Below are 55,857 nucleotides of genomic sequence, written 5' to 3' on the forward strand. Positions count from 1 at the left end.
TGCTGCAAGGCCGACCCCGCCTACGGCGCCGGCGTGGCCGTCGCGCTGGGCCTGATCTGACTTCCCCGCTTCCCCCCAACCCCCACGAGGAATCCACCATGAGCATCCCCACCGCCAAGGCCACGCCGGGCACCAAGCTGCTGAACCCCACCGACCACCTGCTGGTCATGATCGACTTCCAGTCGCAGATGGCCTTCGCCACGCATTCCATTCCCGCCATCGAGCTGCGCAACAACGCCTCGCTCGTCGCCCAGGCCGCCGCCGGCTTCAAGGTGCCGACCATCCTGACGACCGTGGCCGAGAAGAGCTTCTCCGGCCCGATGTTCGACGAGGTCACGGCCCCCTTCGGCGGCCAGAAGATGCTGGACCGCACGTCGATGAACACCTGGGAAGACACGGCCGTCATCCAGGAGGTCAACCGCATCGCCAAGAAGCGCCTCGTGCTGGCCGGCCTGTGGACCAGCGTCTGCATCGTCGGCCCGGCGCTGTCGGCGCTGGACCAGGGCTTCGAGGTCTACGTCATCACCGACGCCTGCGGCGATGTCTCCACCGAGGCGCACGAGCGCGCCGTTGCGCGCATGGTGCAAGCCGGCGCCCAGCCCATCACGTCGCTGCAATACCTGCTGGAGCTGCAGCGCGACTGGGCCCGTGGCGAAACCTACGAGCTGACCACCGGCATCGCCAAGAAGGTCGGCGGCGCCTACGGCATCGGCGTCACTTACGCCAAGACGATGTTCGGCGCCCACGAGGGCTGAACTGTTTGCCCCTCGCCCGGTCTTGCGCCGGCTGAACGCCGGCAAGCCCAGTCGGTCGTGCCGACCGCGCTGCGGCAGTGCCGCAGCTCTTCGGCAGGCACATGTCGCCCACCGGGCGACATGTGTCCGGCCTCAGCCCCCGAGGGGACGGGCCGGCTTGTGGCGGCCCGGCGCTTGGCCCGAACGCGGGCACGCACCACTTCAGTTGTCAGTAAAGCAAGGACCTCGCCGATGAAGCCATACCTCCTCTCCGCCGCAGTCGGCCTGCTCGTCGGCGTCATCTATGCACTGTTCAGCGTGCGCTCGCCGGCCCCACCGGTGATCGCACTCGTCGGGCTGCTGGGCATCCTGGCGGGCGAGCAGATTCCGCCGCTCGTGAAGCGCTGGCTGGCGCCGCCGGCCACGAGCACGTCCTGGCTGCACCATCAGGTCAAGCCGCACATGTTCGGTGAGCTGCCACGCTGCGCCGACGCGATGGCCCACCCCCACGACGCATCGGAGCGCCACCATGGCTGAGCCTGCAACCCACCCCGACCTGATCCTGTTCAATGGCCGCCTCACGACGCTGGACCGCAGCCGCCCCGCGGCGACGGCGGTTGCCATCCGTGAAGGCCTTTTCACGCGCGTCGGCGACGATGCCGAGGTGCTGGCCCTGGCCGGCCCGCTGACGCGCCGCATCGACCTGCACGGCCGGCGCGTGCTGCCGGGCCTGATCGACAACCACCTGCACATCATCCGTGGCGGCCTGAACTTCAACCTCGAGTTGCGCTGGGACGGCGTGAAGAGCCTGGCCGACGCGATGGCGATGCTCAAGGCCCAGGTTGCCATCACCCCCGCACCGCAGTGGGTGCGCGTGGTGGGCGGCTTCACCGAGCACCAGTTCGCCGAGAAACGGCTGCCCACCATCGACGAGCTGAACGCCGTGGCGCCCGACACGCCGGTGTTCCTGCTGCACCTGTACGACCGCGCGCTGCTCAACGGCGCCGCGCTGCGCGCCGTGGGCTACACCCGCGACACCCCCGCGCCACCCGGCGGCGAGATCGTGCGCGACACGGCCGGCAACCCGACCGGGCTGCTGCTGGCCAAGCCCAATGCGTCCATCCTCTACGCGACGCTGGCCAAAGGCCCGAAGCTGCCGCACGACTACCAGGTCAACTCCACGCGCCACTTCATGCGCGAGCTGAACCGCCTGGGCGTCACCGGTGCCATCGACGCCGGCGGCGGCTTCCAGAACTACCCCGACGACTACGCGGTCATCCAGGAGCTGGCTGACGCCGGCCAGCTGACGATCCGCCTGGCCTACAACCTGTTCACGCAGAAGCCCAGGCAGGAGAAGCAGGACTTCCTGAACTGGACCGCCACGTCCACCTACAAGCAGGGCAGCGACTACTTCCGCCACAACGGCGCCGGCGAGATGCTGGTGTTCTCGGCGGCCGATTTCGAGGACTTCCGCCAGCCTCGCCCCGACATGGCCCCCGAGATGGAAGGCGACCTCGACGAGGTGGTGCGCGTGCTGGCGCAGAACCGCTGGCCGTGGCGCATGCATGCCACCTACGACGAGACCATCAGCCGTGCGCTGGACGTGTTCGAGCGCGTCAACGAGGAGGTGCCGCTGCAGGGCCTGAACTGGTTCTTCGACCACTGCGAGACCATCTCCGAGCGCTCCATCGAGCGCATCGCCGCGCTGGGTGGCGGCATCGCGGTGCAGCACCGCATGGCCTACCAAGGTGAGTACTTCGTCGAGCGCTACGGCGCCGGCGCCGCCGAGGCCACGCCACCGGTGAAGAAGATGCTGGAGATGGGTGCCAAGGTGTCGGCCGGCACAGACGCGACGCGCGTCGCGTCGTACAACCCATGGGTGTCCCTGTCATGGCTGGTCACCGGCAAGACCGTGGGCGGCCTGCAGCTCTACCCGCAGCGCAACTGCGTGGACCGCGAGACCGCGCTGCGCATGTGGACCGAGCATGTGACCTGGTTCAGCAACGAGGTCGGCAAGAAGGGGCGCATCGAGGCCGGCCAGTTCGCCGACCTGGTCGTGCCCGACCGCGACTTCTTCGCCTGCCCCGAGTCCGACATCGCCGACACCACCTCGCTGCTGACCGTGGTCGGCGGCAAGGTGGTGTGGGGCGCCGGCGAGTTCGCTGCGCACGACGACGCCGCGCCGCCGCCGGCAATGCCGGACTGGTCGCCGGTGCGACGCTTCGGCGGGTATGGCGGCTGGGGCGAGCAGGGCGCGCCGCTGCAGGCCGTCATGCGCAATGCAGCCGCGGCCTGCGCCTGCGCGAACGACTGCCATGTGCACGGCCACCAGCACGCGACGGCCTGGAGCAGCAAGCTGCCCATCGCCGACCTGAAGGGCTTCTGGGGCGCGCTCGGCTGCGCTTGCTGGGCGGTCTGATGGCCGACGCGATGGAGGCCGCGCGCCACGTCTTCGCCGCAGCCTGGGTGCAGGGCCTGGCGCTGCTGCTGCTGTGCGCCGCCTATCTGCAGGGCGCGTTCGACAAGCTGCGCGATTTCCCCGCCGCCATGGCGGAGATGCGGCATTTCGGCCTGGCGCCGGCTGCGCCGTGGGCGGTGGCCGTCATCGTGCTGGAGGTGGGGGCGTCCGCGCTCATCCTGACGGGCTGGTACCGCTGGCTGGGTGCGCTGGCGCTGGCGGCGTTCACGGTGCTGGCCGACTTCCTGGCCGACCGGTTCTGGACCCTCAGGTCCCCCGAGCGCCGCGCAGTGGCCAACGCCTTCTTCGAACACTGGGGCCTGGCCGGCGGATTCCTGCTGGTGGCCTGGCATGACCTGAGCCGCTGATGTCCTCCGCGCCCCCCGCCTCCTCCGGCAGCTTCGCACCGCTGCGCCAGCCCATCTTCGCCGTGCTGTGGACAGCCACGGTGCTCGGCAACATCGGCAGCTTCATGCGCGACGTCGCCAGCGCGTGGATGGTCACCGAGCTGTCGGCGAGCCCGGCCGCCGTCGCCCTCATCCAGACCGCCGCGACGCTGCCCATCTTCCTGCTCGCCATTCCGGCGGGCGTGCTGTCGGACATCCTCGACCGCCGCCGGTTTCTCATGGCGATCCAGATCCTGCTGGCCTGCGTCAGCGGTGGCCTGCTGCTGCTGGCCAGGACGAACACGCTGACCGTCGAGTCGCTCGTGGCGCTGACCTTCGTCGGCGGCATCGGCGCGGCGTTGATGGGGCCGACCTGGCAGTCCATCGTGCCCGAGCTGGTGCCCAAGCACGACCTCAAGAACGCGGTCGCGCTGAACTCGCTGGGCATCAACGTGGCCCGTGCGCTCGGCCCGGCCGCCGGCGGCCTGCTGCTTGCCAGCTTCGGCGCCGCCGCGGCCTACGGGGCCGACGTGTTGAGCTATGTGTTCGTCATCGCCGCGCTGCTGTGGTGGAAGCGCCCACCTGCGGTGGACGCCGCCTTGTCGGAGCAGTTCTTCGGCGCTTTCCGCGCCGGTGTTCGCTATGCGCGGTCCAGCGGCGAACTGCACGTCGTGCTGCTGCGTGCGGCGGTGTTCTTCCTGTTCGCCAGTTCGGTGTGGGCATTGCTGCCGCTGGTGTCGCGCCGCATGTTGGGCGGCACGGCCGGCTTCTATGGCGTGATGCTCGGCGCCGTGGGCGCGGGCGCCATCCTGGGGGCGTTGCTGCTGCCCCGGCTGCGCAGCAGGCTGGGCGCCGACGGGCTGGTGCTGCTGTCCTCGGTGCTGGGGGCGGCGGTGATGGCGGCGCTGTCGGTCGCGCCACCGCAGCCAGTGGCCGTGGCACTGATGCTGCTGCTGGGGACGGGCTGGATCATTGCGCTGACGACCCTGAACGGCGTGGCGCAGGCGGTGCTGCCGAACTGGGTGCGCGGGCGCGGCCTGGCCATCTACCTGATGGTGTTCAACGGCGCGATGGCCTGCGGCAGCCTGGCCTGGGGCCTGGTGGCGCAGGCCATCGGCATCCCGTTCACGCTGCTGGCCGGTGCGGGCGGCTGGGTCGCCGTCTCGCTGCTGTTCCACCGCGTCAAGCTGCCCACGGGCGAGGCGGACCTGCAAGCCGCCAACCACTGGCCCGAGCCGCTGCTCACCGCGCCGGTGGCTCATGACCGCGGCCCCGTGGTCATCCAGGTCGAGTACCGCATCCGCAGGCATGACCTGCCGGCCTTCCTGCAGGCGATGCGCCACGTGGAGCGGGAGCGCCGCCGCGACGGCGCCTACGCCTGGGGCGTGGCCGAGCACACCGGCGAGCCGGAGCGCGTCATCGAGTGGTTCCTCGTCGAGTCCTGGGCCGAGCACCTGCGCCAGCACCGGCGCGTCTCCAAGGCCGATGCCGACCTGCAGGCCGAGGCGCTGAAGTTCCACATCGGGCCCGACCGGCCCGCGGTGCATCACTTCCTGGCGCTCGACCTGAAGCCGGGCCGCCCGGCGGCGCCGCCGACCCCGCATGCGCATCACGCCCATGGCTGAGGCGATCACCTCCTCCGTGCTGCGTGCCGACAAGCCGCTGCTGGCCCGGCTGTCGGTGGCGATGTTCGCGATGGTGATGGGCGTCGGCGGCCTGGCCAACGCCTGGGCCGCGGCGCACCGCGCGTTCGGCGTGCCGCTGCTCGTCAGCCAGGGGCTGCTGGCTGCCGCAGTCGTCGGCTTCGCCGTGCTGGCGGCCGCCCACCTGGCCAAGCTCGGCTTCTGCTTTGCCGAGGTGGTGGCGGAGTTCCAGCACCCCGTGCGGTCCAACTTCTTCCCCGCGGTGTCGGTGGCCATGGTCGTGCTGTCCGTTGGCTTGCGCGCCTACGCGCCGCAGGCCGCGCAGCTGCTGTGGGGCGCGGGCGCGGCCCTGCACCTGGTGTTCGCGCTGGCGCTGATCCGGCGCTGGATCCTGCATGCACAGGACGAGAGCGTGTTGACGCCGGCCTGGTTCATTCCCATCGTCGGCAACATCCTGGTGCCGGTCGGCGGCGTACCGCTCGGTCATGTGGAGATCAGCTGGTTCTTCTTCTCCATCGGGCTGATGCTGTGGCTGCCGTTCTTCACCATCGTGCTGCACCGCGTGCTGTTCGTGCCGGCGATGAGCCAGCGCAGCATGCCGACGCTGTTCATCCTGTTGGCGCCGCCGTCCATCGGGCTGTCGGCCTACCTTGCCTTCACCGGCGGCCAGGCCGGCGCGCTGGGTGACCTGCTGTATTGCCTGGCGCTGTTCATCGCCATGCTGCTGGCCAGCCTGGGGCGGCACGTCGCCCATGGCCCGTTCTTCATGAGCTGGTGGGCGATGACCTTCCCCGCTTGTGGGTGGGCGGGCGCAGCCATCGGCTATCACCTGGCACGGCCCTCCACGGCCACCGCGCTGGTGGCCGTCGGCGCGCTTGCGGCGGCCAGCCTCATCGTCACGTGGATCGTCGTGCACACGGTGCGGCACATGGCCAGCGGCGCGGCGTTCCGGGAAGACTGAAGCCATGCATCACCACCGCTCACGCCCACCGGCACGGGCCGCGGCGACCTCCCGATTCACCCTAGCGAGAACGACGATGAAAGACCTTGCCACCACCCATCTCCACCGCACCGCGCCGCTGGCGACGCCAGGCAGCCTCAGCAGCGAGGCGCGCCGTGACCTGAGTGCTGCGCTGAACCAGCTGCTGGCCGACGTCTGGGCGCTGTACCTGAAGACGAAGAATTTCCACTGGCACATGTGGGGCCCGGCCTTCCCGAGCTACCACCAGCTGCTGGATGACCAGTCCGTGCAACTCTTCGCGATGACCGACGTGATCGCCGAACGCGTGCGCAAGCTGGGCGGCAGCACGCTGCGTTCCATCGGCCATGTCGCGCGACTGCAGCGGCTGGCCGACAACGATGCGGAACTCGTGCAGCCCGAAAGCATGCTGGCCGAACTGTGCGAGGACAACGGCCGCCTGGCCGACTGGCTGCGCGCCGTGCACGGCTTGTGCGACGAGCATGGCGACGTCGCCACCGCCAGCCTCATCGAGAACTGGCTGGAGGAAGCCGAGCAGCGCGTGTGGTTCCTGTTCGAGTCGGGCCGGCGCTGAAGGGAGCCCGCATGCAGACACCCCACCACCCGCTGCGGGAGCTGTTCCAGCAGCTCGGTCTACCGGCCGAGCCGCTGGCCATCGACGACTTCATCCGGCAACACCGCGCCGGGTCGGCGGGCTGCCGGCTGCCCGACGCGCCCGTCTGGACGCCGGCCCAGGCGGCGTTCCTGCGCGAGTCCATCGCCGCCGATGCCGACTGGGCCCTGCCCGCCGAATGGCTGCAGCAGGCCCTGTGCGGGCCGGCTCAGGAGCGGATCTTGTAGCCGCGCTGCAGCAGTGCCAGCGCGACGCCCCCGGTCACGACGAACGCCGCCGCGACGATGCTCAGGCTCAGCCACGGCGACACGTCGCTGACGCCGAAGAAGCCGCGGCGGAAGCCGTCGATCATGTAGAAGAACGGGTTCATGTGGCTCACGCCCTGCCAGAAGGCCGGCAGCGAATGCACCGAATAGAACACGCCTGACAGGAAGGTCATCGGCATGATGATGAAGTTCTGGAAGGCGGCCATCTGGTCGAACTTCTCGGCCCAGAGCCCGGCGATCAGGCCCAGCGAGCCCATCAGGCCCGCGCCCAGCACCGTGAAGGCCAGCACCCACAACAGGTTGTCCAGCCCCGGCGGCGCGAACCACACCGTCACCAGCAGCACGCCCGCCCCCACCGCCAGCCCGCGCACGACGGCCGCGCCAACGTAGGCGACGAACCAGGCCAAGGGCGACAGCGGCGTCAGCAGCAGGAACACCAGGTTGCCGGTGATCTTGCTCTGGATGAGGCTGGACGAGCTGTTGGCGAACGCGTTCTGCAGCACGCTCATCATCACGAGGCCGGGGATCAGGAACTGCGTGTAGCCCACGGTGTCGTAGACCTTCACGTGGTCTTCCAGCGTGTGGCCGAACACCAGCAGGTACATCACCGCCGTCAGCACCGGCGCCGCAACCGTCTGGAAGGCGACCTTCCAGAAGCGCAGCACTTCCTTCTTGAACAGCGTGCTGGCGCCGCTCAATGTGTGCCCCGTTCGCGTTTCGCGCTGCCCCGCCACGCGGGAATGAGCCCCTTCGGGCGGCCGTGCGAGGCTCATGCCGCAGCTCCATTCATGATTTCGAGGAACACGTCTTCCAGGTCGGCGCGGCCGATCTCCAGGTCTTCGATGGGCACGCCGGCAGCGCGCAGCGTGCCCAGCGTGGTCTCGACTTCGGCGGCGTCATGCGCCGTCACCTGCACGATGCGCCCGGTGACGCGGGCGCGCGCGGCGATGTCCGGCGGCAGCGCCGCATCCGTCTTGAACCGCAGCATGGTGGAGGCCGTGCCCGCCAGCAGCTGCGAGGTGCGGTCCAGCGCGACGATGCGCCCGGCCTTCAGCATGCCGATGCGCTGGCACAGCGCCTCGGCTTCTTCGAGGTAGTGCGTGGTCAGCAGCACCGCGTGGCCTTCCTTGTTCAGCCGCGCGATGAACTGCCACAGCGTCTGGCGCAGCTCCACGTCCACGCCGGCCGTGGGCTCGTCCAGCACGATGACCGGCGGCCGGTGCACCAGCGCCTGCGCGACGAGCACGCGGCGCTTCATGCCGCCCGACAGCTGGCGCATGTTGGCGTGCGCCTTGTCGGCCAGGCCCAGGTTCTCCAGCAGCTCGTCGATCCAGGCGTCGTTGTTCTTCACGCCGAAGTAGCCGCTCTGGATGCGCAGCGTCTCGCGCACGCTGAAGAAGGGGTCGAACACCAGCTCCTGCGGCACCACGCCCAGCGCCTTGCGCGCGGCGGCGTAGTCGTCCACCACGTCGTGGCCCATGACGCGCACCCGGCCTTCGGTGGCCCGCGTCAGGCCGGCCAACACACTGATCAGCGTCGTCTTGCCTGCGCCGTTGGGGCCCAGCAGGCCGAAGAATTCGCCGGGCTGGATGTCGAAGCTCACGCCATCCAGCGCCTTCAGCTGCCCTCCCCGGTAGGTTTTCTTGACGTTCTCGAAAGCGATGGCGGGAGGCGATGAAGACGGGCTCGGCATAGGCGGCGGATTCTAGAAGTCGCCCCGTTCAGGCCGTCTTTCGCTGCCAGAATGACCTGATGACCCGTGTGCCCCCATGCCCGCTGCCCTTGCGGCCCCGCGCCCGCGCATGCCAGCCGCTCCGCACGGTCGCGCGCTGCTGACATGCCCACGCCCAAACGCCCCCGCCGCACCGCCGAACGCATCCTCGAGGTCACGCTGGACCTGTTCAACGCGTTCGGCGAGCCCAATGTGTCGACGACGCTGATCTCGGCCGAGCTGAAGATCAGCCCCGGCAACCTCTACTACCACTACCCGGCCAAGGACGAGCTGGTCAACGTGCTCTTCGGCCGCTACGAGGCCGAGCTTGGCGAGCTGCTGGCCGCCGCCGACAACGTGCGCCACGTGGAGGACGCCTGGCTGTTCTTCCACATGCTGTTCGAGCTGATCTGGAAGTACCGCTTCCTCTACCGCGACCTGAACGACCTACTGTTCAAGAACCGCAAGCTGGAAACCCATTTCCAGGCCCTGCTCGCCGCCAAGGAGCAGGCCATGCGCCAGCTGTTGTCGGGCCTGCACCTGGGCGGCGCGCTGAAGATGGAGCTGCGCGACGCCACGCCCACCGCCAGCGCGATGGTCGTCGTCGTCAGCTACTGGCTGAGCTACGAATACGTGCGCGACCCGCGCCATGCGCTGGAGCCCGACCGCGCCGGCAGCGCGCTGCTGCGCGGCGCCTTCCACGCTTTGAGCCTGCTGCTGCCCTATCTGGAGCCGGCGTCGCGCGACCACCTCTTCGAGCTCGCCGGCCACTACCAGTCTCATCCCGCACCACCCTGAAGGAGACAAGCGATGGCCAAGTGGACCACCTTCCCGCATGACAACAGCGCCTTCGTCTACACCCCCACCACGCTGAAGAAGCACTGGGCCCGCCTGCACGCCGGTGACGCCGAACCCTTCCCGAAGGACGCCGCCGTCGTGCAGGCCTGGATCGACTTCCACGCCGGCGACTTCCGCGCCGCCTACGACGCCGGCCTGGCCGCGGGCGGGGCCGGCATCACGGTGGCCAACAAGGCCCAGGGCATCTACGCCAACTACCTCGAGAAGAAGGAGAAGGTGAAGCAGGAGATGCTGCTGGAGATTGCCGAGCGCGCCGAAGCCCAGCAGGCCGACGACCCCAAGAACGCCAACGCCTACTACTGGCAGGCCTTCGCGCTGGGCCGCTACGGCCAGAGCATCAGCGTCGCCAAGGCCCTGGCGCAAGGCCTGGGCACCAAGATCAAGACGGCGCTGGAAACCACGCTCCAGTTGGCCCCCAAGCATGCCGACGCCCACATCGCGCTGGGTGCCTTCCATGCGGAGGTCATCGACAAGGTCGGCAAGCTGCTCGGCAAGACGCAAGGCGCCGACACCGCGACGGGGCTGAAGATGTTCGAGCAGGCGCTCAAGCTCAACCCGACCAGCGCCATCGCCATGATCGAGCGCGCCAACGGCCTGGTCATGCTGGAGGGCGACAAGCGCATGGCCGAGGCCGAGTCGCTCTACGCCGCCGCCGCGGCCTGCGAGCCCATGGATGCGATGGAGTTGCTGGACATCGAATCGGCCCGGGCCGAACTCGAGGACTGAGCAACGCCTCGAATCCGCACCCGCCGGGAGGTGCCGGAGGTCACGCGCCGCGCACCCGTGGTTCCGGGGATGCGGGTCCAGGCGTGGCGTCGTAAGCTCCGGCCCACACCTACCCCTGCTGCGAGACAAGCGCCATGAAGTTCCTGATCCCCACCGTCGCCGCCCTGACCGTGTTCGCCGCCCAGGCCGCCAACAACGCCACGCCCGAACAGGCCGAACTGCGCGCCGAATGTGCCAAGAGCTACAGCGACACCAGCAGCGTCGCCATGCCGGTGGCGGCCAACGAATACCAGTTCGTCTATGCCGCCGGCAAGTACAAGGGCGAGGCCCGCCCCGGCAAGCTGCTGCCCTGCACCTCGCAGCAATACGCGGCCTACCTGGACAACAAGGCCGACCCGGCCAAGGTGATGGCGGCCTACCCCACCGCCGCCGGCCGCCCGACGGCCAAGAAGGCCGCCGAAGCCGCGCGCCCCTGAGCCGGCCCGGCCCTCCCGCCAAGGCGCTCCTCGGAGCGCCTTTGTTTTTGCCGCCGCCACGGCCTACTCTTAAAGAGCCATTGGCTTTCAGGAGGTATGCCATGAGAACGCTTGTCGTCGCGGTTGCCACGCTGGTGACCGCCCTTCCCGCCTCGGCCGCGACCACCCCCGCCGACTTCGCCCTGGCTTCGCTGCGCGAGGGCTGCTCGCAAAGCTACGCCAGCTACATCGCCAAATACCCCGCGGGCACCGAAGCACCGGCCTTTGCCGGCGAGCGCATCAAGGGCGACATGCGCTACTACAACGACGCCAAGGCCTGCACCGAAGAGCAGTACGCGGCCTACCTTGAAAAGGCCGACCCCGCCACGGTCGCGCTGGCCCACCCCAGCGCCGCCGGCAAGAAGGCCCCGGCCAAGAAGCCCGCTACGGCCGCACCGGCCAAGCCCAACTAGCCGCGCCGCGCCTCAGCCGGCCTCCTGCCCCCAGGGCATCATCAGCGACAGCAGCAGCAGCTTCTCGAACTCGGGCGCGAAGTTGGCGACGATGGCCTCGGGGTCGGGGCACAGCCCGGCATCGGTGATGAGCCCGAACTGCACGCGGCCGGCGTAGGTCAGGATGCTGACGCCCATGCCGATGTCGCCCGACTGCGGCACCCAGAACATCACCTTCTCCACCGTCGAGCCGCAGAACTTGAGCGCCTCGGCGGGCCCGGGCACATTGGTCATGACGGCCGTTGCCTTCTTGGCGAACAGATTCAGCATCGCGTGCTGCACAGGCTTGATGAGCAAGCCCGCCACCGACAGCAGCCCGAACGCCATCACCGGCTGGAAGCTGCCCTTGAGTTCGTTCATGCGGGCACGCACCGAGAACAGCCGCTCCACCGGGTTGGCAATGCCGATGGGCAGCACCAGCGGCACCAGGCCGAAGCGGTTGCCCAGCTGCCAGGCCTGTTCCAGCGGCCGCAGGTTCACCGGCACCATCGCGCGGATCTCCTTGCCCGCCGGGTCTTCGCCGCGCTCGGCCAGGTAGCGCCCGATCGCGCCCGCGGCGCAGGCCAGCAGCACGTCGTTGATGGACGCGCCCAGCGCCTGGCCGACGACCTTGACCTCGTCCAGCGACAGGCTGTCGTCCCAGGCCACCGCCTTCTTCGCGCCGGGCTTGCCCTTGAGCCGGGTGTGCGAGTCGTCCGCCATCAGCGCGAAGGCCGCCACGTCGGACACCGCCTGGTACCCCATGCGCGCCATTTCCAGCGACGAGTCCACCGGCGTGTGCTCGCCCATCGCCAGGTCCACGCCCTTGGCGGCCCCCTTGCCGGTCAGGCCGATGGCCTTCACGGCCATGTTCGTCATGGGCCGCAGGAAGGCGTCCAGCAACCACCCGGCTTCGTCGGGCTCTTCCTTGGGCGCGCGCCGTGGCGGTGCCTTGCCGCCATCGGTGATGGACAGCATCACCGCGATCAACGCGATGCCGTCGGCAATGCAATGGTGAACGCGCGCGATCAGGGCGCTGCTGCCGTCGCCCATGTCCTCGATGAGCTGGAACTGCCACAGCGGGTGATCGGGGTGCAACGGCTGCGTGCACAGCTCGGCGACACGCTCGCGCAGCACATCGTCGCGGCTCTGGCCGCGCAGCGGCAGCGGTACCTCGGCGACGACGTGGCGGGCGATGTCGAAATCCTTGTCGACCACCCACTGCGCGCCCAGCAGCGAGTCCTCCACCACCCGCTGGCGAAAGCGCGGGTACTGCAGCAGCCGCTCGGCCACGCGCTCGCGCAAGGCCGCCAGCGTGATGCCGGGGCGGATAGACCAGACCCCGACGATCATCATCAGGTTGGCCTCGGTGTCCATGCGCAGCCAGGCCGTATCCACCCTGGACATTCGTTCGCTGCTGGCAGCCATGTGTCTCCTCGGAATCGCTTTTTGCCGGGCCTAAACTCGTCGGCTCGTCATTCGATTGTGACCACATCGAACCCGCCGGGCCTGTTCGCGCAACGGCACCGGGCGCCAGCCGCCCGGCTACCGTCGCGTTAACAAGCCCCCTCAGCCTGGAGACTCTCGTGAGCCTGAAAGACCAATTCGAAGCCGCCGTCGCCGACTCTAAAACCCTGCCCGAACGGCCCGACAACATGACCTTGCTGAAGATCTACGCGCTCTACAAGCAAGGCAGCGCGGGGGACGTCGACGGCAGCCGCCCCGGCTTCACCGACCTGGTGGGCCGCGCCAAGTGGGACGCCTGGAACGAGCTGAAAGGCACGTCGAGCGACGACGCGCAGCAGCAGTACATCGATCTGATCGAGTCGCTGAAGTAGGCGCTCCGGCGTTCCGCCACCGCCGGCCCGGCGCGACGTCAGGCCGGCTTTTTCTTGCCCGGCGCCGGCTGCTCGGCCGCCAACAATGTGTCCAATTCTTTCTGGATCTCGGCCTCGATCGTCGCCTTGAAGGCCCCCAGCAGAAAGCCCAGCTGCGCCACCACCTCGAAATGGCGGGCCGACACGGTGAGCGCCCCCTTCACGCCGGAGCGGGTGAATTCCACGGTGTCCTCGTCCCCGCCCTCATGGACGGTGCAGGCCATGTCGAACTTCTGCTCGAGCCGCTCGGCCCATTGGCTGGCGATTTCGCGGGCGCGCGGCAGGCCCAGCGCGTGGTCTCGGTGGATGCGGATATCGGCCACGGCGGCCCTCCTGGTGATGAGCGCCGCACTCTAAGCCAGAAGCCTTGCGTAACACCCGGCACGCCAAATTGACCGCATACTCTGCCGCTCAAAAAGTCTGGCAAAAGCCAGCCTCAGCCCTGGGAGGAACCATGCGCTCCGCCGACCTCATCCCCACACTCACCAGCCCGGATCCGCTCAGCAACGGGATGGCGCAGATGCGTGCCGCTCGGCCCGACCACCAGCAGGCCGTGTACTGGTTCGGCATCGCGGCGGACGCAGGCAACGCCGAGGGCCTGGCCATGCTCGCCTACTGCCAGCTCGAAGGGCTGGGCCTGCCGCGCGATGCCACCCAGGCGCGCCAACGGCTGGAGCGGGCCGTGGCGCAGGGAAGCTTGACGGCGAAGTTCCACCTCGCTCGCTCGCTGGTGGCCGGCTGGGGTGGCCCCATCGAGCCGGCGCGCGGGCTGGCGCTCTACACCGACGCCGCCGCCCAAGGCCATGCCGATGCCACCTTCAACCTCGCCTGCTGCCTGGAATCCGGTTGGGGTTGCCAGGTCGACACACTGGCCGCCAAGGCGCTCTTCATGCGCGCCCGGGCGCTGGGCAGCCCCCTGAGGTCGCCCGGCCTGCTCATCCACCAACGCGAGGTGGATGCCGTGCGCGACCTGGCGCGGCGGTTCGAGCGGGGTGGCCGCCTGGCCGAGCGCCTGCGGGAGCGGCAGATCGAGATCGAGCTTGTCAACAACCTCATGCAACAGCCCCGCCGCAAGAGCCACAGAAGCCGGCTCATGCAGCGGCTGGCCAAGGCCGGCGCCTTCATATCGGCGGTCGCCTCCGCGGCCGTGGGCACGCTGACCGACATGGTGGGCCGGCGTGGGCGGCGGGAGCTGGCGCATGATGCCGGTCCCACGACCATCCACTGACCATGCCCTTTCGCGCGCCCCTGACCGCCCACTTCCACGACATCGGCCCCATCGTCTACGGCTGCATGGCCCTGGGCGGCGACTGGGGCGGCAGCCCCATCACCGAGGCCGACATCGCCCAGGCGCACGCGGCTGTCGAGGCCGCGCTGTCCATCGGCATCCAACTGTTCGACCATGCCGACATCTACCGCCGCGGCAAGGCGGAGACGGTCTTCGGCGAACTGCTCAAGCGCGACGCCGGCCTGCGCGCCCGGGTGCGGCTGCAGAGCAAATGCGGCATCCGCTTCGCCGACGACGCCAACGTCGGCCGCTATGACCTCAGCGCCGACTACATCGAGCACAGCGTCGACGGCATCCTGCGGCGCCTGGGCGTGGAGCACATCGACATCCTGCTGCTGCACCGCCCCGACCCGCTGATGCAGCCCGCCGAGGTCGCGCGCGCCTTCGGCCGGCTCAAGGCCGCCGGCAAGGTGGGGCACCTGGGCGTGTCCAACATGCACGCCGGGCAGATGCGCTGGCTGCAGTCGGCGCTCGCCGAGCCGCTGGTCGCCAACCAGCTGGAGATCAGCCTGGCCAAGTTGGATGCCATCGACGCGGGCACCACCTTCAACGACCCGCAGGCCGCCACGCGCCCTGGCGCGATGGCCTGGGCCGGCACGCTGGAGTACGCGCAGCAGCACGGCGTGCAGTTGCAGGCCTGGGGGTCGCTGGCGCAGGGGCGGTTCAACGACCCCGCAGCCTCGGCGGCCGCCAAGGTCGTGCACGAGATTGCCGAGACGCACCGCACGACGGCCAACGCCGTGCTGCTGGCCTGGCTGCTGCGGCACCCGGCCGGCATTCAGCCGGTCATCGGCAGCGGCAATGCGGAGCGCATTCGCGCCTGCGGCGATGCCGTGAAGATCCAGCTGAGCCGGGAGGAGTGGTACCGGCTGTATGTGGCGGCGCGGGGGCAGGCGCTGCCATGAGCGCCGAACTTCCCGTTCAATCGATAGCGGCAATCGCCACTGTCGTTGCGGCGTTAATAGCCGGAGCGATTGCTTTCGTTAACCTCACGTTGACCAAGGAACAGAAGACTTCTGAATTCCGGCAAGCCTGGATCGACGCGCTGAGGGAAGACCTTGCTCAGTTCCTTGCTGCAGCCCGGGCATTCACCCGCGCCATAGAGGCTCTGCACACGCTTGGTCCAGATTACGACACCAAATATCCACTGAATATCAGCGCCTCAAAGATTAGCGAACTCCGATACCAAGCAGCTGAAACATTCAGTCGAATCCAACTCAGATTGAATCCCGATGAACCGGAGCATGTCGAATTGCTGCGCCTTTTGCGTCGGGCAATTGATGAGCAGAATGCGGCGCTTGCTGCCAAAGCGACGGACATTGGCCCAACGATGAGAGCAATAGAGGCTGCAACCTCATACGCTCAGCCGGTGCTGAAACGAGAGTGGACTCGAGTAAAGCGCGGAGAACTGCCGTTCCGAGTCGCGCGGAATTGGGTTGCACCGATCATCGTCATGCTCTCAGTAGCATTCGTTCTGTTTTTGCTGGCCGGCAAGTTCAAGATTTGACGCCAAGCGCCGCTTCTATGAGCTACACACCATCGGCTGCCTCGGATGCAGCCTCGCCATCGTCAGCACGTCTTCAAACACGCCGTTGCGCAGCGCATAAGCCCTGAGCCGGCCTTCCGGCGCGAAGCCGTGGCGCTCGTAGAGCCGGATGGCGCGCTGGTTGTCGTGGAAGACGGTGAGTTCGATGCGCAGCACCTGGGCCCAGTTGTCGGCGTAGTCCAGCAGGGCCGTCATCAGCGCGTTGCCGACGCCCTGCCCCTGCGCCGACGGTGACACGGAGATGCCCAGCATCATCGCGTGGCGCCGCCGCAGTTGCGGGCCGACGGGGTGCAGCCCGGCGCTGCCCACCGCGTGGCCGTCGCGTTCGGCGATGAGCATCAGCTCGGGCGAGCCCGGCACCGGCGGCGCGCTCAGGCGCTGCTGCCACGCCTCCACGTTGGCGTAAGGCAGTTGCAGCAGGCCGGGGTAGACGTCGGGGTCGGCCAGCTGCTCGGCCATGACGGCGGCATCACTGGGGCGGACTCGGCGCAGGGTCAGCGTCATGCGGGTCTCCTTGAACCCGCAAGTTAGCACGCCGGGCCTCGCGCGCCAGCGGCTTCAGCGCCTCAACGGCCGCGTGGAACTTCGCCCAGTCGCGGCCCTCGCGTTCGAACAGGCGCACGAAGGCCGGTACGAGTTCGTCGTACGCGGCCAGGATGGCGAAGTTGGCGTTGTTGGCGCGCTGGAACCAGGCTTCAAAGCCCGGCGCTTCCGTCTTGGCACGCTCGCGCAGTTCGGCCATGACGGCGGCCTTGGCCGCCGCGCGTTGGCCGGCCGGGCCGTCGTACACGGCCTGCAGCTTCAAGCGCCCCTCGCGTGCCAGCTTCAGGAAGGCCGCGCGGCGTGACCGCCCGGCCTCGAAGGCGGCCAAGGCCTCGGGCCTGGCGGCCAGCCACTGGCGCGCGCCGATCAGCTCGACGGCGCTGGCATAGGCCTCGTTGAAGCCGGTGTCGTCGCCGACGTAGACGCGCTGGTGGGCCAGCTCGTGGAAGATCATGGCCGCCAGCTCACCGTCCGGGTAGCGGATGAAGGTGTTCAGCAGCGGGTCGCCGCCCAGCAGCCTGCTCCAACCCAGCGTGGAGTAGGCGGGAATGGCCTGCACCTGCACCTCCCAGCCCTCGGCCTTCAGCGCCTCGGCGCGCTTCTTGGCTTCGTCGAGGTTGAACCAGCCCTGGTAGCCGGCGCAACCCATCAGCGGATAGCACCAGGTCTTCAGCGTGAAGCCGAACTCCGGCGCGGCGATGACGTTCCAGACCGCCGCCGGGCGGTGCAGGTCGGCATAGCGGCGGTAGCTGTTGTTGTCGGGCAGGGCCAGCTGCGCGGTGGCGTAGTCGCGCAGCTGCTGTGACAGCCGCAGGCGCTCGGCGAGGTCGGTGGGCGTCGCCGGGTCGGCCAGCCAGTCCGCCACCGGCCTGGCGGCGCGCGTGATGCCGAGGTGCCCACCCGCCGCCTGGCTCCAGTGGCCGATGGCGCTGCAGCCCCCGAGCAGCAGCAACGACGCCGACAGCAGCAGGCGCTGGATCAAGCCAGTTCCACTTGAACCAGGCAGTCGTAGAAGGCCGGCGCCTCGCCCATGTCGGTCAGGCGCTGGTGCGTGACCTCGTTGACGTTGGTGCCCTGCACGCCCAGCTTGCGCCACCACACGCCCAGACCGTTGACGACGCCGGGCCGCGCGCGCTTGCTGACCTTGAGCGTCGCGACGTAGCGGCCACGGTCGTTGAAGGCCGCCACGCGGGCACCGTCGGCCAGCTGGCGGGCAGCAGCGTCGTCGGCATGCATCTCGATGATGGGCTCGCTCTCGATATCGCGCAGGCTCTTCACGTTGACGAAGCTGCTGTTCAGGAAGTTGCGCGCCGGCGGCGAGATCATGGCCAGCGGGTAGCGCGCGGCCAGCTCGGGTGCGCTGGCGGTGCTCTCGTAGTTGGGCACGTAGTCGGCACCGGCGGCCTGCGCGCGGCCGTTGGGCGTGCGAAAGCCGCCGTTGGCGAACGGCGCGTCGGGAATGGGCAGCGGCTGCCAACCCTGTTCGCGCAGCAAGGCCATGTCGATATCGGCCGTGAAGGCCTGGGCGGCCAGCTGCTCGTCGGTGTCGGCGAAGCACGGGTCGCTCAGGCCCATGGCCGCCGCCAGCTCGCGGAAGATCTGCGTGTTGGTCTTGGCCGCGCCCAGCGGCTCAATAGCGGGCTGGTTCATCAGCACGTCGGTGTGGCCGTAGCTGGTGTGCACGTCCAGGTGTTCCAGCTGCGTGGTGGCGGGCAGCACGTAGTCGGCCAGGTCGGCCGTGTCGGTCATGAAGTGCTCCAGCACGACGGTGAACAGATCCTCGCGCTGGAAGCCCTTCACGACCTTGGGCGACTCGGGTGCCACGGCGACCGGGTTGCTGTTGTAGACGACCAGCGCCTCGATGCGCGGGCCGAACTCGGGCGATGCGGGCGCCAGCAGCGCATCACCGATGGTGCTCATGTTGACCATGCGCGGCGTGCGGCCCTGCAGCAGATCGGGGCGTTCCAGGTTCGGGTTCTTGAACGGCGCGTTCCAGCCCGACGCCGACAGCAGCATGCCGCCGCTCTCGTGCCGCCACGCACCGGTCAGGCAGGGCAGCAGCGCGATGAGGCGCACCGCGTTGCCGCCGCCGCGCACGCGCTGCATGCCGTAGTTCAGGCGGATGGCGGCGGGCTTGAGGGTCGCATAGTCGCGCGCCAGGCCGCGCACCTCGTCGGCACTGATGCCACAGGTCTCGGCGACACGCGCCGGCGGCCAGGCCAGCGCCTTCGCGCGCAGCTCGTCCCAGCCGTCGACGTGATGGGCGATGTAGTCGTGATCCAGCCAGTCGTTCTGGATGAGTTCGTGCATCAGGCCCAGCGCCAGCGCGCCATCGGTGCCCGGCAGCACGGCGATGTGCTGGTGGCATTTGTCGGCGGTCTCGGTCTTGCGCGGGTCGATGCAGATCAGCTTGGCGCCGTCGCGCTTGGCCTGGTTGGCATAGGTCCAGAAATGCAGGTTGGACGTGATGCTGTTGCTGCCCCAGATGACGATGAGCTTGGCGCCCGCGAAATGGCGCGTGTGCATGCCCAGCTTGTGGCCGTAGGTGGCGGCCAGGCCCGCGCCGCCGGCCGAGGCGCAGATGGTGCGGTCCAGCCGCGCGGCGCCCAGCGCGTTCCACAGCCGCCCGGCCATGGCCTCGCCCTGGATCAGGCCCATGGTGCCGGCATAGCTGTAGGGCTGGATGGCCTGTGGATCACGCGCGGCGATGGCTTTGAGCTTGGCCGCGATGTCGGCGATGGCCTCGGCCCAGCTCACCTGCACGAAGGCCGGCGCCTCGGTCTTCTTGCTGACACGCTTGAGCGGATGCAGCAGGCGCTCGGCGTGATAGGTGCGCTCGGGGTAACGCGAAACCTTGGTGCACAGCGCGCCATGCGTGTTGGGGTGCTCGGCGCGGCCCTGGACCTTGATGACGCGTTCGTTCTCGACGGTGACCTGCAGCGCGCAGGTGTCGGGGCAATCGTGGGGGCAGGCGCCGAAGACGGTACGGGTGGTCATGGCAATCGCGGGGCTGGAACAACCCCGCGATTGTCTCAACAGAAGGCGTGAGCGGGCGTGCGCGGCCCGCTCGCCCCTGCTCAGAGCTGGCTCATGCCGCCGTCGGCAATGATCTCCGTGCCGACGATGAAGGCCGACTCCGGCGCGCTGAGGTGCAGCACGGTGGCGGCAATCTCCTCCGGCGTGCCGAAGCGGCCCAGCGGAATCTGGCTCTGGATCTGCGCGGCAACCGTCTTCAGCGTCTCGTCATCGAAGCCCAGCTTGCCGTACAGCGGCGTGGCCACCGGGCCGGGGCTGACGACGTTGACCCGCGCGCCCTGCGGCAGCAGCTCGGCCGACAGCGTCTTGGCCAGCGAGATCAGCGCGGCCTTGCTGGCGGCGTAGATGGCCGAGTTGGGCATGCCGATGCGGGCGTTGATGGAGCCGTTCAGCACGATGGACGCGCCCTTGGCCAGCACCGGGCGCAGCGCCTGGATCAGGAAGAAGGCGCCCTTGGCGTTGGTGTCGAAGGTGCGGTCCCACAGGTCCTCGCTCGCGTCGGCCAGCGATGCGAACTCGGCCATGCCGGCGTTGACGAACACGGCGTCCAGCTGGCGGCCGGCGGCGGCCAGCTGCGCGCCGAGCGCACGGGCGCCGGCCACGTCGGACGCGTCCAGCGCGACGAGCTCGAAGCCTTCGGCCACATGCTGCTTGCCCGGGCGGGCGGTGACGATGACATGGGCGCCTTCGGCCTGGAAGGCGAGCGCGGTGGCGAGGCCGATGCCGGAGGTGCCGCCGGTGACGAGGACGGTCTTGCCAGTGAAACGGGAGGTCATGATGCGGTTCCTTTCGTGTCGAGTTGAGCGGCTTGTTTGCCGTGGACTCGATACTCGGCCGCCTCCCCTCTTTTGACGTCCGGCCGCGCTGGCCGACTCGTGCAAGGCTTTCGAACATGCTCAGTGACGACGAGATCCAGCTGATGGAAGCGATCGGGGCCAGCGGCAGCCTGACGCGCGCGGCGGCCGCGCTGGGCAAGGCGCCGTCCACCGTCTCCTACACGCTGCGCCAGATCGAGGGCCGCTTCGATGCGCTGCTGTTCGACCGCCGCCGCTACCGCCTGCAGCTCACGCCCGCAGGCCAGTTGCTGGTGCGCGAGGCGACGCGCCTGCGCGACGACATGCAGCGCCTCACGCGCCGCGTCACACAGGTGGCCAAGGGCTGGGAGGACCGGCTCTGGCTCGTCACCGACGAGATCATCGAGTTCGGCACGCTGCTGCCGGTGATTCAAGACTTCGACCGGCTCGACTCGGGCGTGAGCCTGCGCGTGACGCACGAAGTGCTGGGCGGCACCTGGGAGGCCCTGGCCGAAGGCCGCGGCGACCTGGTCATCGGCGCCACCAACGAGCCGCCCGCCGGGCTGGGCGTGCAGTGGCGTGAGCTGGGGCAGATGCGCTGGGTGTACGCCGTGTCGCCGCGCCATGCGCTGGCCAAGGTCAAGACGCCGCTGACCGCCGCACAGATGCAGCCGCACCGCGCCGTGGTGGTGGCCGACACCTCACGCCGCAGCGACGGCCGCGCCTACGGCCACGGCGCCGGGCAGGCACGGCTGGCCGTGCCCAGCATGGCCGCCAAGATCGCCGCGCAATGTGCGGGCCTGGGCGTGGGCTGGCTGCCCGAGGCTCGCGTGGCCTCGCTGCTCGCGCGCGGCGAGCTGGTGGAGAAGAAGGTCGCCGTGCCGCGCGAGCCCAACACGCTGTACCTGGGCTGGCGCGCGGGCGACGGCCGGGCGCTGGCCTGGTGGCTGGAACGGCTCAACGAGCCCCGGCTGTGCCAGCGGCTGGTGGACGGCGTGGACGCCTACGCCTGACGCCGCTGCGTGCCGGCCGGCAGGGCTGCGGCGGGTGCCCATGGTGAATACGCTAGGCAGCCGATGAAGCTCCCGCAATGATGATGCGCCTGGCCCACGCGCCGGCCCGGCGGTGGGCCGCCGCGCGCCTCTGGCGACCACAACATCCATAAATCCCCAGGAGACTTTGTTGACCCGCGTTCACATCCAGGATCTCAGCATCCGCTTCGGCCACCATGAGGTCATCCAGCACCTCGACCTCGACGTCCACAGCGGCGAGTTCCTCGTGCTGCTGGGCCCGTCGGGCTGCGGCAAGTCGACGCTGCTGCACACCATCGCCGGCCTGAACCCGGTCAGCGGCGGCAGCATCCACATCGGCGAGCAGGACGCGACGCACGCCGAGCCCAGCCAGCGCGGGGTGGGCATGGTGTTCCAGAGCTATGCGCTCTACCCCAACATGACGGTGCGCGAAAACCTCGCGTTCCCGCTGAAGATGGCCAAGACGCCGCCGGCCGAGCTGGACCGGCGCGTGGCCGCCGCCGCCGACATGCTGCAGCTGGGCCCCTTGCTGCAGCGCCGGCCCGGCCAGCTCTCCGGCGGGCAGCGCCAACGCGTGGCCATCGGCCGCGCCATCGTGCGCGAGGCCAAGGTGCTGCTGCTCGACGAGCCGCTGTCCAACCTCGACGCCAAGCTGCGCACCGACCTGCGCCGCGAGCTCAAGACGCTGCACCAGCGCCTGGGCAACACGATGATCTACGTCACCCACGACCAGGTGGAGGCCATGACGCTGGCCACGCGCATCGTCGTCATGCACCAGGGCGTCATCCAGCAGATCGGCACACCGGCCGAGGTCTACGACAGGCCGAAGAACCTGCGCGTGGCGGGCTTCGTCGGCTCGCCGGCCATCAACCGCATCGACGGCCAGGTGGGCGAAGGCGGCCGCTTCGTGTCGCCCGCGCTCACGCTGCCGCTGCCGGCGGCGCTCGCCGCGCGCCCGCTGGGTGAGGCGCTGACGCTGGCCGTGCGGCCCGAGAACGTCCGGCTGGGCGCCGAGCAGCCCTTCCCCGCCGACATCCAGCTCATCGAGCCGCTGGGCAACCAGCACGTCGTCTGGATGGGCAGCGGCGGCGCTTCCGTCTCGGCGGTGCTGCCGGGCCAGCCGCAAGTGGCCGACGGCACGACGGTGCGCTTCGGCTTCGACGCCGATCGCACGCTGTGGTTCGACGCGACCGGCGACCGCCTGGACGTGTGAAATCCCCCCGGGAGGCGACCAGGGTTGGCAGGCGCCGACAATAACTGATGCGCAGACCTCTGATCGGCATCAAAACTGGAACAGTGCGTTCCATGGTTCAGCTCTTTTGATCTCAGGGGGAACCCTGATGTGCCAGACCGTGCGAGGCCGTCATGGGACGACCGCACACCGGGCCGCCGAACCGGCGACCCAAAAGCAAATCGAAAGACGAGACCATGAAGTACAAGACCCTTGCACTCTCCGCACTGGCCCTGGCCGCCAGCTCCGCCGCGATCGCCCAGTCTTCGGACACGCAGGTATCGCTCTACGGCATCCTCGATGCCAACGTGCAGGTGCTCGATGGCATCTCCAACCAGACCCGCGTGCAGTCGGGTGGCCTGTCGGGCTCGCGCTTCGGTATCCGCGGCACTGAAGACCTCGGCGGCGGCCTGAAGGCGTTCTTCACGCTGGAATCCGGCATCAACGTCGACGACGGCACCAACGGCCAGAACGCCTTCTGGGGCCGTCAGGCCTTCGTCGGCCTGGGCACCGCCTACGGCAAGGTGTCGCTGGGCCGTCAGTACGGCAGCGTCTACACGCTGACCAATGAGTTCAGCCAGTTCTCCAACGTCGGCACCGGCGCCAGCACGGCCGTCATCGGCGGCTTCGGCGGCTACGAGCCCGTGCGCGGCGGCAGCGCGTCGGCCACCGGCAACGGCGGCCCGGCCCGCGTGAACAACTCGATCAAGATCGAATCGCTGAACTACGGCGGCTTCAGCGCCGGCGCACTGTGGGGCATGGGCGAAGTGGCCGGTGACACCAACGGCACCCGCGTCGCCGACGTCTATGGCCGCTACACCGCCGGTGGCCTGGACGTGATGCTGTCCCTGGTCGACGACAAGGCCGACGCCTTCGGCCAGAACGTGCGCACCATCTCGGCAGCAGCCGCCTACGACTGGAACAACTTCCGCTTCAACGGCGGCGTGATGCAGGTCAACGACCGCAACGCAACCGACCTGGACGGCAAGGGCTACTGGGTGGGCGCCAGCTACCGCACCGGCCAGCACGTGTTCAAGGGCCAGTACGTCGAGAGCAAGAACGACGGCGCCCTGGCGGACGGCAAGACCCAGGCCTTCGGCGTGGGCTACCAGTACGACCTGTCCAAGCGCACCGCGCTGTACAGCTCGCTCACCCGCTTCAAGAACGACGGCGTGGGCTATGTCAGCCGCGCGGCCGGCACCATCCCCGTGGGCCTGACCGATGCCAACAACCGCAACCTGACCGAGCTGGTGGCCGGCATCCGCCACAGCTTCTGATCGACGTCTGAAGTCCCTGGGCGCGATCCCTCCCTCCGCGCCCACTTGGCCCACCCTGTGAAGGGTGGGCCTTTTTGTTGGCGCCGCCCGGGCACCGCTTGCCACGGCAGCCGGCAGTCAGGTGTGTTCCGGCAACCACAAATGACGTTAGGCGTTGTCATGCAAACCTGCTGGAATCGGGGCATCGCACGACGCGCATCCCCCGGCCCACACCGCCACCGTCAATGCCCGCTCCAGCCCAACCCTTGCGCCTGCTTGCCGCGCTGAGCCTGCTGATCCCGCTGCTGGCCCCCGCCCAGACGCCGGCTCCACCGCTGAACGACGCCGAGCGCGCGCGGCGCGACGCAGAGAAGGTGCTGAGCTTCATCAAGTTCCAGCCCGTCAAAACCAAGCCCGCCAACGAAGCGGCCGACAAGCCGCGCCGGCCGACGCCGCCCACACCGCTCGCGCCGGGCCAGGCAGCGACCACCCCGCCCGTCCACGCGAAAGCTGCGGCGCAGCAGGCCGAGGCCGGCGCCGCGATGACACCCAGCGCGCTGCCCACCGCATCCGCCCCCTCGTCGCTGCCACCGCAGGCCCAGACGGCCTCGGGCTACACCGCCCCGGCCGCGGCCGTCAGCGAGCCCGAGCCGGACGCCGACGACGGTGAAGCCGAGCTGCAGATCCAGCATTTCGTCAGCCCGGTATTGCCGCCCTCGGTGCAGAAGACCCTCGGCAGCGGCACACGCAAGGTGGTCATGCGCTTCACCGTGCAGCCGAGTGGCGCCGTGAGCCAGGCCGCCCCGGCCGAAGACGACGTGCCGGCGCGGCTGGTCCGCCCCGCCACCGAGGCGATCATGCAATGGCGCTTCGCGCCACTGCCGCACGCGCGCACGGTGGACGTCGAGATCGCCTTCAAGCGCGACTAGGACCACTCGCGCCGTCGCACCGTCGCGCCGCTGCACTTGACACGCGGGCGTCACCGACGCTCGGAAGAATCGCGGGCTTTTTGCACTCCCCGGATTCCTCTGCCATGCATCGCCCGACGCCCGCCCTTCCCCGCCTCCGTGCCCTCACCATGGCCGTCTCGGCCGCACTGGCTCTCGCAGGCTGCGGCGGCGGCGGTAGCGATGAGGCCGACCCGACCGTCGCGCCGGCCGCCGAGCCCGCCGGGCTGGGCAGCGCCGACAGCGCGCCACTGCCGCCGACGACCGCCTATGTGGACAGCGGCGCCACCAACAGCCGCAGCAACCCCTGCAACGTGACGCTCGACACCAACGCCGGCGTGCGCGTGCTGCAGGGCTTCCTGGACGTGTGGACGCCCAGTTCGCTGGTCGTGGACGCGGGCGTCACGCTGGCCGCCGCCAACGGCTGCAACGCCGTCACCGCCTCGACGTGGACCGGCATCCCGGGCGACACGACGGACGGCGCGGTCAAGAACGCCACCGTGCATGCCGCCAACATCGACTACGTCAAGACCGTGACGAAGGCGCGCACGGCCGCGCAGGCCCTGGCCGCCTACCTGGACGACCGCCGCGGCAAGGGCTTCAGCGTCAGCGACGGCATGGGGCCGCTGACCAGCCTGTGGCGCACCGGCGCGCAACAGACCAGCACGATCGCCAGCGTCGACGCCACGCAACCGCTGGCCACGGCGGTCAGCGACGGCGGCAACAACACCGGCGTGGGCTCGGCCACCAACACCGACCTGGGCCTGGCGGTGGACTTCATCAACAACATCGCCGACGGCTCCACCGAACCGCCCAAGCGCTTCTACAAGTACGCACGGCCCTGGCGCTGGAGCAGCGACGTGAAGGTCGTGCCGGCGCTGGAGTCGGCCAAGAGCACGACGCCGGCCACCGACGGCGGCTTCCCCAGCGGCCACACGGCCGAGGCCTGGCGCGACACGCTGGCCATGGCCTACCTGGTGCCGCAGCGCTTTCAGGAGCTGGTGGCGCGCGCGATGGAGATGGGCGAGAACCGCATCCTCGCCGGCATGCATTCGCCGCTGGACGTCATGGGCGGCCGCGTGCATGCCACCGCCGTCGTCGCCTACAGCCTGAGCAACGCCGCCTACTACACCACCACCGTCAAGGCCGCGGCCTACCGGCAGGCCCAGAACTACCTGATGGGCAAGGCCGGCGCTGCCGACTTCAACGCGCTCAACACCTACGCGCACACGGCCAAGACCAGCGACACCGCACAGGCCGACTACGACCGTTTCGCCGACCGCGCCGCCAACAAGGCCGCCTACCAGCAGCGCCTGACCTACGGCCTGGCGCGCATCAACACCGCCGGCGTGGCGGCCACCGTGCCCAAGGGCGCGGAAGTGCTGCTGGAAACGCGCCTGCCCTACCTCAGCGCCGAGCAGCGCCGCGTCGTGCTGAAGACCACCGCGCTGGACTCCGGCTACCCGCTGGGCAACGACAGCGAGGGCTGGGGCCGCCTGAATCTGTTCGCCGCCGCCGACGGCTACGGCGCCTTCAACGGCGACGTGACGGTGACGATGGATGCGGCACTGGGCGGCTTCTCGGCCACCGACAGCTGGCGCAACGACATCGCCGGCAAGGGCCGCCTCAGCAAGGCCGGCACCGGCACGCTGCGCCTGGCCGGCGCCAACACCTTCAGCGGTGGCGCCCTCGTCACGGCGGGCACGCTGGCGGCCGACTCGACGGGCGCGCTGGGCGCGGGTGATGTCTACGTGAAGGGCGGCACGCTGGAAGCCGCGGCGGCCGGCACCGTCAACATCGGCGGCGCCTACACCCAGGCCAGCGGCACGCTGAAGCTCGTGATGAGCAGCGCCACCAACGGCAGCCTGAAGGTCGGCGGCAACGCCGTCATCGTCGATGGCGGCCTGAGCATCGCCTTCGCCAATGGCTACAAGCCTGCCGTCGGCGACACCCTGACCGTGCTGGCCACCACCGGCCAGCGCGGTGGCCGCTTCGCGCAGGTCAGCGTGGCCGGCTTCAGCAAGGTCACGACCAACTACACGGCCAATGGCGTGACGGTGCGTCTGGACGGCGTCTGACGCCGCGCGGCTGAAGCAGCGGCGGCGCCACCGCCGCCGCCGCTCAGCCTTCTTTGTAGATCCGCACCCAGTCGACCAGCATCCGTGCCGGCAGCGGCGTCGTCGCGTCGGGCGCGCCGGGCCAGTCGCCGCCGATGGCCAGGTTGAGGATGACGAAGAACGGTTTCTCGAACGCCCAGGTGCCGGCAGCGGGGATGTCGGCGGGCGTCAGGCGGTGGTACTGCACACCGTCGACGTACCAGACGATCTCGTTGGGCCGCTTGACGATGGCGTAGGTGTGGAAGTCGCCCTCCACCGGCTTGCCGAAGTCGTAGGGCTTGCCGATGCCCTGTGCGCCGGAATAACCCGGGCCATGAGCGGTGCCGTAGGTGCTGTTGGGCGTCTGGCCAACGAACTCCATGATGTCGATCTCGCCCGAGGCCGGCCATTGCCCGGTCTGGCCCAGGCTCCAGAACGCCGGCCAGATGCCCTTGCCGGCCGGCAGCTTCATGCGGGCCTCGACCTTGCCGTAGGTGAAGTTGACTTTGCCGCTGGTGTGGATGCGGGCCGAGGTGTAGTCGCAGGGCTTGCCGTTCCAGCAGGGGCCGGCAGCCGCGGCCTTCTCGGCCGTGATGACGAGCATGCCGTTGCCGTCCAGCTGCGCGTTGCGCGGGCTGGCCGTGTAGTACTGGAACTCGTGGTTGCCCCAGCCGCTGTTCTCGGCGTTGCCGAGGTCGTAGTTCCAGGCCTTGCTGTCGGGCACGGTGCCGGCGGCGCCGTTGAACTCATCGCTCCAGACCAGCGTCCAGCCGCTGGCGGGCGCGGCGGGTGTCGCCGCCGTGGCCGAGCCGCCACCGCCGCCACAGGCGGTCAGCGCGAAGGCCAGGGCGGGCAGGGCGTAGCGCCAGCGGCGCGGCGGGGTCATCGGTGTCATCGCTGTTGTCTGCGGTGTTCTCGTTGTCTGTTCAGCCGCGCCAGTTGTTCAGGAATTCGCGGTACCAGGCTGCGCTGGCCTTGGGCGTGCGGGCTTGCGTAGCGTAGTCCACGTGCACGATGCCGAAGCGCTTCAGGTAGCCGCTGGCCCACTCGAAGTTGTCCATCAGGCTCCAGACCATGTAGCCCGCCATCGGCACGCCCTGTTGCATCGCGCGGGCGACGGCCGCGATGTGGGTGCGCAGGTAGTCGGTGCGGTCGTCGTCCTGCACGCGGCCGCCCACCCAGCGGTCATCCTTGAAGGCGCCGCCGTTCTCGGTGATGTAGACCGGCGGCAGGTTGGCGTAGTCGTGCTTCAGCAGCACCAGCAGGTCCGTCAGGCCCTGCGGGTAGATCTCCCAGTCCATGTCCGACACGGGCAGGCCGCGGCCCTTGGCGTTCCAGTCCTCGCCGCTGGCCGACACGACGCTGCGGGTGTAGTAGTTGACGCCCAGGTAGTCCATGGGTTGCGCAATGGCGTCCATGTCGCCGGCCTGCACGGCGGGCGCATCGGCGCCCAGCTCGGCCAGCACGTCGTCGGGGTAGGCGCCCTTGAACAGCGGGTCGGCATACCAGCGGCGCCCGCGCGAATCGGCCAGCTGCGCTGCGGCGATGTCGGCCGGCATCGCCGTGGCCGGCACGCAGGACGACAGGTTCAGCACGATGCCCAGCGCGCTCTTCGCGCCATCGGCCCGCAACGCCTGCAGCGCCAGACCGTGGCTCAGCAGCAGGTGGTGCGACACCTGCGCGGCGATCTTCCGGCTCTTGATGCCCGGCGCGAAGATGCCCAGCTCATGCCCCAGCGTCGCGACGACCCAGGGCTCGTTGTGCGTCGTGAGCCCGTCGAGCCGATCGCCCAGCCGCGCCTGCACATGGCGGGCGTAATCGACGAAGCGGTGCACCGTGTCGCGGTCGTTCCAGCCGCCACGGTCTTGCAGGCCCTGCGGCAGGTCCCAGTGGTTGAGCGTCGCCCAGGCCTGGATGCCGCGCGCCTTCAGGCCGTCGACGAGACGCTCGTAGAAGTCCAGGCCCTTGGGGTTGAACTCGCCATGACCCAGAGCCTGCACGCGCGGCCAGGCGATGGAGAAGCGATAGGCGTTGACGCCCAGCGAGGCGATGAGGTCGAGGTCTTCGTCGAGGCGGTGGAAGTGGTCGCAGGCCACGTCGCCGTTGCTCGCATCGGCAATCGCGCCGGGCTGGCGGCAGAAGCGGTCCCAGATGGATTCGCCCTTGCCGTCTTCATGCGCAGCGCCCTCGATCTGGAAGCTGCTGGTGGCCACGCCCCAGACGAAGTTGGCGGGGAACTGGCGGTGCAGGGGATTCATGAGCGGTGTTTATTTGACGGCGCCGGCCGTGAGGCCCGCGATGAGCTGGCGCGACGAGAGGACGAACAGCACGATCAGCGGCAGTGTCGCGATGGCCGAGCCGGCCATCAGCGCGCCCCATTCCGTGCCGGTGGTGCTGAACAGGCTGCGCAGCGCCAGCGGCAGCGTGTAGTGGTCGGCGTTGCGCAGCACGATGAGCGGGTTCATGAAGTTGTTCCATGAACTGATGAAGGTGATGAGGCCCAGCGTGCCGAGCGCGGGCTTCATCAACGGCAGCGCAATGCGCCAGTAGATGCCCAGTTCGCTGCAGCCGTCGATGCGCGCGGCGTTCAGCAACTCCTTGGGCACCGTGCTGGCCGCGAACTGGCGCATCAGGAAGATGCCGAAGGCGCTCGCCGCGCCCGGCAGGTACAGCGCGCGGTGGGTGTCGATCCAGCCCAGCGCGTCCATGACCATGAAGCTGGGAATCATGTTCATGAACGACGGCACCATCAGCGTCGCCATGACGAGGCCGAACAGCGCCTTCTTGAAGCGGAACTCCAGCAGGGCGAACGCGTAGCCGGCCATGGAGCAGAACAGCAGCGTCAGGCCCGTGGACATCAGGCCCACGTAGAGGCTCCAGCCGACGTTCTTCCAGAACGGCAGGCGCGTCGTCAGCACCCGCAGGTTGTTGAGCAACTCGTCGCTGAACCACAGCGGCGGCGGCACGTTGAAGATGTCGGTGCGCGACTGCGTCGCGAACACGAACATGAAATAGAACGGCGCGAGCATGAACAGCGCGCCGATGCCGACGATGGCGTAGGCCAGCAGCTTGGGCGTCTGCTTCATGCGGCCTCCTGCCGATCCGCGAACGCCTTGTTCGTGAGCCAGGTCAGCAGCGCGATGACGCCGAACATGATCCAGGCCAGCGCGCTCGCGCCGCCGAAGTCACTGAAGTCGAAGGCCAGGCGGTAGAGGTACATGGCCACGGTCATGGCGGCCTGGTCGGCGCCGCCCTTGCCGTTGGTGAGGATGAACGGCTCCTCGAACAGCTGCAGACCGCCGATGATGGACAGCGTGACGCCGAACAGGATCATGGGCTTGAGCGCCGGCAGCGTGATGCGCAGGAACTGCTGCCAGGGCCCGGCGCCGTCGAGCTTGGCGGCCTGGTAGAGGTCGTGCGGGATGGTCTGCAGCGCCGCGAGGTACAGCACGAGGTTGAAGCCCAGATAGCGCCAGAACACGATGATGGCCACGGCGGGCTTGATGGCGTCGGGCGAACGCATCCAGTTGATGTTCTCGCTGCCGAACAGCGTGTGCAGCGCCTGGTTGACGAGGCCGTAGTCGGTCGAGAACAGCGAGCCGAACAGCATCGCGATGGCCACGGTGGAGGTGATGTAGGGCAGGAAGTAGGCGCCGGAGAGCACGCCACGCCAGCGCCCGAAGGCCTGGTGCAGGAACACCGCCAGCGGCAGCGCGACGAGGTGTTGCGGCACGCCGGACGCGACGGCCAGCCACAGCGTGTTGCGCAGCGATTTCCAGAACCAGCCGTCGGTCAGCGCGAACGCGAAGTTGTCGAGTCCGACGAACTGCATGGCCTCGATGCCGCTCGTGGGCTCCCACGACTGGAAGGCCAGCCAGGCCGAGAACAGCAACGGGAACAGGCCGAAGACGGCGAAGAGGATCAGGAAGGGGCTGACCAGGAGGTAGGGGGTCCAGGTGGATGGGATGCGGACTCTCATGGTTGGATGCCCCTCGTTGCATCGGGTTGTTGGCGCGTGCGGTGCCGGGAGTTCGCCCCGGCGGGCGACCTACTTTCTTGTCCGCACAAGAAAGTAGGCAAAGAAAGCGCCCCCGATCCGCCCGCCCTACGCTTCGCTTCGGGTTCCCTGCGGTGCTCGGTCCTTGAGGCCCCGCGCAAAACTCGCTCCGCTACGCTGCGCTCAGACAGCTGCGCGGAGTCAGTTCTTGATGCGAGCTGCGCTCGCGGCCTCAAGGCCCTGTGCTCCTCGGCGGGCTCAGAGGGGGGAAGAGCAATACCTCGGTGCGAACGGCTTTGGGGCTTGGCTGTTGGCTGTTCGGCTGTTCCATCACCCCCCTTTGGAGGAGCCGAGAAGCACAGCGGCCCGAGGCGCGCGCGCAGCGCGCTTCGTGGACTGACTTCGCGCAGCTGTCTGAGCGCAGCGTAGCGAAGCGAGTTCTGCGCGAGCCTCGGGTCGCGAGCATCGCAGGGGACCCCGAGCGCAGCGAGGGGCGACGGAACAGGGGCGACTTTTTGCCTTCTTTTTGGTCGCTCAAAAAGAAGGTCGCCCGCCGGGGCGACGTCCCGGCTGGGACTCGGCGCCAAGGCCAATACAGAGACAGCACCGCCCATCACCGATTCGCCCGATGCACCAGCAACGCCTGCGCATCCTCCAGCGCCTTGGCAATCGGCTTGCCGTACTCCAGCACGTTGTCCAGCTCGGCGTTGACCACCTCGTCGGCGAACTTCTGCTGACGGTGCATCCGCACGGCCGGGATGCGCGCCGCCGCCTCGCGCCACAGCCGCCGCGCATGCTGGCCGCCGAGAAAGGGCACGGGCTCGTCGAAGAAGGCATCGTCCTGCGCCGCCAGCAGCGCCGGGAAGGCGTCCTGCGAGCGGAAGGCGTCGAGCTGGCGCTGGCGGTCCAGCGTCAGCTCCTGGATCAGCTGCCAGGCTAGCTGCTTCTTCTCCGGCGCGGAGCGGCGCGGGATGGCGTAGTAAGTGCCGCCATACGAGCAATAGGTGTGCTCGGGCAACTGCGCCACACGCCACTTGCCCGCCGTGCCCGGCGCCACCCAGTTGGCCATCTGGCCGGCCATCCAGCCGCCGGAGATCTCGGTGGCCAGACGGCCCCGCTTGAGCAGCTCGGCCCAGTCGTTGAGCCACACCTCCACGCGCGCATCCAGGCCGCGCTGGCGCACCTGCCTCGCCAGCTCGAACGCGCGTACGAAGCGCGGCGACGTGACCTGCGGGCGGCCCTGGTTGTCGAAGAAATAGCCCTCGCCCGCCGGCGTGCCGGCGCGCACGACAACGTCCTTCAGCAGCCGCACGTCACCGATCAGGTAGGCGCCCGTGCGGGCCTTGAGCTGCAGGCCGGCGTCGACATAGGCCTCCCATGAGGCCGTGAGGTCGGCCTCCTTCAGCCCGGCCTGCCCCAGCAGGTCCACGCGGTAGAAGAGCGAGCCGGGCCCGATGTCGCTGGGCATGGCCACGATGGCCCCTTGCCGGTTGCGCGCCGTGTCGATGGCGAACGGCACGAACCGGTCCTTGAAGCGCTCGGCCCCGAAGCTCGGTGCGGACAAGTCCTCCAGCCCCGCGCCCAGCGAGAACCGACCCAGGTAGGCCGTCTCGAGCGCGATGACATCGGGCAGGTGGCCCGACGTGGAGAGCGCCGTCGTCATGGCCGTGTGATGGTCGTCGTACTGGCGGCTGATGACCTGGGTGCGCACGCCGGGGCGGCTCTGCGCCCAGCCTTTCAGCAAGTCCTTGGCGATGACATCCACCAACGGAAAGGCCGCCACGGTCAGCGGCGGCAGTTCGGCCGCCACGGCGGGGCGGACAGCCATGTCCAGCACGCCACCCGCAGCAGCGGCGAGCACATGGCGGCGACGAAGGTAAGGCGGTGTGAACATGAATTGAAAGCGCTTTCAACATTGTGCTGCGCCCGCTTGTCAGCCCCCAGCGGCACAAACCCTAGCGTGGGCGGGCCGAAAGCGCCGGCGACTGACGACCGCAACGGTCACCCACGGGGAACGTTTTGTCACCCCTACAAGGGTTTCCACCAGTGACGCCCGCCGCGCCGATTAGCAAAGTGGTATTCAAGAGGTGGCAGGCACCACAAACTGGATGCATACCAGTTAAAGCCAGCTCCAGATGCCTGCGGGAAGGAACAGGCAACCTCACCGGGCGATGCCCGCCATCCGCCGGCCCTCACGGGCCGCCAACGCACAGGACGTCTCAGATGAAACCAACCATTCGCCGTATCCCGGTCCAACAGCTGCGCCGCCTGGCCGCCATTTCGGCCGCCGCCTTCGCGCTCAACGCCGCCGCGCAGAGTTACCCGGCCTGGTCGGCCGACGTCTACTACACGGCGGGCACCGTCGTGACCTACCAGGGCCGGCTCTATCGCGCCACCGTCAACCAGACCGACTACGCCGCCACCGGCTGGAACCCCACCAACGCCTCGCTGTGGACCGATATCGGCGCGGCCACCGGCACGCCGCCCGCGCCCTCGCCTGCGCCGACCCCTGCGCCCACGCCCGCTCCAACACCGGCGCCCTCTCCGGCACCCGCCCCCAGCGGTAGCTGCGCGCCGGTCTGGGCCGCCGCCACCGCCTACAACGGCGGCGCCATCGCCAGCAAGGGCACCACCAATTACAAGGCCAACTGGTGGACCCAGGGCAACGACCCCGCCACCAACAACGGCCCCGCCGGCAGCGGCCAGCCCTGGACCTCCCAGGGCGCCTGCACCACCAGCAGCCCCGCCCCCACGCCTGCACCCACCCCCGCCCCGACCCCTGCGCCGACACCCGCCCCCACCCCGGCACCGACGCCTGCGCCGACACCATCGCCCGCCCCTGCCCCGGGCTTGACGGACCCGGCCGCCAAGTCGGCCTCGCAGGCCGGCCGCGCCTACACCGTCTACTACCCGAGCTGGAGCGACAACTGGTTCGACGCCACCGGCAAGGACATGAACGCCGTGTTCCAGGCCAGCAACTTCGCGCGCATCCCGGCCAACTACACCCACGTGGTGGCGGCGTTCGCGCAGCCCAATTTCTCGTGGGGCGGCATGGCGGCGAACAGCTGGTCAGGCACCGGCATCAACTTCAACGGCCGGCCGTCGGACATCAAGGCCGCCATCGACGTGCTGCACGCCCGCAACATGAAGGTCATCCTGGCCGTCGGCGGCGCCACCTACAACAGCTGGGGCACGCTGTCTGCCGAAGGCCACGCCGGCAGCGGCCCGACGATCACCGCGCTGTCCAACCTCATGAAGGACGTCGGCTTCGACGGGCTGGACGTGGACTATGAAGTCGACGGCATCACGACCGACGCCTACGCCGGGGCCGTGAAGGCGATGCGCAAGGCGGTCGACCTCGCCGGCGGCGGCCGCATCCTGACGGTGGCCGCCTGGTCCACCGGCGCCGACTGCACCGGCGCGACGGCCAACGACGCGCAATGCGCCGGCGTGGGCACCAGCTACTGGGGCGGCAAGGCCGGCGGCGAACGCCTGCTCGTGAACGCCTACCCGGCGCTCAAGACCGCGTTCAACCTCGTGAACATCATGAGCTACGACGCGCGCTTCGAGCACTACGACGGCGTGACCGCGTGGAAGCAGTACCGCCAGCTGTTCCCCAGCTCCACCATCGTGTCCATCGGCTTCGAGACGGCACCGGAAGGCTGGTCGGGCGCGCAGCTGGTGGTGAACAACGCCGACGCGCAGTGCACCGGCTCCGTGATCCTGCAGAACAGCTACGGCGCCAACATCAACCAGGCCTATTCGGTGGAGCGTTTCCTGAACGCGGTGACCACCAGCACGCTGGCCAACAAGAACCCGCGTGACGGCGCCATGCTGTGGCAGGCCTTGAAGACCGCGTCCGGCAGCTGCGGCAGCGCGCCGCTGGCCTCGCCGGGCAGCATCGGCAAGAAGGCCGCGAGCAGCCTGGGCCTGGTCGATGACCCCGCGCTGCAGAACGCGCCCTGGAAGTAAACCGGCGCCCCTCGTGAGTTGAATGCCGCCGCGCCGTGCCTCTCGGCCGGCGGCCTTTTTCCATCCCCTCGGAGAACCTCCATGATCTCGCGCCCTCCCCTGCCCCGCGCGGCCCGGTCCCTGCTGCTCGCCAGCGCTGTGGCCCTGAGCACGGCCGCCTTCGCCCAGAGCTACCCCGCCTGGTCGGCCGACGTCTACTACACGGCTGGCACGGTCGTGACCTACCAAGGCCGCCTCTACCGCGCCACCGTCAACCAGACCGATTACGCCGCCACCGGCTGGAACCCCACCAACGCCTCGCTGTGGACCGACATCGGTGCGGCCACCGGCACCACGCCAGCGCCCTCGCCTGCGCCGACCCCGGCGCCCACACCAGCCCCCACGCCCGCACCGACACCGGCTCCCTCGCCGGCACCCGCCCCCAGCGGCAGCTGCGCCCCCGTCTGGGCCGCCGCCACCGCCTACAACGGCGGCGCCATCGCCAGCAAGGGCACCACCAACTACAAGGCCAACTGGTGGACCCAGGGCAACGACCCCGCCACCAACAACGGCCCCGCCGGCAGCGGCCAGCCCTGGACCTCCCAGGGTGCCTGCTCCACCAGCGGCCCCGCCCCCAGCCCGGCGCCCACACCGGCTCCGACGCCCGCCCCCACGCCCGCTCCGACACCTGCGCCGACACCCGCGCCTACGCCAGCGCCCTCACCGGCCCCTAACGGCAAGCACCAGCTGATCGGCTACTGGCACAACTTCACCAACCCGTCGGGCCCGACCTTCCCCATCGCCAACGTGCCGGATGCCTACGACGTCATCGTCGTCGCGTTCGCCGACGACGGCGGCAACGGGAACATCACGTTCAACCTCGACGCAGGCGCCGGTGGCGAAGCCAAGTTCATCGCCGACATCGCCGCCGCGCGTGCCAAGGGCAAGAAGGTCGTGCTGTCGTTCGGCGGCCAGAACGGCACCGTGACGCTGAACAACGCGACGAACGTGACCAACTTCGTCAACAGCGTCGAAGCCATCCTGCGCAAGTACGGCTTCGACGGCATCGACATCGACCTCGAAAGCGGCGCAGGCGTCACGGCCGGCGCGCCGGTCATCGCCAACCTCGTCACCGCCGTCAAGCAACTCAAGGCCCGCATGGGCAGCGGCTTTTACCTGTCGATGGCACCGGAGCATCCGTATGTGCAGGGCGGCTACACCGCCTACGGCAACATCTGGGGCGCCTACCTGCCCATCATCGACGGCCTGCGCAACGAGCTGACCGTGCTGCACGTGCAGTACTACAACAACGGTGCGCTCTACACGCCGTACGCCACACAGGGCCTGGCCGAGGGCAGCGCCGACATGCTGGTGGCCGCCAGCCGCATGCTGATCGAGGGCTTCACCACCAACAACGGCACCGGCAGCTACCGCTTCCAGGGCCTGCGCCCCGACCAGGTCGCGTTCGGCGTGCCTTCAGGTCCGTCGTCGGCCAATTCGGGCCAGGCCAGCGTCGCCACGCTGACCGCCGCACTGAACTGCCTGACGCGGCTCACGCAATGCGGCGCCATCAAGCCCCCGGTCGCCTACCCGACGCTCAACGGCGTCATGACCTGGTCCATCAACTGGGACAAGAAGGACGGCCAGTCCTTCTCGAGCGGCGTTCGCAATGCGCTGAACGCGCTGCCCTGACGCGAGCGGCCGCCCGCCGCACGCCCACCACACCCGGGCCGGTCAAGCCCGGGACCCGTGTCCCCCGGTTCCGGCACACGCCCCGGTTGCCACCTCACCGCTGCGTCGCTTACGCTTGAAAGCGGTTTCAAACTGCTGGATCGCGGCGACAGGCCCCACCTCAAAGAGCCCCATGAGACTGCTTGTCCCCATCGCCGCCCTGGTGTTGTCCGCCCTCGCCGGCAGCGCGCTGGCCGCCACCAAGGTGGTCGGCTACATCCCCTCGTACAAGGGCCTGCGCACGGTCGCCGACCGCACCGACCTGAGCAAGCTCACGCACATCAACCTGGCCTTCGCCAACCCGGCGCCCGGCGGCAGCTTCCTGAACGGCGGCAGCCCGGCCTGCATGGAAGCGGCCACGGCGGCCGACATCAACTACGTCGTGCAGAAGGCCCACGCGGCCGGCGCCAAGGTGCTGGTGTCGCTGGCCGGCGGCGTCATCCCGGCCTGCGCCGGCAACTGGCAGACGCTGCTGCAGCCCGCCAGCCGTGCCGGGCTCATCCAGAACCTCGTGCAGTTCGTCAACACCTACGCGCTCGACGGCGTGGACGTCGACCTCGAAGGCGAGCTGCTGACCGCCATCGACAACGCCGGCCACTACACACCCTTCATCCAGGGACTGCGCACCGCGCTGCCCGGCAAGCTGGTGACGGCCGCGACCGCCACCTACGAGGGCGGCATGATCCCGGTGTCGTCGCTGGCCTCGTTCGACTTCGTCAACATCATGGCCTACGACGCCGTCGGGCCGGGCTGGGGCACCGTGGGCACGGAGCACTCGCCCTACTCGCTGGCCCAGAGCAACATCGCCACCTGGCAGGCCCGCGGCCTGAGCAAGGACAAGCTGGTGCTGGGCCTGCCGTTCTACGGCTACGGCTTCAACGGCTATGCGTCCAGCTACGGCTTCGCCGACATCGTCAACCAGTTCGGCGCCGCTGCGGCGCAGACCGACCTGATCGGCAAGCTGGGCGCCGGCAGCGCCTACATCACCTACAACGGCATCCCCACCCTCAAGGCCAAGACGCGGCTGGCGCTGCAGCAGGGCTCGGGCGTGATGATCTGGGAGCTGTCGCAGGACGCCACGGGCGCCAACAGCCTGCTGTCCGCCGTGCGCGCGGAGATCGGCACCACACCGCCCAGCACGGCCGTCGCGACCGTCTACCAGGACTGCAACTACGCCGGCTATGCCGCCGCGCTGCCCGAAGGCAGCTACACGCTGGCGCAGCTGCAGGCCCGCGGCATCAAGGACAACGACCTGTCCTCGCTGCGCGTGAATGCCGGCTACCAGGTGCAGCTGTTCGACGGCGACAACTTCGCCGGCACCAGCGTCACTCGCAGCGCCGACACCGGCTGCCTGGTCGACCAGGGCTTCAACGATCGCGCCACCTCCATCGTCATCGCGAAGGCGGCATCCGCCTGGTCGCTGCAGCTGGAGGCCGAGAACTTCGGCAACCAGGGCGGCGTGCAGACCGAGGCCTGCTCCGAAGGCGGGCTCAACGTCGGCTGGATCGATGCGGGCGACTGGATGGCCTACGCCGGCATCAACTTCCCCAGCAGCGGCACCTACCGCGTGGAGTACCGCGTGGCCAGCATCAGCGGCGGCACGCTGTCGCTCGATCTGAATGCCGGCGCCACCCAGCTCGGCCAGGTCGCCGTGCCCGCCACCGGCGGCTGGCAGACCTGGACCACCGTCTCGCACACCGTCACCGTCAATGCCGGCCCCCACGCCGTGGGCGTGTACGCGCCGACGGGCGGCTGGAACCTCAACTGGATTCGCTTCACCAAGCTCTGAGCCCGCCCGGGCCGGAGCCCCTTCCCACGTCCACAGGAAACCCCATGAGACTCATGAAATACCTTCTCGCGACGGTGCTGGCGACCGCCGGCAGCCTCGCCCACGCGCAGTGGCAGCTCGTCTGGAGTGACGAGTTCAACGGCAGCATCGGCCCGAACTGGGTCTTCGAGACCGGTGCCGGCGGCTGGGGCAACAACGAGCTGCAGTACTACCGCCGCGAGAACGCCAGCATCGAGAACAACGCACTGGTCATCACGGCCAGGCGTGAAGACTTCGGCGGCATGGCCTACACCTCGGCCCGCATGAAGACGCAGGGCCTGAAGACCTTCAAGTTCGGCCGCATGGAAGCGCGCATGAAGCTGCCGTCCTTCCTGGGCGCGTGGCCGGCGTTCTGGATGCTGGGCGCCAACCTGCCGCAGGTCGGCTGGCCGGCGTCCGGCGAGATCGACGTGATGGAGCACATCAACGACGAGAACAAGGTCTACGGCACCGTCCACTGGCAGGACAACAACGGCCAGTACGCCTCGTACGGCGGCAACATCGCCACCTCCGTGACCGACTGGCACGTCTACGCCGTTGAGTGGGACCCCAGCGCCATCCGCTGGTACGTGGACGGCACGAAGTACCACGAAGTCAACATCACCAACGGCGTCAACGGCACCGAAGAGTTCCAGAAGGACTTCTTCCTGCTGCTGAACTTCGCCATCGGCGGCAACTGGCCCGGCTTCAACGTCAACACCGCCGCGCTGCCGGCCAAGATGCTCGTGGACTACGTGCGCGTCTACGCGCCAGCCACCGGCGTGGCCACCGTCTACAAGGACTGCAACTACGCCGGCTATGCCGCCGCGCTGCCCGAAGGCAGCTACACGCTGGCGCAGCTGCAGGCCCGCGGCATCAAGGACAACGACCTGTCCTCGCTGCGCGTGAATGCCGGCTACCAGGTGCAGCTGTTCGACGGTGACAACTTCACCGGCACCAGCGTCGTGCGCACCGCCGACACCGGCTGCCTGGTCGACCAGGGCTTCAACGACCGCGCCACCTCCCTCATCGTCTCCAAGGTCAGCACGGCCTGGTCGCGCCAGATCGAGGCCGAGGCCTACAACTCGATGGCCGGCGTGCAGACCGAAGCCTGCGCGGAGGGCGGCCAGAACGTCGGCTACATCGAGACCGGCGACTGGATGGCCTACAACAGCATCACCTTCCCGACCAGCGGCAGCTACCGCGTCGACTACCGCGTGGCCAGCACGGCCGGCGGCACGGTGTCGCTGGACCTGAACGCCGGCAGCATCGTGCTGGGGCAGGTGGGCGTGCCCAACACCGGCGGCTGGCAGAACTGGACCACGGTGTCGCAGACGGTGAACATCAATGCCGGCACCTACAACGTCGGCCTCTACGCCGCCCAGGGCGGCTGGAACCTGAACTGGATCAAGTTCACCAAACTGTGACTCCACGCGCATAGCGCCCGGAAGCCGCTGCGGCGGCTTTCTTCATGGGCTGTGCATGGGGCCGAAGGCGATGGCGGGGCCGCCTACACTCGCGCCACCGCCCGCCGCCCCGCATGAACGCCCCACAGCCGCCCGCCAAGAAAGCGCCTTCCCACCGCGCCGAGGGCCCGGTCACGCTGGAACAGGTGGCCGAGCTGGCGGGGGTGTCGCCCAGCACGGTGTCGCGCATCCTCAACGGCACGGCCGCCGTCAGCCAGATCAAGAAGGACGCCGTGCAGGCGGCCATCCAGGCGCTGGGCTTTCGCCCCAACCCGGTGGCACGCGGCCTGGCCGGCGGGCGCACGCTGTCCGTCGGCGTCGTCACGCAGATCATCTCCAGCCCCTTCTACGGCGAAGCGCTGCTGGGCATCGAGCGCGAGCTGGAGCGCGCCGGCTACGTGCCCATGTTCGTCTCCGGCAACTGGCACGAGGACGGCGAGCGCAAGGCCATCGCCACGCTGCTGTCGCGCCGCGTGGACGGCGTCATCGTGCTGGCGGGCCGCATGGCCGATGCCGAGCTGGCGCGCATCTCCGACACGCTGCCGGTCGTCGTCGTCGGCCGCCAGCTCAGCGGGCCGCAGCTCTTCAGCTTCGGCTTCGACAACCGCGAGGGCGGGCGGCTCGCAACGCAGCATCTCATCGACCAGGGCCACCGCCGCATCGCCTTCATCGCGGGCGACCTGCTGCATGACGACGCCGTCGAACGCCAGAAGGGCTACTTCGAGGCGCTGGCCGCCGCCGGCATCCCGCAAGACCCCGACCTCATCGTGCAGAGCGACTACACCGAGGCCGGCGGCCTGCAGTCGGTGAGCCGGCTGCTGGAGCGCAACACGCACTTCACGGCGCTGTTCGCGTCCAACGACCAGATGGCCATCGGTGCCTGCCTGGGCCTGCACCGGTGCAACCTGCGCGTGCCCGACGATGTCTCGCTCGTCGGCTTCGACGACCTCGTGCTGGCGCGCTACGCCATGCCGCCGCTCACCACCGTGCGCCAGTCCGTCTACGAGATCGGCACCGAGGCGGCCAAGGCCATGTTGGACATGCTGCGCGGCAATGCCCCGCAGGCCGCGCTGCCCGGGCCCGAACTGGTGGTGCGAGAAAGCACACGGCGCCTGCCGCGTTGAGCGGCAGGGCCATGGGCTGACCGCCAGTCAGCGCTGACCGGCCTGCTGCGCCGCGCGCGCCTTGGCGGTGTAGATCGCGTACTGGGGAATGGCGATGGCCGCCAGGATCCCGATGACACAGACCACCGGCAGCACCACCGCCAGCAGCCGCACGCCCCAGGTGTTGGACGGCGGCGGCGCACCGAAGCGATTTGCGCCCTGGGTGCCCGGCACGACGATGAAGGCCAGGCCGACCAGCGGGATGAAGCCCAGCAAAGACCACCAGCCGCTCAGGTCCGCGTCGTGGCATCGCTTGATGCCGCTGACCATGGTGAACCAGACCAGCGCCACGAGGAGCGCCAGCGTCGCGACCATGGTCAGCACGGGCGACGTGATCGTGAGCGCCGTCACCACCGAAATGGCGATGCCGTAGACCATGGAGGCACCGGTCACATAGGCCAGATAGCGCAGCCGCCCGATGCGCCCCTGGTGGGAAAACAGCCGCAGTTCCGCCGCCGGCTCGTCCGGCGTCAGATCGGCCACCCGGGCGCGCGGCGGTGCATAGTGGTTCAAGGTGTGGTCGTTCATGGTTCCTCCTGGATGAATCGTTATCAGTGGCCCCTGCTCACCGCAGGCTGCGGCGCAGCCAGAGCCAGGCGCAGAAGCAGAACACCTGCAGCTCCAGCGCCCAGATGCCCACGGCCTCGACCGGAATGGGCAGCCCGACGAAGCGCCAGGTGAACAGCGCGACATGCAGCAGCAGCGGCACGAACACCCAGCGCGAGCGCAGCGCCAGCAGCGCCCCGGTGGCCAGCATGCACAGTTCCAGCGCCAGCCGGGGCCAGGGGTTGTAGGCCGGCAGGATGATCATGCTGTCGGTATAGAAACGCCAGTTGGCCACCAGCGCCCAGGCGCGCCACGCGCCGAAGCCCAGCAGCAGGGACGACACCAGCCAGCGCAGCAGCATCGGCACCGGCAAGCGGGCCGGCACAGCTGCGGCCGCCGGCAGCGCTGGGTCGGCCACGTCGGCACCCGGCGCTGCATAGCGGTTGGTGGCCGGCGCGCTCACGGCGCCCTCTTGCGCGGCAGTCACAACCACCCCGCCCGCTTGACCTGGTGATACCGGTTCACCAGCGTGGCGGCCAGCGCGCGCGGCTCCACGTCGATGGAGAGCTTGTCATGGTCCACCACGCGCGCGAAGGCGTCATGGCGGGCTTGCGACAGCAGGTGCGCGCTCGCCACGGTCACGGCGTCGTCGGCGCTGGCCACCGGCTGGTTGGCCAGGCGCCCCAGCGCCGTCTCGCGCAGGCTGGCCAGCAGCACCAGGTGGCGCTTGCGCAGCAGGCGCAGCGCGGGCTGCAGCTCGGGCGAGTCCTCGTCGCGGAAGTTGGTGAGGATGATGACCAGCGAGCGGCGCCGCAGCCGGCGCGACAAGGCCTCGGCAGCGGCGAGGTAGTCGGAGTGCTGGCCGCCGGGCTGCAGGTCGTGCATCTTGTTCATCAGCGCGTTGAGCGTGGCCATGCCCTTGCGGGGCGCGAAGTCGCGGCGCGCGCCCTCGTCGCCACCGAAGGTCATCGCGCCGACCTCGTCGCCCTCGGTCAGCGCGACATAGGCCAGCAGCATCAGCGCGTCCAGCGCGTCGTCGAAATGGCTGTTCTCGCCGATGTCGGCGGACTGCTCGTCGGCACGCATGCGCCGGCCGCAGTCGAGCAGGAACATCACGCACTGGTCGCGCTCGTCCTGGTACTCGCGCACGACCGGGCGGCGCTGCCGCAGCGAGGCCTTCACGTCGAGGTGGCGCAGCGGGTCGCCGCGCCGGTACTCGGCCAGCTGCCGGAAGTCCGTGCCCTGGCCGCGCTGCACGAAGTCCTTGATGCCGATCTGCGCCAGGCGCCGGTCGCCCGACAGCCAGGCATAACGCGCCAGCGCCGCGAAGTTCGGGTACACGCGCAGGCTGCGCGCCTCGCCCAGGCGCTCGCGCACCTCGAACAGGCCGGCGCGGCTGCGCCACAGCAGCTGCGTGACACCCAGCTGCACCACGCCGCGCTGGCGCGCCGTCACGTGGAAGCTCACGGTGCTGCGGGTCTGCGGCCCCACGCGCAGGCGCCACGGCAGGCCGGTGAAATCGAACACCGGGTCCAGCTCGTCGAACACCTGCAGCTGCCAGCCCAGCCGCCCCGGGTTCACGAGGGCCAGCCGCAGCTCCGTCGTCGCACCGATCGCGAAGGCCGCCGGCAGGCGGCGCTCCACGCGCAAGCCGCCCTGCGCCCACAGGCGCCGGCTGCGCCACAGGTCCAGCGCCGCCAGCGCGAGCAGCAGCCCCAGCGCGCCCAGCACCAGCGGCATCACGAGCGACAGCGGCGCCCCCAGCCCCAGTGCCAGCGACGCGGCCACGCACAGCAGCGCGGGCACGGCGATGCAGGCCCGCGTGGGCAGGACGACGCGACGGGCCATGGGTTTCAAAGCCGCGGCGCCTCCACGCTGTCGAGCGCGGCCTGCAGCAGCTCGTCGATGTCACGGCCCTCGATCTGCGCGTCAGGGGCCATCGTCACGCGGTGGCGCAGCACGGCCAGCGCTTGCGCGGCCACGTCGTCCGGCGTGATGAAGTCGCGGCCGTTGATGAGCGCCATCGCGCGGGCCGTGCGCACCAGCGCCACGCTCGCGCGCGGCCCGGCGCCCACCTCGATGCCAGGCCAGTTGCGCGTGGCCCGCACGACGCGAACGGCGTAATCGATGACCTTGGCGTCGGCATGCACCTGGCCCGACAGGCGCTGCAGCTCCAGCACCTGCACGTCGTCCAGCGCCGGCTGCACGGCGTCCAGCGGCAGCTCGTGCCCGGCACGCCCGGCCGTGACCAGTTGCACCACGGCGGCCTCTTCGTCGTGCGTCGGGTAGCCGATGCGGATGTGCAGCAGGAAGCGGTCCAGCTGCGCCTCGGGCAGCGGGTAGGTGCCCTCGGTGTCCACCGGGTTTTGCGTGGCCATGACGAGGAAGGGGCGCGGCAACGGCAGCGTCTGGCCTTCCAGCGTGGCCTGGTATTCCTGCATCACCTCCAGCAGCGCACTCTGCGTCTTGGCCGGCGCGCGGTTGATCTCGTCGGCCAGCAGCAGGTTGGTGAACACCGGCCCCTGGCGCACGCGCAGGCGGCCCAGGCCGGTGCCGGTGCCGGTGTCGTCCAGCACGCTGTGGCCGATGACGTCGGCGGGCATCAGGTCGGGCGTGAACTGCACGCGGGCGTAGCGCAGCCGCAGGGCCTGCGCCAGCGCGCGCGCCAGCAGCGTCTTGCCCAGGCCGGGCACGCCTTCCACCAGCACGTGGCCCGACGCCACCACGGCCACCAGCATCTGCTCCACGACCGGAGCCTGGCCGACCACGGCCTTGCCGATCTCGCTGCGCAGCGCGTGCAGCCATTGGGCGGCAAGCTTCAGTTCCTCGGGCTTGATCATGGGGTTCGTCTTTCGTCAGAAGGTCTCAGGAGCCGTCGCCGGGCGGTCTCCAGCAGGGGCAGATAACGCAGCAGTTGCACGCGCGTGCAAAAGCGCGTGGACAGCGCCGCCAGCAGCTCGTCGGCCGGCAGGTCGGCAGCCGCCGCGATGACACGCGCGCGCTCCGGCACCGGCAGCTGGCGGTATTTGGGCAGCCGGCGTGCGGCCGCGTCTTCCAGCGCGCGCTGCTGTGCGCCGAGCAGGGCCTCGTGGCCGCTGCGCAGCAGATAGGCCCCCAGGCCGCGCACCTGCTCCGAGATGGACCGGCGCAGGCGCGGCGCTGGCGCCAGCCAGGGGCCGAAACGCACCGAGGCCCGCCACAGCGCGGCAGCCAGCGCCAGCGCGCCAGCCACGATGGCCACCAAGCCCTGCCGCCACAGCCAGGACAGCAGCGATTCGCGCTTCTCCTGCACATAGAACCACGCCGTCGCCCCCGGCTCGGCCTGCACCGCCGCCGCCAGCAGCAGCGCGTGGTCGCACCGCAGCACCGACGGGTTGTGGAACAGGTGGGCCTGCGCGCTCAGCACCGTCACGCTGCCCTGGCCGAGCGGCAGCCGCAGCGCCTGCGTGATGCGGGTGGGCTGCGTCCCCGTGAGCTGCCAGCTCGGGGCATGGCCGGCCTGCGGCGCCAGCGTGCGGTGCAGTGGCAGCGCGTTGCAGGCCAGCAGCGTGCCGGTGTCGCCCCACAGCGGTGGCGACGACACCAGCGGCATGCGGATGTCTGTCTCGCTCCTTTTCGGCGGGCGCGGCGAGCGGCGCGCGCCCTCGTCCGGTTCCTCGTCGTCGACGGGCACCCAGGCGGCGAGCGGCGAGTCGGCCCAGTCCGCGCCGCGCATCAGCACCAGATGCCCGCCCTGCCGCACCCATCGCTGCAGCTGCTCGCCGAGCGCGGGCCGCAGCTGCCAGTCGGCCGACATCAACACGAGGCGCGCGCCGCGTGGCGGCAGCACCTCGAGCGATTCGCGGTGCTCGACGGTCATGCGCAGCTGACGCAACAGCCGCTCGGCGGCATAAAGCGGGTTGTCCAGCGCTTCGCCGATGGCGGCGCGTGGCCGGCTTTCCTCGACCCATTCGGTGTTCAACGCCAGCCACCAGCCACCCAGGGCCAGGCCCAGCCCGGCGAGCAGCCAGATCAGCACCTCGCGCCTCATGCCGCCCGCCCCGCCGCTGGCGCGGGCAGTTGGGTGTCGAAGCCCTGGCACAAGGTCTGCACGGCGTCTGGTGCCAGCTGGCGCTGCGCATAGGCCACCGTCTGCCAGCCCAACACCAGCTGCACGAGGAAGGCCTGAGCCGGCGGCTGCAGGCGCTGGGCCGCCAGCGCCAGGCATTCGCGCTCGGTGCTGGCTGCGCGGATGGGCACGCCCAGACCGTGCACCAGGCGCGACAACGCACCGCGGTACAGCAGCGACAGCGCGGCCCGCTCCTCGCCACGCTGCCACAGCGCCCAGGCAGCCGCGCCGATGTCGGCCGGCAGGCTCTGCGGCCGGATGTCCAGCGTGCCCACATGCGTGGGCGGCACGGCCGCCAGCGTGCCGGCACGAGCACCCGCTCCCAGCCAGTCGCGCAGGCGCAGCAACACCCAGATCAGCAGCGCGGCACCCACCAGCCAGATCGCGATGCGCATACCGAACGAGAGGCTGCGGATCAGGTTCAGCCACCAGTTGGCGTCGTCCTGGTTGCGCGCCTGCTCGCGCTCGTCAGCCTGCTTGAAGCGCAGCGTGCGGTGCTTCTCGGTGCCCGGCAGCAGCGGGTCTGCCACGACGGCGCTGGCGGCGGCACGCACGGCGCTCGCGCTCATGGCCGGCGCCGCCGGCTGGGCTAGCACACCGGGCGACGCGAGGCCCAGCACGGCCGCGAGCAGCAGCGCCTCACGCAAACGCATGGCGAAACTCCTGCTCGATATCCCAGGCCTCCAGCGCCACACGCCGGTTCAGATACATCGCAAATCCGGCCGCCACGTAGAAAGGCTCCAGGAACAGCACGACGGCCATGTAGCTCAGCGCGACCACCAGGTCCAGGCCCAGCTGGCCCGCCGCATGCGCGCCCGGGTGGAAGAACCAGTCCCACACATCCGCATTGCTGCTCGCTGGCGCGAACCACCACAGCAGCAGGATCGCGCCGTAGCACAACGCTGCCTCGGCATGCGTGAAGGCCGTCTGCAGCGCCGTGGCCGCACCGCGGTTGCCATTGAGCAGCAAACGCCGGCGCCGGCGCCGCTCGCTGCCGCGCTGCGCCTCCAGCTGCTCGATGGCCTGCGTGTAGGCCCGCCATGGCGAGAAGCGCCGCCACAGCAGCGTGCGCAGCAGCTGGCCGCCCCAGACATGCCGGCGCGCGCGCCACAGGTCGCGCCACCGCGTGGCCTCGCCGAACACGGCGCGCGACAGCACGAACAGCAGCGTGCGGTCCAGCCAGGGCTTGAGCCAGAACACGATGAGCATCGGCAGCCAGCCCACCGCGTCGACCGTGCACAGCGCCAGCACCGCCACGACGGCATAGACCGGCCCGAAGCAACGCCAGATGGAGCCCGCGTGCTGGCGCACCAGCGCCGCGCCGAGGTCGCAGGCCTCGCCCTGGCTGCGCGGCCGCAGCGTGACCGCCAACCCGTCAACGCGCATGCGAACCTCCACGCCCCAGCAGCAGCCAGCCCAGCACCAGCGCCCAGCACAGAGCCGCCACGCCGTACTTGACCGGCGGCGCGATCCACGCCGCACTGGACCAGAAGGCCTCGAAGGCAGCCGCCACCAGCAGCAGGAAAAACGCCGCATAGACGAGCGGCACCGCCGCCAGCGCGGCCGTGCGCAGCGCGTCCAGCCGTGTCATGCGCCCCGGCGCCAGCCAGCCCATGCCGACGCGCAGCCCGGCCGCGCCGGCGAGAACGATGCCCGTCAGCTCGAACGCCGAATGCGTGACGACGAAGGGCCAGAAGTTGTGCCCCAGCCCCACACGCGTCAGGTGGCCGGCGACCGCGCCAATCGCCAAGCCGTTGTAGACCATCACCAGCGCGCTGCCCACCCCGGCCAGGATGCCGGCGCCAAAGCAGCGGAAACCGATGCCGACGTTGTTGAGGATGTAGAAGCCGAACATCTGCCAGTCGCCATCGGCCTCGCGCACACGCCCCAGCGCCTTCTTGCCATCGCCGTACATGGACTCATAGTTCCGCAGCTGGGCGGCATCCATCAGCCGCAGCGCGAAATCGGGCCCGTGATGCGCCAGCAGGAAGGACAGCAGCAGCGGCAGCCCGAACAAGGCCAGCGCCAACCACACATAGCGCCGCTGGGCCCGCACGGCGCGGGGCAGCTCCTCGCGCAGCAACGTGCCGAGCCGGCGCAGCCCGTAGTCCTGCCGGCGATAGATGAGCTCGTGCGCCTCCTGCGCCAGCGCTTCGAGCCGTGCCACGAGGTGCATCGGGTAGTCGCGCGACCGGGCCAGCGCCAGGTTCTCGCAGATACGCCGGTAGCGCGCGGCCAGCAAGGCGCCGTCCACGGGCTTGCCCTGGCGCGCCAGCTTGAGCTGGGCGTCGAACTCGTCCCAGCCTGCGGCGTGGTCGGCCTCGAAACGCAGCGGCGTCATTGGCGCCTCCCCATCAACCATTGCGCCACGCCCAGCAGTTGCGCCACCACGTCACGCGGGCGCCCCGGCGATGGCTCCGGCGGCAGCGCCGGCGCGGCCAGGCGCGCCAGCTCCTCGAAGCGCGCCGGCGTCAGCCGCTTGGCGCGGCCGGCCCACGACAGGATGGCCGCCTGCTCGCGCGCATGCAGCGGCCGCGCCGGTGCGAGCGGCGTGACCGCCGGCGGCGCGTCGTGCAGCACGACCGGCCGCGCGTGCACGACCAGCGTGCCCGCCGCCAGGTCGCCCAGCCGCTTGCACTCACGGTTCAGCAGCATCGACACGATGCCGATGCCATAAGCCAGCGGCAGGAAGTCGGCCACGCGCAGCAGGTTGCGGATGAACGATGCCGCCGGCGTCACCGGCAGCCCGGTGTCCATGACGACGCGCAGACCCAGCGCACGCTTGCCTGGCGTGGCGCCACCCTTGCGCAGCTCGAACACGATGGGGTAGAGCCACTCCACGCTGAACAAGCCGATCATGATGAAGCCGCTGCCGAAGCGCCCCCAGGCGCCGAGGATGAGCACCAGCGCCAGGTCGATGCCGAACCGGATCAGCAGATCCAGCAGGAAGGCCATCGTCCGCGCGACCAGGCCGGCCGGCTGCAGGGACAGCACGATGCCTTCGGGCGTCTCGACGAGCGCCAGCGTGTCGGCCCGCTCACGCGGTGCCGTGTGGGGCGCGCTCAGAGTTTGATCACCTGGGTGTCGGCGATCGTGTCATGCAGGCATTTGCGCGACGACCGGAAGACCAGCAGCGAATCGACCAGGCCATAGACCATGACGACCACGACGTTCAGGTTGAACAGCATGCCGATGCCGTAGCGCAGCCCCAGCAGCCGGAAGGCGTCGGGCCGCGAACCGTCGGGGCGCACGATGCGCAGCTTCATGATGATCTTGCCGATGGTCTGCCCACGCGTGAGCAAGGGCCAGCCCTGCAAGGCCAGGAACACCACCGCACCGACGGCCAGCGACCAGGGCGTCAGCGACCAGATGTTCTTCGACACCGCATCGGTCTGCGCCTGGAACAGCTGTTGGATACCGGGGATCAGGCCGATGACCCAACCCACGCCGCCACCGATCAGGCTATCCACGATGACCGCGATCAGCCGCTCGCCACGACCGGCCAGCACCTGCTCGCCCGTCGCGAGATCCTCCACGTGCGCCTGCGGCGGTGCAAACCGCGCATCCACTGCATCCGACATGCCCTGCTCCCTGGAACTTTGGGACGTATTCTGCCCTCCGCTCGCCGGGCGTCGGATTGGTGTTCTTACCAGCGAAGGGCGTGCCCGCCCCTACGTGACGGGCGTTAGGCAAGCCGCCTACACGCCCTTGAGCAGGCGCGGCGCGCGAGGGGGCGTGCCGCGTCAGTACATGTCCACGCAGTCCACGGCGAAGCCCGCACTGAGGAAGGCCGAGCTGCCGCTGCCCGAGGCCGCGTTGATCGTCAGCGTGTTGGTGCCCGCCACCAGCGCGCTGGCCGGCACGCTGTACGTGAACGTCGTGTTGTTGCCACGGTAGGTGCCGATGGTCAGCGAGCGCGAGTCCGGCTGCGTCGACGGCGACGGCACGCTGGACGTCCAGCTGTTCACGGTGATCTGCGGGCGCGCATTGGCATAGGCGGCCGTGAGGCCGATGCGCACCGTGCGCGCGGCCAGCTGGGCGCTGGTCAGCGTGAAGGTGATCTTGGTGCCGCTGTTCACGCCCTTCCAGATCGCCGCCGGGAACTTGTTCGTCGCGCTGCCCACGGCGTAGGTCACCGGCCCCCAGGACGGGTTGCGGGCATCCGACGGGTGGCGCACGTTGAAGGTCTGCCCGCTGAGGAACTCCAGCGGCGTGCCGTCCCAGTTGCCGACGCGCCAGAGCGCCGGCTGGCTCGACGGGTCGGCGGTGATGGCGCGCGTGTTCAACGTCGTCGTGCCGCCACTGCTGACCGACACCTGCTCCGTGTAGACACCCAGTTCGCCCTTGTAGACCGTCATCGTGTAGGTGCCCGGCTTCATGTTGGACACGCTGACCGCCCCGCTGCCCGACGCCGTGCCCCAATACTGCGCCGTCCCGTTGGCGAAGCCCACCGTGTAGGCGTAGGCCGTGTCCATGCCGGACAGACCATTGAGCACCACCTTGCCACGGCCGCTGACCCAGCCCTGCAACCCCAGCCCCGACATCCAGCCCATGTCGGGTGCGGACGGCGTGGCGCCGCTGGTGAAGACCAGCGCGTAGGGGCCGTGCAGGCCCATGCGCTGCGACTCGGTCTGGTTGTGGCCCGAGTTCATGTAGTTGTAGAGCTCGGTGTCGGTGCCGCTCTGGTTCTGGATGTCGCGGAAGAACGGCCCGCCCGACGCCGACTCGCGGCTGCCATAGGCCATGAACACGCCGACGCCGCTGCCCGTCACGCCGCGCACCGAGAGATCCTTGGCGCGCTGGTTGCCGTAGTACTTGGAGCGGGTCGTGCCGTCGCTCATGCCGAACACATCGCTGCTCTCGATGGCACCGGTGTTCCCGCGCAGGTTGGACTCCGCCGGCACGCCGGTGAACACGCTGCCGTTGAGCCGCGTGATCCAGCGCAGTTCACCCACACCGGGTTCGGCCGTGATGTACGTGGCCATGTAGATGACGTTCTCATTGCGGCGCACCACCATGTAGTGCGTCAACGTCGATGTTGAGATCGTGATCACCGCCGTCGTGCCCGACGGCGACAGCGCATAGGTGGCCGCCGCGCCCAGCCCCGAACTGATGTGGGAGAACTTCGTCTGACCCTGCAGCTCGGCGCCGCCGTTGTATTTGATGGAGGTGATGTCGCCGCTGGTCTTGCTGACCTTGAAAACCAGGCCGGCGCCGGTGTCCACCGTGAGTACGCCGCTGGCGTCCGTCACGCCCCAGGCGGCCAGCGCCGTCGAGGAATAGCCACCAGCAAGGGCTGCCGCGAGCCCGAGCGCCGCCAGCCGGCGCCGCGAAACGTCGTGAGTCATGCTTGTCTCCTGTCGTTGTGGTTCGCGTGCCGGCCGGGAGGCCGCCGCATGCCGCAGCGCTACCGTCGCGGTCCAGTGCAGTCTAGGAATCAGGGCCATCGACCGCCCTCGGGCCCGCTACCGAGAAACGGCATTCGCTCAAGGACTTGATTGATTGGCGGCACAACCGGCCGCCTCTACGGCCGCCGCTACGGGCACAGCCGGCGCGGGCGGCGGCGGCAGGTCGACCCGGCCCAACTGCCGTGCCAGCTCGGCGCCCTGCTGCCAGCCCGCGCGCGAGTCGCCGGCCTCCAGCATCAGCGCGGCGGCGTGCGCGCAGGCCGCACCCACTGGATGGCCCGGCCCGTAATGGCCACACATCACGGACAGCACGGCCGCAGGCGCCACCGGTGCCGCCCAGTCCTGGCCCAGCCACGGCTGCAGCACGGCCTCGCGCTGCGCCGCCGACAAGCCCGGCGGCAGCGCCCGGCCGATGCGCTCGGCCGCCGCCTGCGGCTGCTCGCGCCAGTAGCGCGCCGCCGCCAGGCCCTGCCAGGCCTCGTCGGACGCCGCCGGGCTTTCATCCAGCCAGGCCAGCCAGTGCAGTGCGTTGTCGGGCTCCAGCTGCAGCCGCGCCTGCAGCAGCTCGCGCCGGCAAACCGGGTCGGCACAGGCGCTGCCGGCCCAACGCAGCGCCAGGGCGTCCTGCGACTGCAGCGCCGCCTGCCGCACCTGGGCCGCCCAGGGTGTCAGCGCGGCCGCATCGTCAGCCGTGGGGCGCTGCAACAGCAGGGCCAGCACCTGGTCGCCCGGCGGGCCGCTCGACAGCGTGGCCGGCACCCGCTGCTGCACCATCCCCCGCTCATGGGCGCCCAGCGGGGCCGACGGCTCGCAGGCCGGCGCGGGCGTCGACGCAGCAGCGACGGCGGCCGGCTGTGCCACCACCAGCGGAGGCGGCGCCTGCGGCAGCACCGGGACCGGCGAATGCATGGCGGGCGAGTCGGCGGCTGGCCGGCCCGGCCACGCCACCCAGGCCGCGAGCACCGCGAATGCAGCCAGGGCCAGCAGCAACGAACGGATGGACATGGCCGGTATTGAAACCTAGTCCAGCGAATCAGTGAAATCGGTGGTGCGCAGGGGGCAGGCCGGGCTGGCGGCTAGGCGCAGCGCGCAGCCAAGGCTGGCCGCCTTGGCAAGCGCTGCAACGACGCGGCCGGCCCGGCCTGCCCCCTGCCCGAAGGGTGAGCCCCTAGCCAGCCGCACTCCGCGTTGCAAGCGCTTGCCGGGTGCCTACACGCCTGCGCGCTTGCGCCTTGATTCCGACTGGCCAGGGGCTCACGCACCACCAATTTCACTGATTCGCTGGACTAGCCGCGCGTCGCCAGATAACCCCACAAGCCCCAGGTCTCCTGCGGCCGCTGCACAATCGCGCCCATCATGAAGCTCAACCACACGACCCAAGCCCGCATCACTCCTTGAGGCGTCTTCGACCGTGTTCGGAAGGCGCACTCACCGCCTTCCGGTTCAGCACCAAGCAACCCCGGCAGGCTCGCACCTCCCGGGGTTTTGTTTTTCCTGAACCGAGTTCCACCATGTTCACCCGCACCTTCGACAAGCTGATCGCCACGATTCCCGAGCGCCGGAGCGCGGCTCGGCTGTGCCTGTCGCGTGCGCGCTTCGGCGTCCTGCCTTCGCGCTGACCCCGTGATTCCGATCCGGGGTTGGCAACACACCCCGAATCAGGAATCACCATGAACTCCAACAACACCCTCCGCAACCTGCGCAACATCGGCGTCATCGCGCACGTCGACGCGGGCAAGACCACGACCACCGAACGCATCCTGTTCTACACGGGCGAAAACCATCGCATCGGCGACGTCAACGACGGCAACACCGCGATGGACTTCGACCCGCAGGAACGCGCGCGCGGCATCACCATCCACAGCGTGGCCACGACCGTGCACTGGCAAGGCACGCAGATCAATCTGATCGACACGCCCGGACACATCGACTTCAACCTCGAGGTGCGCCGCTCGCTGCGCGTGCTGGACGGCGCCGTCGTCGTGTTCGATGGCGTGGCCGGCGTGGAGCCGCAGACCGAGACCAACTGGCGCCTCGCCGACGAGTACCGCGTGCCGCGCCTGGCCTTCGTCAACAAGCTGGACCGCACGGGCGCGGACTTCCATCGCGTCGTCGCGTCCCTGGAAGACCGGCTCGGCGTGCGCGCGCTGCCGTTGCAACTGCCCATCGGCGCGGAGGCCGAGTTCCGCGGCGTGGTGGACCTGCTGACGATGCAGGCCCTCGTGTGGGACCGCGACGACGCCAAGGTGCCGCCGCGCGTTGCCGCCATCCCGCCCGAGCTGCTGCCCGCCGCCCAGGCCGCCCGCGCGCGCCTGCTGGAAGCCGCTGCCGAACTGGACGATGCGCTGCTGGACGCCTGGCTGCGCGGCGCCGAGCTGCCTGTCGATGCACTGCGTGCGGCGCTGCGCCGCGGCACCATCGCGGGCGCCTTCGTGCCCGTGCTGGCCGGCTCGGCCTTCCGCAACCGTGGCGTGGAGCCGCTGCTGGACGCCGTCGTGGCCTACCTGCCGGCTCCCGGTGAAGCGCCCGGCGCCGCGGCGTCCGAAGGCCCGCTGTCGGCCCTCGCGTTCAAGCTGACCGCCGACGACCACGGCGCGATGGTGTTCGTGCGCGTCTACAGCGGCACGCTCAAGCGCGGCGACACGGTGTTCAACGCCAGCACCGGCAAGCCCGAGCGCGTGGCGCGGCTGTACGAGATCCACGCGGACCGGCGCGTCGAGCGCGACGCACTCGTCGCGGGCGACATCGCCGGCGTCGTCGGCCTCAAGGACGTGCTGACCGGCCACACGCTGGCGGCCACCAAGGACGCGCCGGTGCTGGAGAGCATCGCCGTGCCCGCCGCCGTCATCGACGTGGCCATCGAGCCGCGCCAGCAGGCCGACGCCGCAGCCCTCGCCAAGGGCCTGGGTGTGCTCGTCCGCGAGGACCCGTCGCTGCGGCTGCGGCAGGACGCCGACTCGGGCCAGACGCTGCTGTCCGGCATGGGCGAGCTGCAGCTCGAAGTGGCCGTGGAGAAGCTGCGTTCGCGCTTCGGCGTGGACGTGGCGGTGGGCCGCCCGCAAGTGGCCTACCGCGAGACCATCACGGCGCCGGCCGAGGTGCGGCATGTGCATCGCAAGCAGAGCGGCGGCCCCGGCCAGTTCGCCGAGCTGACGCTGCGCATCGCGCCGCTGCCGCGCGGTGAGGGCTTCCGTTTCTCGAACACCGTGGTGGGCGGCGCCATTCCGCGCGAGTTCATCCCGGCGGTGGAAGCCGGCCTGCGCCAGGCCGCGCAGGCCGGGCCGTTCGCTGGCCACCCGCTGGTGGACTTCGAGGCGGTGCTCGTGGACGGCAGCGCGCATGTGCGTGATTCGTCGGCGCTGGCCTTCGAGCTGGCGGCGGCCCACGCGCTGCGGGAGGCCGCGCTGAAGGCGGCGCCCGCCGTGCTGGAGCCCGTGATGGCCGTCGAGGTGGTCACGCCGGCCGAGTCGGTGGGGGACGTCATCGGCGACCTGCTGCGCCGACGCGGCCAGGTGCAGGGCCAGGACGCACGCGGCAATGCCGTCGTCGTGACCGCGCACGTGCCGCTGGCGCGCATGTTCGGCTACATCGGCCAGTTGCGCGCACTCAGCTCAGGGCGCGCGCAGTTCACGATGCAGCTGAGCCACTACGCCGAAGCGCCGGCGACATCGGCCACGCTGGCCGCGTGACGGGAGGCGGGCCACCGGAAGGTGGCCCGCCTTTTTTTGCGCGGAGCCTCGCTCAACAAAAAAGCGCCCTGGCGCGAATGCCCCAGGGCGCTTGTCCGTCATGCCACCGCCGCGCAGTGGCGCTGACTATCAGTACAGCTGGAACTCGGCGATCGCGGCCGGGGCACGCGACTTCACCACCACGAGCCGGACACGGTCGGTGTTGATGCCGGAGAAGCTGATGGCCTTGTTGGCGCCGACGGTGGAGCCGGTCTGCAACCGGACCCAGGCACCGCCACGCACGTACTCGACCCGGTAGCTGGTGATCTGGGCGCCGACTTCGCTGAAGGCGATGCGACGCACCGTCTTGGCCTGGGGCAGCTTGACCTCGATCCATTCCTCGGCGGAGCCCAGGGGCTGCCACACCGTGGACAGTTGTCCGTCCACGACGTTGGCGGCACCCGCCTGCGCGCCGCTGCTCGAGGCCGAGGCCGTGCCGGCGAGGGCCAGGTTGCCGCCCGGCGCCGGGGCGGGCGACGGTGCCGGTGTCGGCGCGGGGGTGGGCGCAGGCGTCGGAGCCGGTGTGGGCGCGGGCGTTGGGGCCGGCGTGGGCGCCGGGGTCGGAGCGGGCGTGGGGGCTGGCGTAGGAGCCGGGGTCGGGGCCGGTGCAGGAGCCGGCGATGGCGACGGCGCGGGTGCCGGTGTGCTGCCGTCGGTGCGGATGTCGAGCTTGCCGGCGCCGACGTTGATGACGGCGTTGGCCTTGACCTCTGCCGCTGTCTTCAGCGTGTAGGCATAGGGCGGCGTCCAGCCGATGGCGCTGCTCAGGCCGCAGCTCATGTCCACGGGCGTTCCGTTGAACACCGTGCCGGTGTTCTTGTAGGTGGAGCCACCCTTCTTGTCGACCAAGGTGCAGATCTTCTCGATCTTCAGGTTGGCGATCTCCAGCACATTGTTCTCGGCGAGCAGAGCCGACTCCACGCCAACGCCATGCACGGCGTCAAGCGGGTACTCGGGGTGCTTCATGTCGCCGATGTGCAGGTTGTT

54 protein-coding genes (2 of these 54 only partly in view) are annotated in these 55,857 nt (G+C 69.8%); 28 read left to right on the forward strand and 26 right to left on the reverse strand.

Translation table 11 applies throughout. The features are described from left to right. The 9 genes from ACG00X_RS18805 to ACG00X_RS18845 all read left to right on the forward strand — a co-directional run. Positions 1-60 carry the end of a catalase gene (locus tag ACG00X_RS18805; protein WP_394490318.1) on the forward strand. 1,374 nt of this gene lie to the left of the window's left edge, so the window shows 60 of its 1,434 coding nt (coding positions 1,375-1,434); its start codon lies off the left edge, out of view; the stop codon is at positions 58-60. A gap of 38 nt (positions 61-98) precedes the next feature. Beyond that, positions 99-755 (forward strand): hydrolase, encoded by a 657-nt coding sequence (locus ACG00X_RS18810; protein WP_394490320.1) that lies wholly within the window; start codon positions 99-101, stop codon positions 753-755. A gap of 231 nt (positions 756-986) precedes the next feature. Continuing rightward, a complete protein-coding gene (locus tag ACG00X_RS18815) occupies positions 987-1,271 on the forward strand; it encodes a XapX domain-containing protein (RefSeq protein ID WP_394490322.1) in 285 nt (94 codons plus the stop codon). After that, positions 1,264-3,153, forward strand: coding sequence for an amidohydrolase (locus ACG00X_RS18820; protein WP_394490324.1), 1,890 nt, complete (start codon positions 1,264-1,266; stop codon positions 3,151-3,153). The genes ACG00X_RS18815 and ACG00X_RS18820 overlap by 8 nt, the downstream gene beginning before the upstream one ends. Continuing rightward, positions 3,153-3,560 carry a DoxX family protein gene (locus ACG00X_RS18825; RefSeq protein WP_394490326.1) on the forward strand — a complete coding sequence of 136 codons (408 nt, stop codon included), beginning with the start codon at positions 3,153-3,155 and terminating at the stop codon, positions 3,558-3,560. The genes ACG00X_RS18820 and ACG00X_RS18825 overlap by 1 nt, the downstream gene beginning before the upstream one ends. Further along, a complete protein-coding gene (locus tag ACG00X_RS18830) occupies positions 3,560-5,203 on the forward strand; it encodes an MFS transporter (RefSeq protein WP_394490328.1) in 1,644 nt (547 codons plus the stop codon). The genes ACG00X_RS18825 and ACG00X_RS18830 overlap by 1 nt, the downstream gene beginning before the upstream one ends. Continuing rightward, complete coding sequence (locus tag ACG00X_RS18835; RefSeq protein WP_394490330.1) at positions 5,196-6,182, forward strand: SLAC1 anion channel family protein; 987 nt, start codon at positions 5,196-5,198, stop codon at positions 6,180-6,182. The genes ACG00X_RS18830 and ACG00X_RS18835 overlap by 8 nt, the downstream gene beginning before the upstream one ends. 76 nt (positions 6,183-6,258) lie before the next feature. Continuing rightward, positions 6,259-6,774 carry a Dps family protein gene (locus ACG00X_RS18840; RefSeq protein ID WP_394490332.1) on the forward strand — a complete coding sequence of 172 codons (516 nt, stop codon included), beginning with the start codon at positions 6,259-6,261 and terminating at the stop codon, positions 6,772-6,774. An 11-nt stretch (positions 6,775-6,785) separates the two neighbouring features. Further along, entirely contained in the window at positions 6,786-7,040 is a 255-nt protein-coding gene (locus ACG00X_RS18845; RefSeq protein WP_394490334.1) for a DUF2789 family protein, read from the forward strand. On the opposite strand, the gene ACG00X_RS18850 is transcribed toward ACG00X_RS18845, so the two are convergent. Beyond that, positions 7,022-7,777 carry an ABC transporter permease gene (locus ACG00X_RS18850; protein WP_394490442.1) on the reverse strand — a complete coding sequence of 252 codons (756 nt, stop codon included), beginning with the start codon at positions 7,775-7,777 and terminating at the stop codon, positions 7,022-7,024. The genes ACG00X_RS18845 and ACG00X_RS18850 overlap by 19 nt on opposite strands. 71 nt (positions 7,778-7,848) lie before the next feature. Continuing rightward, positions 7,849-8,772: an ABC transporter ATP-binding protein gene (locus ACG00X_RS18855; RefSeq protein ID WP_394490336.1), complete on the reverse strand. Its 924-nt coding sequence runs from the start codon at positions 8,770-8,772 to the stop codon at positions 7,849-7,851. Positions 8,773-8,916: 144 nt separating this feature from the next. On the opposite strand from ACG00X_RS18855, the gene ACG00X_RS18860 reads away from it, so the two are divergent. The 4 genes from ACG00X_RS18860 to ACG00X_RS18875 all read left to right on the forward strand — a co-directional run bounded on the left by ACG00X_RS18860 (position 8,917) and on the right by ACG00X_RS18875 (position 11,302). After that, positions 8,917-9,588 carry a TetR/AcrR family transcriptional regulator gene (locus ACG00X_RS18860; RefSeq protein ID WP_394490338.1) on the forward strand — a complete coding sequence of 224 codons (672 nt, stop codon included), beginning with the start codon at positions 8,917-8,919 and terminating at the stop codon, positions 9,586-9,588. Between the two features lie 12 nt (positions 9,589-9,600). Beyond that, complete coding sequence (locus tag ACG00X_RS18865) at positions 9,601-10,374, forward strand: tetratricopeptide repeat protein (protein ID WP_394490340.1); 774 nt, start codon at positions 9,601-9,603, stop codon at positions 10,372-10,374. Between the two features lie 134 nt (positions 10,375-10,508). Continuing rightward, positions 10,509-10,850 (forward strand): hypothetical protein, encoded by a 342-nt coding sequence (locus ACG00X_RS18870; protein ID WP_394490342.1) that lies wholly within the window; start codon positions 10,509-10,511, stop codon positions 10,848-10,850. Between the two features lie 101 nt (positions 10,851-10,951). Next, the gene (locus ACG00X_RS18875; RefSeq protein WP_394490344.1) at positions 10,952-11,302 is read left to right on the forward strand and encodes a hypothetical protein; all 351 of its coding nucleotides are present in this window, start codon (positions 10,952-10,954) and stop codon (positions 11,300-11,302) included. 12 nt (positions 11,303-11,314) lie between these two features. Here ACG00X_RS18875 and ACG00X_RS18880 read toward each other — a convergent pair whose 3' ends face one another. Next, the gene (locus ACG00X_RS18880; protein WP_394490346.1) at positions 11,315-12,727 is read right to left on the reverse strand and encodes a wax ester/triacylglycerol synthase family O-acyltransferase; all 1,413 of its coding nucleotides are present in this window, start codon (positions 12,725-12,727) and stop codon (positions 11,315-11,317) included. A gap of 179 nt (positions 12,728-12,906) precedes the next feature. Here ACG00X_RS18880 and ACG00X_RS18885 point away from each other — a divergent pair, with 179 nt between their 5' ends. Next, positions 12,907-13,158 carry an acyl-CoA-binding protein gene (locus tag ACG00X_RS18885; RefSeq protein WP_394490348.1) on the forward strand — a complete coding sequence of 84 codons (252 nt, stop codon included), beginning with the start codon at positions 12,907-12,909 and terminating at the stop codon, positions 13,156-13,158. 38 nt (positions 13,159-13,196) lie between these two features. On the opposite strand, the gene ACG00X_RS18890 is transcribed toward ACG00X_RS18885, so the two are convergent. Then, a complete protein-coding gene (locus tag ACG00X_RS18890) occupies positions 13,197-13,520 on the reverse strand; it encodes a polyhydroxyalkanoic acid system family protein (RefSeq protein ID WP_394490350.1) in 324 nt (107 codons plus the stop codon). A 131-nt stretch (positions 13,521-13,651) separates the two neighbouring features. Between ACG00X_RS18890 and ACG00X_RS18895 the strand changes: the two genes are divergently transcribed. The 3 genes from ACG00X_RS18895 to ACG00X_RS18905 are packed head-to-tail and all read left to right on the forward strand — an operon-like array spanning position 13,652 to position 15,992. After that, complete coding sequence (locus tag ACG00X_RS18895) at positions 13,652-14,425, forward strand: tetratricopeptide repeat protein (RefSeq protein ID WP_394490352.1); 774 nt, start codon at positions 13,652-13,654, stop codon at positions 14,423-14,425. Between the two features lie 2 nt (positions 14,426-14,427). Then, on the forward strand, positions 14,428-15,390 hold the full coding sequence (locus ACG00X_RS18900; RefSeq protein ID WP_394490354.1) for an aldo/keto reductase: 963 nt from the start codon (positions 14,428-14,430) through the stop codon (positions 15,388-15,390). Then, a complete protein-coding gene (locus ACG00X_RS18905; RefSeq protein WP_394490356.1) occupies positions 15,387-15,992 on the forward strand; it encodes a hypothetical protein in 606 nt (201 codons plus the stop codon). The genes ACG00X_RS18900 and ACG00X_RS18905 overlap by 4 nt, the downstream gene beginning before the upstream one ends. Positions 15,993-16,007: 15 nt before the next feature. Here the strand turns inward: ACG00X_RS18905 and ACG00X_RS18910 are convergent, their stop codons facing one another. From ACG00X_RS18910 to ACG00X_RS18925, 4 genes are all read right to left on the reverse strand, one after another. Further along, entirely contained in the window at positions 16,008-16,535 is a 528-nt protein-coding gene (locus ACG00X_RS18910; protein WP_394490358.1) for a GNAT family N-acetyltransferase, read from the reverse strand. Then, positions 16,501-17,556 (reverse strand): aminopeptidase, encoded by a 1,056-nt coding sequence (locus ACG00X_RS18915; RefSeq protein ID WP_394490360.1) that lies wholly within the window; start codon positions 17,554-17,556, stop codon positions 16,501-16,503. Before ACG00X_RS18915 ends, ACG00X_RS18910 begins: the two co-directional genes overlap by 35 nt. Next, a complete protein-coding gene (locus ACG00X_RS18920; RefSeq protein ID WP_394490362.1) occupies positions 17,553-19,571 on the reverse strand; it encodes a molybdopterin-containing oxidoreductase family protein in 2,019 nt (672 codons plus the stop codon). Before ACG00X_RS18920 ends, ACG00X_RS18915 begins: the two co-directional genes overlap by 4 nt. A gap of 80 nt (positions 19,572-19,651) precedes the next feature. Continuing rightward, on the reverse strand, positions 19,652-20,386 hold the full coding sequence (locus tag ACG00X_RS18925) for an SDR family oxidoreductase (RefSeq protein ID WP_394490364.1): 735 nt from the start codon (positions 20,384-20,386) through the stop codon (positions 19,652-19,654). 116 nt (positions 20,387-20,502) lie between these two features. Between ACG00X_RS18925 and ACG00X_RS18930 the strand changes: the two genes are divergently transcribed. From ACG00X_RS18930 to ACG00X_RS18950, 5 genes are all read left to right on the forward strand, one after another. Continuing rightward, the gene (locus ACG00X_RS18930) at positions 20,503-21,417 is read left to right on the forward strand and encodes a LysR family transcriptional regulator (protein ID WP_394490366.1); all 915 of its coding nucleotides are present in this window, start codon (positions 20,503-20,505) and stop codon (positions 21,415-21,417) included. Positions 21,418-21,586: 169 nt separating this feature from the next. Further along, positions 21,587-22,648: an ABC transporter ATP-binding protein gene (locus ACG00X_RS18935; protein WP_394490368.1), complete on the forward strand. Its 1,062-nt coding sequence runs from the start codon at positions 21,587-21,589 to the stop codon at positions 22,646-22,648. A gap of 215 nt (positions 22,649-22,863) precedes the next feature. Continuing rightward, the gene (locus tag ACG00X_RS18940) at positions 22,864-23,943 is read left to right on the forward strand and encodes a porin (protein ID WP_394490370.1); all 1,080 of its coding nucleotides are present in this window, start codon (positions 22,864-22,866) and stop codon (positions 23,941-23,943) included. 245 nt (positions 23,944-24,188) lie between these two features. Beyond that, positions 24,189-24,851 (forward strand): hypothetical protein, encoded by a 663-nt coding sequence (locus tag ACG00X_RS18945; RefSeq protein WP_394490372.1) that lies wholly within the window; start codon positions 24,189-24,191, stop codon positions 24,849-24,851. Between the two features lie 149 nt (positions 24,852-25,000). Further along, on the forward strand, positions 25,001-26,947 hold the full coding sequence (locus ACG00X_RS18950) for an acid phosphatase (protein WP_394490374.1): 1,947 nt from the start codon (positions 25,001-25,003) through the stop codon (positions 26,945-26,947). Positions 26,948-26,990: 43 nt separating this feature from the next. Here the strand turns inward: ACG00X_RS18950 and ACG00X_RS18955 are convergent, their stop codons facing one another. From ACG00X_RS18955 to ACG00X_RS18975, 5 genes are all read right to left on the reverse strand, one after another. After that, the gene (locus ACG00X_RS18955; protein WP_394490376.1) at positions 26,991-27,860 is read right to left on the reverse strand and encodes a glycoside hydrolase family 16 protein; all 870 of its coding nucleotides are present in this window, start codon (positions 27,858-27,860) and stop codon (positions 26,991-26,993) included. A gap of 31 nt (positions 27,861-27,891) precedes the next feature. Further along, on the reverse strand, positions 27,892-29,223 hold the full coding sequence (locus ACG00X_RS18960) for a GH1 family beta-glucosidase (RefSeq protein WP_394490378.1): 1,332 nt from the start codon (positions 29,221-29,223) through the stop codon (positions 27,892-27,894). A gap of 9 nt (positions 29,224-29,232) precedes the next feature. Continuing rightward, complete coding sequence (locus ACG00X_RS18965) at positions 29,233-30,051, reverse strand: carbohydrate ABC transporter permease (RefSeq protein ID WP_394490380.1); 819 nt, start codon at positions 30,049-30,051, stop codon at positions 29,233-29,235. Beyond that, positions 30,048-30,944, reverse strand: coding sequence for a carbohydrate ABC transporter permease (locus ACG00X_RS18970; protein WP_394490382.1), 897 nt, complete (start codon positions 30,942-30,944; stop codon positions 30,048-30,050). The genes ACG00X_RS18965 and ACG00X_RS18970 overlap by 4 nt, the downstream gene beginning before the upstream one ends. 631 nt (positions 30,945-31,575) lie before the next feature. Beyond that, positions 31,576-32,856 (reverse strand): ABC transporter substrate-binding protein, encoded by a 1,281-nt coding sequence (locus tag ACG00X_RS18975; RefSeq protein ID WP_394490384.1) that lies wholly within the window; start codon positions 32,854-32,856, stop codon positions 31,576-31,578. 329 nt (positions 32,857-33,185) lie between these two features. On the opposite strand from ACG00X_RS18975, the gene ACG00X_RS18980 reads away from it, so the two are divergent. The 5 genes from ACG00X_RS18980 to ACG00X_RS19000 all read left to right on the forward strand — a co-directional run bounded on the left by ACG00X_RS18980 (position 33,186) and on the right by ACG00X_RS19000 (position 41,041). Further along, positions 33,186-34,934, forward strand: a complete 1,749-nt coding sequence (locus tag ACG00X_RS18980) for a carbohydrate-binding protein (protein WP_394490386.1) — start codon at positions 33,186-33,188, stop codon at positions 34,932-34,934. An 81-nt stretch (positions 34,935-35,015) separates the two neighbouring features. Then, positions 35,016-36,605, forward strand: coding sequence for a chitinase (locus ACG00X_RS18985; protein ID WP_394490388.1), 1,590 nt, complete (start codon positions 35,016-35,018; stop codon positions 36,603-36,605). Positions 36,606-36,777: 172 nt separating this feature from the next. Continuing rightward, positions 36,778-38,433, forward strand: coding sequence for a carbohydrate-binding protein (locus ACG00X_RS18990; RefSeq protein WP_394490390.1), 1,656 nt, complete (start codon positions 36,778-36,780; stop codon positions 38,431-38,433). Between the two features lie 44 nt (positions 38,434-38,477). Then, positions 38,478-39,878 carry a carbohydrate-binding protein gene (locus ACG00X_RS18995; RefSeq protein WP_394490392.1) on the forward strand — a complete coding sequence of 467 codons (1,401 nt, stop codon included), beginning with the start codon at positions 38,478-38,480 and terminating at the stop codon, positions 39,876-39,878. 113 nt (positions 39,879-39,991) lie between these two features. Further along, positions 39,992-41,041, forward strand: coding sequence for a LacI family DNA-binding transcriptional regulator (locus ACG00X_RS19000; protein WP_394490394.1), 1,050 nt, complete (start codon positions 39,992-39,994; stop codon positions 41,039-41,041). A 27-nt stretch (positions 41,042-41,068) separates the two neighbouring features. Here the strand turns inward: ACG00X_RS19000 and ACG00X_RS19005 are convergent, their stop codons facing one another. The 12 genes from ACG00X_RS19005 to ACG00X_RS19060 all read right to left on the reverse strand — a co-directional run bounded on the left by ACG00X_RS19005 (position 41,069) and on the right by ACG00X_RS19060 (position 52,147). Continuing rightward, on the reverse strand, positions 41,069-41,608 hold the full coding sequence (locus ACG00X_RS19005) for a DUF805 domain-containing protein (protein WP_394490396.1): 540 nt from the start codon (positions 41,606-41,608) through the stop codon (positions 41,069-41,071). A 37-nt stretch (positions 41,609-41,645) separates the two neighbouring features. Continuing rightward, the gene (locus ACG00X_RS19010; RefSeq protein ID WP_394490398.1) at positions 41,646-42,089 is read right to left on the reverse strand and encodes a hypothetical protein; all 444 of its coding nucleotides are present in this window, start codon (positions 42,087-42,089) and stop codon (positions 41,646-41,648) included. A gap of 20 nt (positions 42,090-42,109) precedes the next feature. After that, positions 42,110-43,474: a DUF58 domain-containing protein gene (locus tag ACG00X_RS19015; RefSeq protein WP_394490400.1), complete on the reverse strand. Its 1,365-nt coding sequence runs from the start codon at positions 43,472-43,474 to the stop codon at positions 42,110-42,112. A gap of 5 nt (positions 43,475-43,479) precedes the next feature. Continuing rightward, positions 43,480-44,466: an AAA family ATPase gene (locus ACG00X_RS19020; protein ID WP_394490402.1), complete on the reverse strand. Its 987-nt coding sequence runs from the start codon at positions 44,464-44,466 to the stop codon at positions 43,480-43,482. Then, positions 44,463-45,656, reverse strand: coding sequence for a DUF4350 domain-containing protein (locus ACG00X_RS19025; protein WP_394490404.1), 1,194 nt, complete (start codon positions 45,654-45,656; stop codon positions 44,463-44,465). The genes ACG00X_RS19020 and ACG00X_RS19025 overlap by 4 nt, the downstream gene beginning before the upstream one ends. After that, positions 45,653-46,387, reverse strand: a complete 735-nt coding sequence (locus ACG00X_RS19030; RefSeq protein ID WP_394490406.1) for a DUF4129 domain-containing protein — start codon at positions 46,385-46,387, stop codon at positions 45,653-45,655. The genes ACG00X_RS19025 and ACG00X_RS19030 overlap by 4 nt, the downstream gene beginning before the upstream one ends. Further along, complete coding sequence (locus tag ACG00X_RS19035; RefSeq protein WP_394490408.1) at positions 46,374-47,120, reverse strand: hypothetical protein; 747 nt, start codon at positions 47,118-47,120, stop codon at positions 46,374-46,376. Before ACG00X_RS19035 ends, ACG00X_RS19030 begins: the two co-directional genes overlap by 14 nt. Then, positions 47,110-48,075 (reverse strand): stage II sporulation protein M, encoded by a 966-nt coding sequence (locus ACG00X_RS19040; protein ID WP_394490410.1) that lies wholly within the window; start codon positions 48,073-48,075, stop codon positions 47,110-47,112. Before ACG00X_RS19040 ends, ACG00X_RS19035 begins: the two co-directional genes overlap by 11 nt. Continuing rightward, positions 48,072-48,728, reverse strand: coding sequence for an RDD family protein (locus tag ACG00X_RS19045; protein ID WP_394490412.1), 657 nt, complete (start codon positions 48,726-48,728; stop codon positions 48,072-48,074). The genes ACG00X_RS19040 and ACG00X_RS19045 overlap by 4 nt, the downstream gene beginning before the upstream one ends. Before the next feature lie 68 nt (positions 48,729-48,796). Further along, positions 48,797-49,315, reverse strand: coding sequence for an RDD family protein (locus ACG00X_RS19050; RefSeq protein WP_394490414.1), 519 nt, complete (start codon positions 49,313-49,315; stop codon positions 48,797-48,799). 162 nt (positions 49,316-49,477) lie between these two features. Further along, a complete protein-coding gene (locus tag ACG00X_RS19055) occupies positions 49,478-51,082 on the reverse strand; it encodes a rhamnogalacturonan lyase B N-terminal domain-containing protein (RefSeq protein ID WP_394490416.1) in 1,605 nt (534 codons plus the stop codon). A 138-nt stretch (positions 51,083-51,220) separates the two neighbouring features. Continuing rightward, on the reverse strand, positions 51,221-52,147 hold the full coding sequence (locus ACG00X_RS19060) for a hypothetical protein (protein ID WP_394490418.1): 927 nt from the start codon (positions 52,145-52,147) through the stop codon (positions 51,221-51,223). A gap of 665 nt (positions 52,148-52,812) precedes the next feature. Here ACG00X_RS19060 and fusA point away from each other — a divergent pair. Next, positions 52,813-54,831 carry an elongation factor G gene (fusA, locus tag ACG00X_RS19065; RefSeq protein ID WP_394490420.1) on the forward strand — a complete coding sequence of 673 codons (2,019 nt, stop codon included), beginning with the start codon at positions 52,813-52,815 and terminating at the stop codon, positions 54,829-54,831. Between the two features lie 129 nt (positions 54,832-54,960). Here fusA and ACG00X_RS19070 read toward each other — a convergent pair whose 3' ends face one another. Continuing rightward, positions 54,961-55,857 carry the end of a pectate lyase family protein gene (locus tag ACG00X_RS19070; RefSeq protein WP_394490422.1) on the reverse strand. 900 nt of this gene lie beyond the right edge of the window, so only the last 897 of its 1,797 coding nucleotides appear in the window; its start codon lies off the right edge, out of view — the gene reads right to left on this strand; its stop codon occupies positions 54,961-54,963.

The organism is Pelomonas nitida (assembly GCF_043555975.1).
GTDB lineage: Bacteria > Pseudomonadota > Gammaproteobacteria > Burkholderiales > Burkholderiaceae_C > Pelomonas > Pelomonas nitida.

Coding starts and splice junctions, on each gene's coding strand:
- ACG00X_RS18810 (WP_394490320.1), top strand. CDS start 99: ATGAGCATCCCCACCGCCAAGGCCACGCCGGGCACCAAGCTGCTGAAC.
- ACG00X_RS18815 (WP_394490322.1), top strand. CDS start 987: ATGAAGCCATACCTCCTCTCCGCCGCAGTCGGCCTGCTCGTCGGCGTC.
- ACG00X_RS18820 (WP_394490324.1), top strand. CDS start 1,264: ATGGCTGAGCCTGCAACCCACCCCGACCTGATCCTGTTCAATGGCCGC.
- ACG00X_RS18825 (WP_394490326.1), top strand. CDS start 3,153: ATGGCCGACGCGATGGAGGCCGCGCGCCACGTCTTCGCCGCAGCCTGG.
- ACG00X_RS18830 (WP_394490328.1), top strand. CDS start 3,560: ATGTCCTCCGCGCCCCCCGCCTCCTCCGGCAGCTTCGCACCGCTGCGC.
- ACG00X_RS18835 (WP_394490330.1), top strand. CDS start 5,196: ATGGCTGAGGCGATCACCTCCTCCGTGCTGCGTGCCGACAAGCCGCTG.
- ACG00X_RS18840 (WP_394490332.1), top strand. CDS start 6,259: ATGAAAGACCTTGCCACCACCCATCTCCACCGCACCGCGCCGCTGGCG.
- ACG00X_RS18845 (WP_394490334.1), top strand. CDS start 6,786: ATGCAGACACCCCACCACCCGCTGCGGGAGCTGTTCCAGCAGCTCGGT.
- ACG00X_RS18855 (WP_394490336.1), bottom strand. CDS start 8,772: ATGCCGAGCCCGTCTTCATCGCCTCCCGCCATCGCTTTCGAGAACGTC.
- ACG00X_RS18860 (WP_394490338.1), top strand. CDS start 8,917: ATGCCCACGCCCAAACGCCCCCGCCGCACCGCCGAACGCATCCTCGAG.
- ACG00X_RS18865 (WP_394490340.1), top strand. CDS start 9,601: ATGGCCAAGTGGACCACCTTCCCGCATGACAACAGCGCCTTCGTCTAC.
- ACG00X_RS18870 (WP_394490342.1), top strand. CDS start 10,509: ATGAAGTTCCTGATCCCCACCGTCGCCGCCCTGACCGTGTTCGCCGCC.
- ACG00X_RS18875 (WP_394490344.1), top strand. CDS start 10,952: ATGAGAACGCTTGTCGTCGCGGTTGCCACGCTGGTGACCGCCCTTCCC.
- ACG00X_RS18880 (WP_394490346.1), bottom strand. CDS start 12,727: ATGTCCAGGGTGGATACGGCCTGGCTGCGCATGGACACCGAGGCCAAC.
- ACG00X_RS18895 (WP_394490352.1), top strand. CDS start 13,652: ATGCGCTCCGCCGACCTCATCCCCACACTCACCAGCCCGGATCCGCTC.
- ACG00X_RS18900 (WP_394490354.1), top strand. CDS start 14,428: ATGCCCTTTCGCGCGCCCCTGACCGCCCACTTCCACGACATCGGCCCC.
- ACG00X_RS18905 (WP_394490356.1), top strand. CDS start 15,387: ATGAGCGCCGAACTTCCCGTTCAATCGATAGCGGCAATCGCCACTGTC.
- ACG00X_RS18910 (WP_394490358.1), bottom strand. CDS start 16,535: ATGACGCTGACCCTGCGCCGAGTCCGCCCCAGTGATGCCGCCGTCATG.
- ACG00X_RS18920 (WP_394490362.1), bottom strand. CDS start 19,571: ATGACCACCCGTACCGTCTTCGGCGCCTGCCCCCACGATTGCCCCGAC.
- ACG00X_RS18925 (WP_394490364.1), bottom strand. CDS start 20,386: ATGACCTCCCGTTTCACTGGCAAGACCGTCCTCGTCACCGGCGGCACC.
- ACG00X_RS18930 (WP_394490366.1), top strand. CDS start 20,503: ATGCTCAGTGACGACGAGATCCAGCTGATGGAAGCGATCGGGGCCAGC.
- ACG00X_RS18940 (WP_394490370.1), top strand. CDS start 22,864: ATGAAGTACAAGACCCTTGCACTCTCCGCACTGGCCCTGGCCGCCAGC.
- ACG00X_RS18950 (WP_394490374.1), top strand. CDS start 25,001: ATGGCCGTCTCGGCCGCACTGGCTCTCGCAGGCTGCGGCGGCGGCGGT.
- ACG00X_RS18955 (WP_394490376.1), bottom strand. CDS start 27,860: ATGACACCGATGACCCCGCCGCGCCGCTGGCGCTACGCCCTGCCCGCC.
- ACG00X_RS18960 (WP_394490378.1), bottom strand. CDS start 29,223: ATGAATCCCCTGCACCGCCAGTTCCCCGCCAACTTCGTCTGGGGCGTG.
- ACG00X_RS18965 (WP_394490380.1), bottom strand. CDS start 30,051: ATGAAGCAGACGCCCAAGCTGCTGGCCTACGCCATCGTCGGCATCGGC.
- ACG00X_RS18970 (WP_394490382.1), bottom strand. CDS start 30,944: ATGAGAGTCCGCATCCCATCCACCTGGACCCCCTACCTCCTGGTCAGC.
- ACG00X_RS18975 (WP_394490384.1), bottom strand. CDS start 32,856: ATGTTCACACCGCCTTACCTTCGTCGCCGCCATGTGCTCGCCGCTGCT.
- ACG00X_RS18980 (WP_394490386.1), top strand. CDS start 33,186: ATGAAACCAACCATTCGCCGTATCCCGGTCCAACAGCTGCGCCGCCTG.
- ACG00X_RS18985 (WP_394490388.1), top strand. CDS start 35,016: ATGATCTCGCGCCCTCCCCTGCCCCGCGCGGCCCGGTCCCTGCTGCTC.
- ACG00X_RS18990 (WP_394490390.1), top strand. CDS start 36,778: ATGAGACTGCTTGTCCCCATCGCCGCCCTGGTGTTGTCCGCCCTCGCC.
- ACG00X_RS18995 (WP_394490392.1), top strand. CDS start 38,478: ATGAGACTCATGAAATACCTTCTCGCGACGGTGCTGGCGACCGCCGGC.
- ACG00X_RS19000 (WP_394490394.1), top strand. CDS start 39,992: ATGAACGCCCCACAGCCGCCCGCCAAGAAAGCGCCTTCCCACCGCGCC.
- ACG00X_RS19005 (WP_394490396.1), bottom strand. CDS start 41,608: ATGAACGACCACACCTTGAACCACTATGCACCGCCGCGCGCCCGGGTG.
- ACG00X_RS19015 (WP_394490400.1), bottom strand. CDS start 43,474: ATGGCCCGTCGCGTCGTCCTGCCCACGCGGGCCTGCATCGCCGTGCCC.
- ACG00X_RS19020 (WP_394490402.1), bottom strand. CDS start 44,466: ATGATCAAGCCCGAGGAACTGAAGCTTGCCGCCCAATGGCTGCACGCG.
- ACG00X_RS19025 (WP_394490404.1), bottom strand. CDS start 45,656: ATGAGGCGCGAGGTGCTGATCTGGCTGCTCGCCGGGCTGGGCCTGGCC.
- ACG00X_RS19030 (WP_394490406.1), bottom strand. CDS start 46,387: ATGCGTTTGCGTGAGGCGCTGCTGCTCGCGGCCGTGCTGGGCCTCGCG.
- ACG00X_RS19035 (WP_394490408.1), bottom strand. CDS start 47,120: ATGCGCGTTGACGGGTTGGCGGTCACGCTGCGGCCGCGCAGCCAGGGC.
- ACG00X_RS19040 (WP_394490410.1), bottom strand. CDS start 48,075: ATGACGCCGCTGCGTTTCGAGGCCGACCACGCCGCAGGCTGGGACGAG.
- ACG00X_RS19050 (WP_394490414.1), bottom strand. CDS start 49,315: ATGTCGGATGCAGTGGATGCGCGGTTTGCACCGCCGCAGGCGCACGTG.
- ACG00X_RS19055 (WP_394490416.1), bottom strand. CDS start 51,082: ATGACTCACGACGTTTCGCGGCGCCGGCTGGCGGCGCTCGGGCTCGCG.
- ACG00X_RS19060 (WP_394490418.1), bottom strand. CDS start 52,147: ATGTCCATCCGTTCGTTGCTGCTGGCCCTGGCTGCATTCGCGGTGCTC.
- fusA (WP_394490420.1), top strand. CDS start 52,813: ATGAACTCCAACAACACCCTCCGCAACCTGCGCAACATCGGCGTCATC.